Source organism: Bradyrhizobium sp. UFLA05-153 (assembly GCF_054185185.1).
This window is the reverse complement of record NZ_JBBIAM010000023.1, coordinates 1-54,706: the sequence shown is the minus strand read 5'-3', so window position 1 is coordinate 54,706 and position 54,706 is coordinate 1. Positions and strand designations below refer to the sequence as shown.

General features: G+C 64.2%; 55 protein-coding genes and 2 pseudogenes (1 of these 57 cut by a window edge). 35 read left to right on the top strand and 22 right to left on the bottom strand.

Going from position 1 to position 54,706, the window contains the following annotated elements:
• Positions 1 to 190, bottom strand: partial view of a hypothetical protein gene (locus Q2941_RS16225; protein WP_458193085.1) — the 5' portion only. Its footprint begins 38 nt before the window's first position; the window shows 190 of its 228 coding nt (coding positions 1–190); the start codon lies at positions 188 to 190; its stop codon lies off the left edge, out of view.
• A 96-nt stretch (positions 191 to 286) separates the two neighbouring features.
• On the bottom strand, positions 287 to 544 hold the full coding sequence (locus Q2941_RS16220; protein WP_027524357.1) for a hypothetical protein: 258 nt from the start codon (positions 542 to 544) through the stop codon (positions 287 to 289).
• Between the two features lie 160 nt (positions 545 to 704).
• Here Q2941_RS16220 and Q2941_RS16215 point away from each other — a divergent pair, with 160 nt between their 5' ends.
• Entirely contained in the window at positions 705 to 926 is a 222-nt protein-coding gene (locus Q2941_RS16215; protein WP_254107440.1) for a hypothetical protein, read from the top strand.
• Here the strand turns inward: Q2941_RS16215 and Q2941_RS16210 are convergent.
• The gene (locus Q2941_RS16210; RefSeq protein ID WP_458193084.1) at positions 923 to 2,410 is read right to left on the bottom strand and encodes an HWE histidine kinase domain-containing protein; all 1,488 of its coding nucleotides are present in this window, start codon (positions 2,408 to 2,410) and stop codon (positions 923 to 925) included. The two genes, Q2941_RS16215 and Q2941_RS16210, sit on opposite strands and share 4 nt — an antisense overlap.
• 13 nt (positions 2,411 to 2,423) lie before the next feature.
• Complete coding sequence (locus tag Q2941_RS16205; RefSeq protein WP_458193083.1) at positions 2,424 to 8,711, bottom strand: HAMP domain-containing protein; 6,288 nt, start codon at positions 8,709 to 8,711, stop codon at positions 2,424 to 2,426.
• 285 nt (positions 8,712 to 8,996) lie between these two features.
• Between Q2941_RS16205 and Q2941_RS16200 the strand changes: the two genes are divergently transcribed.
• On the top strand, positions 8,997 to 9,287 hold the full coding sequence (locus tag Q2941_RS16200) for a hypothetical protein (protein WP_027524361.1): 291 nt from the start codon (positions 8,997 to 8,999) through the stop codon (positions 9,285 to 9,287).
• A 4-nt stretch (positions 9,288 to 9,291) separates the two neighbouring features.
• Here the strand turns inward: Q2941_RS16200 and Q2941_RS16195 are convergent, their stop codons facing one another.
• Positions 9,292 to 9,816: a DUF4142 domain-containing protein gene (locus Q2941_RS16195; protein WP_254107437.1), complete on the bottom strand. Its 525-nt coding sequence runs from the start codon at positions 9,814 to 9,816 to the stop codon at positions 9,292 to 9,294.
• Between the two features lie 95 nt (positions 9,817 to 9,911).
• Between Q2941_RS16195 and Q2941_RS16190 the strand changes: the two genes are divergently transcribed.
• The 3 genes from Q2941_RS16190 to Q2941_RS16180 all read left to right on the top strand — a co-directional run bounded on the left by Q2941_RS16190 (position 9,912) and on the right by Q2941_RS16180 (position 10,668).
• Positions 9,912 to 10,109, top strand: coding sequence for a hypothetical protein (locus tag Q2941_RS16190; protein ID WP_027524363.1), 198 nt, complete (start codon positions 9,912 to 9,914; stop codon positions 10,107 to 10,109).
• Positions 10,110 to 10,230: 121 nt separating this feature from the next.
• Positions 10,231 to 10,365: a hypothetical protein gene (locus Q2941_RS16185; RefSeq protein WP_458193082.1), complete on the top strand. Its 135-nt coding sequence runs from the start codon at positions 10,231 to 10,233 to the stop codon at positions 10,363 to 10,365.
• A 96-nt stretch (positions 10,366 to 10,461) separates the two neighbouring features.
• On the top strand, positions 10,462 to 10,668 hold the full coding sequence (locus Q2941_RS16180; RefSeq protein ID WP_027524364.1) for a hypothetical protein: 207 nt from the start codon (positions 10,462 to 10,464) through the stop codon (positions 10,666 to 10,668).
• 141 nt (positions 10,669 to 10,809) lie between these two features.
• Here the strand turns inward: Q2941_RS16180 and Q2941_RS16175 are convergent, their stop codons facing one another.
• The 5 genes and pseudogenes from Q2941_RS16175 to Q2941_RS16155 form a co-directional block, all read right to left on the bottom strand.
• Entirely contained in the window at positions 10,810 to 11,058 is a 249-nt protein-coding gene (locus tag Q2941_RS16175; RefSeq protein WP_027524365.1) for a hypothetical protein, read from the bottom strand.
• A 533-nt stretch (positions 11,059 to 11,591) separates the two neighbouring features.
• Positions 11,592 to 12,050, bottom strand: a pseudogene (locus tag Q2941_RS16170) (DUF3147 family protein); the annotation flags it as partial.
• Entirely contained in the window at positions 12,050 to 12,397 is a 348-nt protein-coding gene (locus tag Q2941_RS16165; RefSeq protein WP_254107435.1) for a DUF3147 family protein, read from the bottom strand. The pseudogene Q2941_RS16170 and the gene Q2941_RS16165, both read right to left, overlap by 1 nt.
• Complete coding sequence (locus Q2941_RS16160; protein WP_458193081.1) at positions 12,394 to 12,963, bottom strand: phosphatase PAP2 family protein; 570 nt, start codon at positions 12,961 to 12,963, stop codon at positions 12,394 to 12,396. Before Q2941_RS16160 ends, Q2941_RS16165 begins: the two co-directional genes overlap by 4 nt.
• A gap of 74 nt (positions 12,964 to 13,037) precedes the next feature.
• A complete protein-coding gene (locus Q2941_RS16155; RefSeq protein ID WP_027524368.1) occupies positions 13,038 to 13,265 on the bottom strand; it encodes a hypothetical protein in 228 nt (75 codons plus the stop codon).
• Positions 13,266 to 13,450: 185 nt separating this feature from the next.
• Between Q2941_RS16155 and Q2941_RS16150 the strand changes: the two genes are divergently transcribed.
• The 13 genes and pseudogenes from Q2941_RS16150 (at position 13,451) to Q2941_RS16090 (ending at position 26,604) form a co-directional block, all read left to right on the top strand.
• Positions 13,451 to 13,810, top strand: coding sequence for a PRC-barrel domain-containing protein (locus Q2941_RS16150; RefSeq protein WP_254107433.1), 360 nt, complete (start codon positions 13,451 to 13,453; stop codon positions 13,808 to 13,810).
• A gap of 33 nt (positions 13,811 to 13,843) precedes the next feature.
• Entirely contained in the window at positions 13,844 to 14,002 is a 159-nt protein-coding gene (locus Q2941_RS16145; RefSeq protein ID WP_198031797.1) for a hypothetical protein, read from the top strand.
• A 352-nt stretch (positions 14,003 to 14,354) separates the two neighbouring features.
• Positions 14,355 to 15,383 (top strand): HlyD family secretion protein, encoded by a 1,029-nt coding sequence (locus Q2941_RS16140; RefSeq protein ID WP_458193117.1) that lies wholly within the window; start codon positions 14,355 to 14,357, stop codon positions 15,381 to 15,383.
• Positions 15,380 to 17,000 (top strand): annotated as a pseudogene (locus Q2941_RS16135) (DHA2 family efflux MFS transporter permease subunit). The gene Q2941_RS16140 and the pseudogene Q2941_RS16135 overlap by 4 nt, the downstream one beginning before the upstream one ends.
• A 212-nt stretch (positions 17,001 to 17,212) precedes the next feature.
• Entirely contained in the window at positions 17,213 to 17,950 is a 738-nt protein-coding gene (locus Q2941_RS16130) for an SDR family oxidoreductase (protein WP_458193080.1), read from the top strand.
• 59 nt (positions 17,951 to 18,009) lie between these two features.
• Positions 18,010 to 19,011 carry an NAD(P)H-dependent flavin oxidoreductase gene (locus Q2941_RS16125; RefSeq protein WP_027524372.1) on the top strand — a complete coding sequence of 334 codons (1,002 nt, stop codon included), beginning with the start codon at positions 18,010 to 18,012 and terminating at the stop codon, positions 19,009 to 19,011.
• A 149-nt stretch (positions 19,012 to 19,160) separates the two neighbouring features.
• On the top strand, positions 19,161 to 20,756 hold the full coding sequence (locus Q2941_RS16120; RefSeq protein ID WP_458193079.1) for a flavin monoamine oxidase family protein: 1,596 nt from the start codon (positions 19,161 to 19,163) through the stop codon (positions 20,754 to 20,756).
• Positions 20,756 to 21,178 carry a c-type cytochrome gene (locus Q2941_RS16115; protein ID WP_063621730.1) on the top strand — a complete coding sequence of 141 codons (423 nt, stop codon included), beginning with the start codon at positions 20,756 to 20,758 and terminating at the stop codon, positions 21,176 to 21,178. Before Q2941_RS16120 ends, Q2941_RS16115 begins: the two co-directional genes overlap by 1 nt.
• Before the next feature lie 23 nt (positions 21,179 to 21,201).
• A complete protein-coding gene (locus Q2941_RS16110; RefSeq protein WP_027524375.1) occupies positions 21,202 to 21,696 on the top strand; it encodes a RidA family protein in 495 nt (164 codons plus the stop codon).
• Positions 21,697 to 21,792: 96 nt separating this feature from the next.
• Positions 21,793 to 23,232, top strand: a complete 1,440-nt coding sequence (locus Q2941_RS16105; protein ID WP_458193078.1) for a M20/M25/M40 family metallo-hydrolase — start codon at positions 21,793 to 21,795, stop codon at positions 23,230 to 23,232.
• Between the two features lie 135 nt (positions 23,233 to 23,367).
• The gene (locus Q2941_RS16100; RefSeq protein ID WP_458193077.1) at positions 23,368 to 23,778 is read left to right on the top strand and encodes a hypothetical protein; all 411 of its coding nucleotides are present in this window, start codon (positions 23,368 to 23,370) and stop codon (positions 23,776 to 23,778) included.
• A gap of 212 nt (positions 23,779 to 23,990) precedes the next feature.
• Complete coding sequence (locus tag Q2941_RS16095; RefSeq protein WP_458193076.1) at positions 23,991 to 25,565, top strand: alkaline phosphatase D family protein; 1,575 nt, start codon at positions 23,991 to 23,993, stop codon at positions 25,563 to 25,565.
• 205 nt (positions 25,566 to 25,770) lie between these two features.
• Complete coding sequence (locus Q2941_RS16090) at positions 25,771 to 26,604, top strand: aldo/keto reductase (protein WP_254107423.1); 834 nt, start codon at positions 25,771 to 25,773, stop codon at positions 26,602 to 26,604.
• Between the two features lie 162 nt (positions 26,605 to 26,766).
• On the opposite strand, the gene Q2941_RS16085 is transcribed toward Q2941_RS16090, so the two are convergent.
• Positions 26,767 to 26,991, bottom strand: coding sequence for a hypothetical protein (locus Q2941_RS16085; RefSeq protein ID WP_027524380.1), 225 nt, complete (start codon positions 26,989 to 26,991; stop codon positions 26,767 to 26,769).
• A gap of 107 nt (positions 26,992 to 27,098) precedes the next feature.
• Entirely contained in the window at positions 27,099 to 27,557 is a 459-nt protein-coding gene (locus tag Q2941_RS16080) for a hypothetical protein (RefSeq protein WP_458193075.1), read from the bottom strand.
• A gap of 161 nt (positions 27,558 to 27,718) precedes the next feature.
• Between Q2941_RS16080 and Q2941_RS16075 the strand changes: the two genes are divergently transcribed.
• Together Q2941_RS16075 and hpaD are read left to right on the top strand one after the other, a co-directional pair.
• Positions 27,719 to 27,991 carry a helix-turn-helix domain-containing protein gene (locus tag Q2941_RS16075; protein ID WP_027524382.1) on the top strand — a complete coding sequence of 91 codons (273 nt, stop codon included), beginning with the start codon at positions 27,719 to 27,721 and terminating at the stop codon, positions 27,989 to 27,991.
• An 18-nt stretch (positions 27,992 to 28,009) separates the two neighbouring features.
• Positions 28,010 to 28,864: a 3,4-dihydroxyphenylacetate 2,3-dioxygenase gene (hpaD, locus tag Q2941_RS16070; RefSeq protein WP_254107421.1), complete on the top strand. Its 855-nt coding sequence runs from the start codon at positions 28,010 to 28,012 to the stop codon at positions 28,862 to 28,864.
• A 38-nt stretch (positions 28,865 to 28,902) separates the two neighbouring features.
• Here hpaD and Q2941_RS16065 read toward each other — a convergent pair whose 3' ends face one another.
• Positions 28,903 to 30,138: an aminotransferase-like domain-containing protein gene (locus Q2941_RS16065; protein WP_458193074.1), complete on the bottom strand. Its 1,236-nt coding sequence runs from the start codon at positions 30,136 to 30,138 to the stop codon at positions 28,903 to 28,905.
• Between the two features lie 53 nt (positions 30,139 to 30,191).
• Positions 30,192 to 30,725 (bottom strand): DUF3124 domain-containing protein, encoded by a 534-nt coding sequence (locus tag Q2941_RS16060; protein ID WP_458193073.1) that lies wholly within the window; start codon positions 30,723 to 30,725, stop codon positions 30,192 to 30,194.
• Positions 30,726 to 30,792: 67 nt separating this feature from the next.
• Between Q2941_RS16060 and Q2941_RS16055 the strand changes: the two genes are divergently transcribed.
• The 4 genes from Q2941_RS16055 to Q2941_RS16040 all read left to right on the top strand — a co-directional run bounded on the left by Q2941_RS16055 (position 30,793) and on the right by Q2941_RS16040 (position 36,091).
• A complete protein-coding gene (locus tag Q2941_RS16055) occupies positions 30,793 to 32,517 on the top strand; it encodes a cation:proton antiporter (RefSeq protein ID WP_027524386.1) in 1,725 nt (574 codons plus the stop codon).
• A 170-nt stretch (positions 32,518 to 32,687) separates the two neighbouring features.
• On the top strand, positions 32,688 to 33,764 hold the full coding sequence (ribB, locus tag Q2941_RS16050; RefSeq protein WP_027524387.1) for a 3,4-dihydroxy-2-butanone-4-phosphate synthase: 1,077 nt from the start codon (positions 32,688 to 32,690) through the stop codon (positions 33,762 to 33,764).
• Between the two features lie 123 nt (positions 33,765 to 33,887).
• Positions 33,888 to 35,102, top strand: coding sequence for an acyl-CoA dehydrogenase (locus tag Q2941_RS16045; protein WP_449378665.1), 1,215 nt, complete (start codon positions 33,888 to 33,890; stop codon positions 35,100 to 35,102).
• 65 nt (positions 35,103 to 35,167) lie between these two features.
• Positions 35,168 to 36,091: an MBL fold metallo-hydrolase gene (locus tag Q2941_RS16040; protein ID WP_458193072.1), complete on the top strand. Its 924-nt coding sequence runs from the start codon at positions 35,168 to 35,170 to the stop codon at positions 36,089 to 36,091.
• 120 nt (positions 36,092 to 36,211) lie between these two features.
• Here Q2941_RS16040 and Q2941_RS16035 read toward each other — a convergent pair whose 3' ends face one another.
• The gene (locus tag Q2941_RS16035; RefSeq protein ID WP_458193071.1) at positions 36,212 to 37,066 is read right to left on the bottom strand and encodes a DUF1499 domain-containing protein; all 855 of its coding nucleotides are present in this window, start codon (positions 37,064 to 37,066) and stop codon (positions 36,212 to 36,214) included.
• Between the two features lie 172 nt (positions 37,067 to 37,238).
• Here Q2941_RS16035 and Q2941_RS16030 point away from each other — a divergent pair, with 172 nt between their 5' ends.
• Positions 37,239 to 37,505, top strand: coding sequence for a hypothetical protein (locus tag Q2941_RS16030; protein ID WP_458193070.1), 267 nt, complete (start codon positions 37,239 to 37,241; stop codon positions 37,503 to 37,505).
• Positions 37,506 to 37,926: 421 nt separating this feature from the next.
• Positions 37,927 to 39,063 carry a hypothetical protein gene (locus Q2941_RS16025; RefSeq protein ID WP_458193069.1) on the top strand — a complete coding sequence of 379 codons (1,137 nt, stop codon included), beginning with the start codon at positions 37,927 to 37,929 and terminating at the stop codon, positions 39,061 to 39,063.
• A gap of 167 nt (positions 39,064 to 39,230) precedes the next feature.
• Here the strand turns inward: Q2941_RS16025 and Q2941_RS16020 are convergent, their stop codons facing one another.
• The gene (locus tag Q2941_RS16020) at positions 39,231 to 40,859 is read right to left on the bottom strand and encodes a fatty-acid--CoA ligase (protein ID WP_458193068.1); all 1,629 of its coding nucleotides are present in this window, start codon (positions 40,857 to 40,859) and stop codon (positions 39,231 to 39,233) included.
• A 64-nt stretch (positions 40,860 to 40,923) separates the two neighbouring features.
• Here Q2941_RS16020 and Q2941_RS16015 point away from each other — a divergent pair, with 64 nt between their 5' ends.
• Positions 40,924 to 42,015: an extensin family protein gene (locus Q2941_RS16015; RefSeq protein WP_458193067.1), complete on the top strand. Its 1,092-nt coding sequence runs from the start codon at positions 40,924 to 40,926 to the stop codon at positions 42,013 to 42,015.
• Positions 42,016 to 42,049: 34 nt separating this feature from the next.
• Here Q2941_RS16015 and Q2941_RS16010 read toward each other — a convergent pair whose 3' ends face one another.
• Positions 42,050 to 42,733 carry a L,D-transpeptidase gene (locus Q2941_RS16010; RefSeq protein ID WP_027524395.1) on the bottom strand — a complete coding sequence of 228 codons (684 nt, stop codon included), beginning with the start codon at positions 42,731 to 42,733 and terminating at the stop codon, positions 42,050 to 42,052.
• A gap of 345 nt (positions 42,734 to 43,078) precedes the next feature.
• On the opposite strand from Q2941_RS16010, the gene Q2941_RS16005 reads away from it, so the two are divergent.
• Both Q2941_RS16005 and Q2941_RS16000 read left to right on the top strand, forming a co-directional pair.
• On the top strand, positions 43,079 to 44,056 hold the full coding sequence (locus Q2941_RS16005; RefSeq protein WP_027524396.1) for a magnesium transporter CorA family protein: 978 nt from the start codon (positions 43,079 to 43,081) through the stop codon (positions 44,054 to 44,056).
• A 188-nt stretch (positions 44,057 to 44,244) separates the two neighbouring features.
• Positions 44,245 to 44,463 carry a hypothetical protein gene (locus Q2941_RS16000; protein ID WP_084801504.1) on the top strand — a complete coding sequence of 73 codons (219 nt, stop codon included), beginning with the start codon at positions 44,245 to 44,247 and terminating at the stop codon, positions 44,461 to 44,463.
• Between the two features lie 250 nt (positions 44,464 to 44,713).
• On the opposite strand, the gene Q2941_RS15995 is transcribed toward Q2941_RS16000, so the two are convergent.
• From Q2941_RS15995 to pdxH, 3 genes are read right to left on the bottom strand one after another with little or no spacing between them, the layout of a single operon-like run.
• Positions 44,714 to 45,484 (bottom strand): class I SAM-dependent methyltransferase, encoded by a 771-nt coding sequence (locus Q2941_RS15995; RefSeq protein ID WP_027524397.1) that lies wholly within the window; start codon positions 45,482 to 45,484, stop codon positions 44,714 to 44,716.
• A gap of 23 nt (positions 45,485 to 45,507) precedes the next feature.
• Positions 45,508 to 46,260 (bottom strand): SDR family NAD(P)-dependent oxidoreductase, encoded by a 753-nt coding sequence (locus tag Q2941_RS15990; protein ID WP_027524398.1) that lies wholly within the window; start codon positions 46,258 to 46,260, stop codon positions 45,508 to 45,510.
• 14 nt (positions 46,261 to 46,274) lie between these two features.
• On the bottom strand, positions 46,275 to 46,916 hold the full coding sequence (pdxH, locus tag Q2941_RS15985) for a pyridoxamine 5'-phosphate oxidase (RefSeq protein ID WP_027524399.1): 642 nt from the start codon (positions 46,914 to 46,916) through the stop codon (positions 46,275 to 46,277).
• A 113-nt stretch (positions 46,917 to 47,029) separates the two neighbouring features.
• Here pdxH and Q2941_RS15980 point away from each other — a divergent pair, with 113 nt between their 5' ends.
• Together Q2941_RS15980 and Q2941_RS15975 are read left to right on the top strand one after the other, a co-directional pair.
• Entirely contained in the window at positions 47,030 to 47,443 is a 414-nt protein-coding gene (locus Q2941_RS15980; RefSeq protein ID WP_458193066.1) for an RT0821/Lpp0805 family surface protein, read from the top strand.
• 112 nt (positions 47,444 to 47,555) lie between these two features.
• A complete protein-coding gene (locus Q2941_RS15975) occupies positions 47,556 to 48,506 on the top strand; it encodes a DnaJ C-terminal domain-containing protein (protein WP_027524401.1) in 951 nt (316 codons plus the stop codon).
• A 341-nt stretch (positions 48,507 to 48,847) separates the two neighbouring features.
• Here Q2941_RS15975 and Q2941_RS15970 read toward each other — a convergent pair whose 3' ends face one another.
• Positions 48,848 to 49,618 carry an anti-sigma factor family protein gene (locus Q2941_RS15970; RefSeq protein ID WP_027524402.1) on the bottom strand — a complete coding sequence of 257 codons (771 nt, stop codon included), beginning with the start codon at positions 49,616 to 49,618 and terminating at the stop codon, positions 48,848 to 48,850.
• Positions 49,619 to 49,736: 118 nt separating this feature from the next.
• Positions 49,737 to 50,225, bottom strand: a complete 489-nt coding sequence (locus tag Q2941_RS15965; RefSeq protein ID WP_027524403.1) for a sigma-70 family RNA polymerase sigma factor — start codon at positions 50,223 to 50,225, stop codon at positions 49,737 to 49,739.
• A gap of 174 nt (positions 50,226 to 50,399) precedes the next feature.
• Between Q2941_RS15965 and fabI the strand changes: the two genes are divergently transcribed.
• The 4 genes from fabI (at position 50,400) to Q2941_RS15945 (ending at position 54,562) form a co-directional block, all read left to right on the top strand.
• Entirely contained in the window at positions 50,400 to 51,215 is an 816-nt protein-coding gene (fabI, locus tag Q2941_RS15960) for an enoyl-ACP reductase FabI (protein ID WP_254096997.1), read from the top strand.
• 13 nt (positions 51,216 to 51,228) lie between these two features.
• Entirely contained in the window at positions 51,229 to 51,828 is a 600-nt protein-coding gene (locus Q2941_RS15955) for a histidine phosphatase family protein (protein WP_027524405.1), read from the top strand.
• A 218-nt stretch (positions 51,829 to 52,046) separates the two neighbouring features.
• The gene (aroC, locus tag Q2941_RS15950; RefSeq protein WP_458193065.1) at positions 52,047 to 53,135 is read left to right on the top strand and encodes a chorismate synthase; all 1,089 of its coding nucleotides are present in this window, start codon (positions 52,047 to 52,049) and stop codon (positions 53,133 to 53,135) included.
• Positions 53,136 to 53,365: 230 nt separating this feature from the next.
• A complete protein-coding gene (locus Q2941_RS15945) occupies positions 53,366 to 54,562 on the top strand; it encodes an adenylate/guanylate cyclase domain-containing protein (protein WP_027524407.1) in 1,197 nt (398 codons plus the stop codon).
• Positions 54,563 to 54,706 lie beyond the last annotated feature (144 nt).

Below are 54,706 nucleotides of genomic sequence, written 5' to 3'. Positions count from 1 at the left end.
GGCCGACATTGCCCTGGCTCGACGGATTGGCGGCACCGCCGCTGGACTTCATGTTCGCACCGGTCGTGGTCTGCGACGACGTCATGGACTTATGATGCTTGGTCTTGTTGGACATCGCGTCGGCGGCAAACGGCGCGGCGGCGAGGCCGGCTGCCACGATTACGGCTAAGCCGAGATGGGTCTTCTTCATGCGCGGAACTCCCTTGAGTTAAATTGACGCAGGGAGCCAACAGCGATTGGGCGCGAGAGTTCCAGCGCGAGCGCGACATGCGCCGTTGCGCGTGCTTCAAGTTTCCTTGTCATCCATCAAAACGAACACGGCGCCCGTCAGCGTTGCGCCGATCGCAAAGCTCGTCACGAGCGTGATGACGAACACGAAAATGGTCGGGCTTCCGCCAGCCTTGAGCAGCGCCGCAACGGCAGGATTGATGAGCACCAGCGCGAGGCCAAAGATAAGCCCGAGGGCCGCACCCATCATCGCCTGCGTCATCAACGTGATGGCGCCTGCCGTCGAAACCAAACGTGGCGATTTTCGCGCTCGCATTGCCGTCCTCGACAATCATCCTGAAAACGTACCGGATCATCGCGAGTTCCTCGAACACCGCATCTTCCTGAACAAATATTCAGAGTGCGCGATCTTCAGCTGGCGTTCATGCGAGGTCTGAGAGGATCGAGACTGAAGCAACGACAAGGAAAGCTCGATCATGGGAAAGGTGATCTTTCTGTACCGCTCGCTTGCCTATCGCAACGCGGCGGCGGAAATGTTGCGCAAGGCGCGCACGCTGCCGCGTGGCGCGGAGCAGCGCGCAGCGCGAAGCTATGCGATGGCCTTGCGCGATCTGGAACGGAGCGAAGCCTGGCTCGAGGGGCGCATCGCGGATGCGCCGTTGCAGATGCAGGCGGTAAGGGTGCGCGCCCGCCGCTAGCCTGAGGCGCGCTGCAATTCGCCGGCGATCGCAGCGTCGAAATTTTCGGCCGCCGGCAGTGTCGCCTTTCGCGTCAGGGGCACTTCGAGGCGGCACAGCAGACCCTCGGCGCGCCAATCGAATTGCGCCCGTCCGCCGAGCTGGGACTCTACGCTCGCGAGCAAGCTCTTGGTGCCGAAGCCGCGCGCCTTCGGCTGCCTGACCAGCGGCCCCCCGGATTCCTCCCAGGTCAGCGCGAGCATCTCGCCATTCACCTCCCAGCCGATCGCAAGCCTCCCCGACCGCGTCGACAGCGCACCGTGTTTGGCCGAATTGGTGAACAGCTCGTGCAGCGCCAGCGCCAGCGTTTGCGCGGTAGCAGGTACGAGCTGCACTTCGGGACCCGATAGACGGATCTGGCCGCCGAGCGAATAGGGGGCGAGCTCCTCCTCGATCAGCTTGTTGATCTCGGCGCCTTGCCAGCTCGACAGCGACAGAATGGTGTGCACGCGTGCCAGCGCATTGATGCGTCCTTCGACGGCATTGACGTAGGTCTTGACGTCGTCGGCGCGGGTCAGCCGGACGATTGATTGCGCGAGTGCCAGGGCGTTCTTGGCGCGGTGATCGACTTCGCGGGCGAGCAGGTTCTGCCGCTCCTCGGCGCGCTTGCGCTCGGTGATGTCGACCGTGACGCCGCTCACCCGCACCACGCGACCGTTTCCGTCCAGCGTTGCCGCCGCCGTTCCGACACACCAGCGCACCTCACCATCCGGCCGCTGAATGCGGAATTCGGCTTCATAGGCGCGCGCGCCCGTGTTGAATTCGGCAATCGCCTTGCGGAATTGATCGACATCGTCGGGGTGCAGCAGCGCCTGCACGTTGGCCGAGGTGACGTCGAAGGTCTCCGGGCTGACGCCGAAGATGCGATACTGGCCTTCGTCCCACATCCAGTCGCCGTTGATCCAGTCCCAGTCCCAGGATCCCATCTTGCCGGCGGCGATCGCCATGCTGCGCCGCTGCTCGCTCTCGAGCAGCTTGGCGGTGGAGCTTTCGAGCTCGGCGGTGCGTGCGCGAACGCGATCCTCCAGCTCCTGGTTCAGCCGCTCGAGCTCGCGCGTCTTGCGATAGAGCTCGGCGAATACCTTGATCTTGGCGCGCAGCACCTCCGGCACCACCGGCACCGGAACGTAGTCGACCGCGCCCATCTCGTAGCCGCGCAGGCGATCGATGTCGGACACCTGGATTGCCGAGATGAAGATCATCGCGATCTTCTGGAAACGCGGATGCTCGCGGATCATCGCCGCGAGCTCGAAGCCGTCGAGCTCGGGCATGCAGACGTCGACCAGGATCACCGCGATCTCGCTCTTCAGCAAAATCTCCAGTGCCTCGCGACCGGACGAGGCGATCACGAGGTTCTCGCCGAGGTCCTTCAGGATCACCTCATAGGCGAGCAGCTTGGCCGGCTGGTCGTCGACAAGGAGAATGTTGACCTTTTCGTGGTCCATACTCGGATCCCACTCAGCGATGCAGCCACATGCGGATCGCAAGCAGCAATTGATCGGTGTTGACGGGTTTGGCGAGATAGTCGGAAGCGCCCGCTTCCAGACATTTCTCCCGGTCGCCCTTCATCGCTTTCGCAGTCAGCGCGATGATCGGCAGGCGCAAAAAGGCCGGGTTCTCCCGGATCACGCCGATGGTCTGATAGCCATCCATCTGCGGCATCATGATGTCCATCAGCACGATCGCGATATCCGGATTGGACTGCACGAGCGCCACTGCCTCGCGGCCGGTGGTGGCGGTCAGCACCTTCATGCCGCGCCGTTCCAGCACGCTCGACAGCGCGAAGATGTTGCGGGCATCGTCGTCGACGAGCAGCGCGGTCTTGCCGATCAGGTCCTCGTCGGAACTGTTCAGCTTCTCCAGCATGCGCTGCTTTTCGGTCGGCAGCTCGGTGATCACCCGGTGCAGGAACAGGGCGGTCTCGTCGAGCAGGCGTTCGGGCGACTCCACGCCCTTGACCACGATGCTGCGCGCCATGGTGTGGAGCTCGGCATCCTCTTCGGCCGATAGTTCTCGACCGGTGAAGACCACGACCGGAATGTTCGACAGTGCCTCGTCGCTGCGGATCTGGTCCAGCACCTCGAAGCCGCTCATGTCCGGCAGACGCAGGTCCAGCACCACGCAGTCGTAAGGAGCGTCGCGCAGCGTCGAGAGCGCGCCGGCACCGGTTTCGGTCGCCACGATCTCGATGTCGTCATGATGCAGCAGCTCGCGGATCGAGAGCTGCTCCGCCTCGTTGTCCTCGACGATGAGGAGCCGCTTGCGCCGCGGCCTTGCATATTCCTTGATCTGGGTCAGCGCGGCGGAGACGCCCTCGGTCGTGGTCGGCTTGTTGATGAAGGAGAAAGCGCCGCGGGCGAGCGCGTGCTGGCGATCCTCGTCCAGCGTGATGATCTGAACGGGGATGTGGCGGGTCAGCGGATTGTGTTTGAGCTGGCTTAGCACCGTCCAGCCCAGCATGTCCGGCAGAAAGACGTCGAGCGACACCGCCGTCGGTTGATATTGCTTGGCGAGCTCCAGGGCTTCAGCGCCGCGTGCCGCGACCAGCACCTTGAAACCCTTGTCGCGGGCGAGATCGACCAGCACGCGAGCGTAATGCGGATCGTCCTCGACGATCAGCAGAATGGTATCCCCCGGTTCGAGATTGAGCCGGTCGTCGGGCAGTTGCTCGATGACGCGCTCGGGCGCAGTTGCCTGCACCTGGAGCGCGGGCGGCTGGTTGGCCGCGGGCGCGGTCCGTGGCGCGAGTGTCGGTCCTGAATATTTGAGCGGCAGGTACAGCGTGAAGGTGGAACCCTTGCCGGTCGCGCTGCGCAGGTGGATCTCGCCGCCGAGCAGGCTTGCGAGCTCGCGGCTGATGGCGAGCCCAAGGCCGGTGCCGCCATATTTGCGGCTGGTGCCGGCGTCGGCCTGCTGGAAGGCCTCGAAGATCAGCTTCTGCTTCTCCAGGGGAATGCCGATGCCCGTATCGGTGACCTCGAACGCGATCACTGCCGGCGCAGCGTTGAGCACGGGATGATCCGGCGTCCAGCCGCCTAGCGCGCAGGCGACCTTCAGTCGTACGCCGCCTTCGGCCGTGAACTTGAAGGCATTCGACAACAGGTTCTTCAGCACCTGTTGCAGCCGCTTGGAGTCGGTGACGATGCTGCGGGCGAGGTTCGGATCGACTTCGACGTTGAAGGACAGGTTACGGTTCTCCGCCTCGTGCCGGAACGGACGTCCGACGGTCTCCAGCAGGTTCGCGGTCAAGATCTCCTCCGCGTCGACGGTCACCGTGCCGGACTCGATCTTGGAAAGATCGAGAATGTCGCTGATCAGGTTCAACAGATCAGTGCCGGCACCGTGGATCGTGCGGGCGAACTCGACTTGCTTGGCCGAGAGGTTGCCATCCGGATTGTCGGTGAGCTGCTGGCCGAGGATCAGGATCGAGTTCAGCGGCGTGCGCAGTTCGTGGCTCATATTGGCGAGGAATTCGGACTTGTACTTCGAGGTCAGCGCGAGCTCGGTCGCTTTTTCCTCCAGCGCGCGGCGGGCCTGTTCGATCTCCTGGTTCTTGCGCTCGACTTCCACGTTGCGTTCGGCGAGCTGCTGCGCCTTCTGCTCGAGCTGATCGTTGGTCTGCCGCAACTCGCGCTGCTGGGCCTGGAGCTCGCCGGCGAGCTGCTGCGACTGCTTGAGCAGGCCTTCGGTCTGCATCGTCGCCTCGATCGAGTTGAGCACGATGCCGATGGAGTCCGTGAGCTGCTCCAGGAACGTCATTTGCGAGGTCGTGAATGAGGCGAGCGAGGCGAGCTCGATGACCGCCTTGACCTGGCTCTCGAACAGCACCGGCAGTACCACCAGGTTCTTCGGCACCGCGCGCAACAGCGCCGAGTTGATCGGCACCACGTCGGTCGGGATGTCCGCAACCACGCGCGGGCGCTTGTCGAGGGCACATTGCCCGGCGAGACCGTCACCGAATTGCAGCACCTGCGGATAGGGATAGGCACCGTCGCCGGCATAGGAGGCAAGCAGGCGGAGCTGCGGGCTGTCCTCGTTCTCGATCTGGTAGATCACGCCGGTATGGGCGTTCACCAGCGGCGACAGCTCGGAGAGCAGGAGACGGCCGACGGTGGTGAGGTCGCGCTGGCCCTGGAGCATGTTGGTGAATTTGGCGAGGTTCGTCTTCAGCCAATCCTGCTCGGTGTTCACGTCCGTGGTGAGACGCAGGTTGGTGATCATGGTGTTGATGTTGTCTTTCAGCTCCGCGACCTCGCCGCGGGCATCGACCTGAATCGACCGGGTCAGGTCGCCCTTGGTCACGGCAGTTGCGACCTCCGCGATGGCGCGCACCTGCGAGGTGAGGTTCGCTGCCAGCAGGTTGACGTTGCCGGTGAGGTCCTTCCAGGTGCCGGCGGCGCCCGGCACGTTGGCCTGGCCGCCAAGGCGTCCCTCGACCCCGACCTCGCGCGCCACCGACGTCACCTGGTCGGCGAAGGTCGCGAGCGTCTCGGTCATGTTGTTGATGGTGTCGCCGAGAGCGGCGACTTCGCCCTTCGACTTCACGGTGAGGTTCTGCTTGAGGTCGCCGTTGGCGACCGCGGTCACGACCTTGACGATGCCGCGCACCTGCTCGGTGAGGTTCGCCGCCATGAAGTTCACGGTGTCGGTGAGGTCCTTCCAGGTGCCGGCGACGCCGGGCACCTGGGCCTGGCCGCCGAGCTTGCCTTCGGTGCCGACCTCACGCGCCACGCGCGTGACCTCGCCGGCGAAGGCGTTGAGCTGGTCCACCATGGTGTTGATGGTGTTCTTCAGCTCGAGGATCTCGCCCTTCACGTCGACGGTGATCTTGCGGGACAGGTCGCCGCGCGCCACGGCAGTCGTGACCTCGGCGATGTTGCGCACCTGCGTGGTGAGGTTTGCGGCGAGCAAGTTGACATTGTCGGTGAGGTCCTTCCAGGTGCCGCCGACGCCGGGCACCACGGCCTGACCGCCGAGCCGCCCCTCGGTCCCGACTTCGCGCGCCACGCGCGTCACTTCGGCAGCGAAGGAGCGGAGCTGCTCGACCATCGTGTTCAGCGTGTCCTTCAGCAGCAGGATCTCGCCGCGGACGTCGACCGTGATCTTCTTCGAAAGGTCACCGCCCGCGATCGCAGTCGCCACCTCGGCGATGTTGCGGACCTGCGCGGTCAGGTTGGACGCCATGAAGTTGACGTTGTCGGTGAGGTCCTTCCAGGTGCCGGCAACTTCAGGCACTTGCGCCTGGCCGCCGAGCTTGCCTTCGGTGCCGACCTCGCGCGCGACACGCGTCACTTCCGATGCGAAGGCATTGAGCTGGTCCACCATGGTGTTGATGGTGTTCTTCAGCTCGAGGATTTCGCCGCGCACGTCGACGGTGATTTTGCGGGACAAGTCGCCGCGCGCCACGGCAGTCGTCACTTCGGCGATGTTGCGGACTTGGGCGGTGAGGTTGCCCGCCATCGAGTTCACGCTATCGGTGAGGTCCTTCCAGGTTCCGGCGACGCCGGGCACGTTGGCCTGGCCGCCGAGACGGCCTTCGGTGCCAACCTCGCGCGCCACGCGCGTCACCTCGCCCGCGAAGCGGTTGAGCTGGTCGACCATCGTGTTCAGCGTGTCCTTGAGCTGAAGGATCTCGCCGCGCACGTCGACGGTGATCTTGCGCGAGAGGTCGCCGCCTGCGATGGCAGTCGCCACCTCGGCGATGTTGCGCACCTGGGCGGTGAGGTTGCCCGCCATCGAGTTCACGCTCTCGGTGAGGTCCTTCCAGGTGCCGGCGACGCCGAGCACGTTAGCCTGGCCGCCGAGCTTGCCTTCGGTGCCGACCTCACGCGCGACGCGCGTGACTTCACCGGCGAAGGCGTTGAGCTGGTCGACCATGGTGTTGAGCGTTTCCTTGAGCTGAAGGATCTCGCCCGACACGTTCACGGTGATCTTCTTCGACAGGTCGCCCTTGGCCACAGCGGTCGCGACCTCGGCGATGTTGCGGACTTGGCCGGTCAGGTTCGAGGCCATCGAGTTGACCGAGTCTGTCAAGTCCTTCCAGGTGCCGGCGACGCCACGCACCTGAGCCTGACCGCCGAGCTTGCCTTCGGTGCCGACCTCGCGCGCCACGCGCGTCACTTCGCCGGCGAACGCGTTGAGCTGGTCCACCATGGTATTGATGGTGTCCTTCAGCTCCAGGATTTCGCCGCGCACATCCACGGTGATCTTCTTCGACAAGTCGCCGTTCGCGACCGCCGTCGTCACCTCGGCGATATTGCGGACCTGGGCGGTGAGGTTCGACGCCATCGAGTTGACGCTCTCCGTCAGGTCCTTCCAGGTGCCGGCGACGCCCAGCACGTTGGCCTGGCCGCCGAGCCGGCCTTCGGTACCGACTTCGCGCGCCACGCGCGTCACTTCGCCGGCGAACGCGTTGAGCTGGTCGACCATGGTGTTGAGCGTTTCCTTGAGCTGAAGGATCTCGCCCGACACGTTCACCGTGATCTTCTTGGAGAGGTCGCCGCTCGCGATCGCGGTCGCGACGTCGGCGATGTTGCGGACCTGCGCCGTCAGGTTCGAGGCCATGAAGTTGACGTTGTCGGTGAGGTCCTTCCAGGTGCCGGCCACACCAGGCACCTGGGCCTGGCCGCCGAGCTTGCCTTCGGTGCCGACCTCACGCGCGACGCGCGTCACTTCGGATGCAAAGGAGTTGAGCTGGTCCACCATGGTGTTGATGGTGTCCTTCAGCTCCAGAATTTCGCCGCGCACGTCCACGGTGATCTTGCGGGACAGGTCGCCGCGCGCCACCGCCGTCGTCACGTGGGCGATGTTGCGCACCTGTGCGGTCAGGTTGCCGCACATCGCGTTGACGGAGTCGGTCAGGTCCTTCCAGGTGCCGGCGACGCCGGGCACGATGGCCTGGCCGCCGAGCTTGCCGTCGGTGCCGACCTCGCGCGCCACGCGCGTCACTTCCGAGGCGAAGGAACGAAGCTGGTCCACCATCGTGTTGATGGCTTCCTTGAGCTGCAAGATCTCGCCGCGGACGTCGACCGTGATCTTCTTGGAGAGGTCGCCATTGGCCACCGCGATCGTCACCTCTGCGAGGTTGCGCACCTGGTTTGTCAGGTTGTTCGCCATCGAGTTGACACTCTCGGTCAAATCCTTCCAGACGCCGGTCACTTCCGGCACCTGGGCCTGGCCGCCGAGTTTGCCTTCGGTGCCGACCTCGCGAGCCACGCGCGTCACCTCGGAGGTGAACACGCCGAGCTGCTTGATCATGGTGTTGACGATGGTCGCCGATTGCAGGAATTCGCCGCGCAAGGGGCGGCCGTCGACGTCGAGCTTGACAGTTTGCAGCAGGTCGCCTTGCGCCACCGCCGCGACCGCGCGCGTCACCTCACGCGTCGGCCACAGGAGATCGTCGATCAACGTGTTGACCGAGCCTTCCATGTCCGCCCACGAGCCGCTCGCAAGCCCGAACTTCACGCGCTGGCGGGTCTTGCCCTCGCGACCCACCACCTGGCCGACCAGCTCGAGCTGCTGTGCCATGCGCTGGTTGGCGGCGATGATCTCGTTGAAGGTGTCGGCGATCTTGCCGTCGATGCCGAGATAGTCGCCGCTCATGCGCACGGAGAAATCGCCGCTGCGCATGGCTTGCAATGCAAGTAGCAACTCCTGCCGGGAGTCGGCTTCCGGAGTGCCATTCACTTTTCGTTTGGGGACGCGGCGACCAGATTGCGAAACCGGTCCGGGATCGAGATCGCTCATGTCATTCCCCCCGCAAGTGCGTATCCGAATCCAAAGCTAGTACGCAGTCTTGGAAATAGAACGTCAGCGAAATTCCAAATCAAGCCGCACCATTGGAGCATGAAAAATTGGAACCTGCCTCGCTCAGCCCGGCCGAAACAACGCAGCGGCGGGAACAGGGTTCCATCCGATTCAGGAATTTTTTCTTTGCCTTGCGAGGACCGTTCCAGATGCGGAACGGCGGTGACGGGTCGTTCGGAACGGAGCGCGCGACCTCCGGTTAGCCCGCGAAGAGAAGGAGCCATTATGAGAATAGTAACCGTAGCCATCGCTGCCACCTTGCTGATCGCCGGCGGGGCCTATGCGCAGAACGGTGCACCGAGCGGCCGTGGGGCCGTCACCGGTGATCCGGCGGCGAGCTCGGCCACGCCCGGCTCCGCGCCGACGACGGGGGCTGCGACGCGGCCAAGCCGGAGCGGCAGCGGCACATCTACCTCGGGCGGCCGGGACGACAATGGCGACCGGGGCAGGGACAAGATGCCCGAGAGCAATCGTATCGTGAAGCCGGAGAGCGAGCAGCATCATCCCGAACGGTGAGTGCCTACTTGTCGGCCATCGTGCGCGCGGCGTCGCGGAGCTGCGATCGCAGGATAGGCAACTGCTCGCGCGCGAAGGCGCTGAGCGCGTCATTGTCGGGTGCTCGCAGATAGCGCTCGAGCAGGGCGATGGTCTCTTCATATTCGGCGACCTGCGCCGCGTAGAATTGCCTGACATAGGCCGGCCCTTCGGAGTCGTCGGGACCGGTGAGTGCGGCGTCCGCGGTCGAGGTTTTGCGAACGTCGGGCTCGGCGCCGATCGCTTGCTGGATTCGCTTCAGCGCCTTGTCGCGCTTGGCTGCGTCGTCGGCCCGCGAGATCGCGAGGGTCTTGATCTCCTGATTGCCCCTAAGGTCGGCGCTCTCGAGCAGGCCTTGCTGGAATCGCCCGAACGCATAAAGACCGCTGATGACATCGGTTGCCGTCGGCGTGCGCACGGAATCGTGCCCGGCCCATGTTCGCTCGCCGCTGTTGTCGGCGAGTACAGCGGTGCTCATGAGCAACAGGACGGTGGCGACGATGATGCGCATGGATCGTCAATGGCGGGCTTACGCCGAAGTTCCCGCGACATTACGATCCGGTAAGGGCGGTTGCGCGCAGCACCGTGGCTTCCCAACTCTTTGACATGAAGCAATCTGATATCTTCAGGGAAAACGCCGAGAACTGCCTGCATCTCGCCGAGCGGGCCGAAGGGCAACCCGCCTTCAAACGCTACCAGCGGATGGCGGAAGCCTGGTCGGCGCTGGCCGAGGAACAGGACTGGCTCGACGGCGAAATCCCGCCCGTCGCCCAACGCGTGCCGCAAAAGAAGCAGACATCATAGCCGCTCTCGCGTTCGTGAGCCCTCGTGTGAGACCGCTCACGGACAATGCGCGACCAACTGACGATGATCCGATGAAAGGTCGCAACAAACCGCGTTTGTTCCTTTCAGCAGGAGGATTGCAATGGCTCCCCGTCTGGCTCTGTTCGTCCTCATCATGGCGTTTGGTATTTCCGCCACCTTCGCGACGGTAACGACGCTGCGGCAAGTCCATTTGGCGCATTCGTCGCCGTCGGTCGCGCAGCATGCGCGCAGCTAGGCGCGCTTGACCTTCCGGATTCCCCGCTGATCCGGAACCATTGCGGTTGTGGCGCGTAAGCGTCTTGAAGACAGACGAAAAGCGGGAAGTGCAACCATGACGTATTCCAACCATGGCATCGTTCGCGACAAGCGCGCCGAGGAGCAGCCACGCGACAAGCAGCGCGCGCAGACCGTGCACAAATCCGGTGCGAAGGGCTCGCCGTCGAAGGAAGCAACGCGCGATCCCGAGCTGAATGATCAGGACAAGACTCCGGGCTCGGGCATGACGCCAGATGATTCCGGCACGCCCCCGACCGGTTGAGATTCAGAGGAACGAATCCATCTCGGACGCGTAAGTGGATTGCTTGCGGCTTCATACCCCGGTGGGCCGGAAGCAATCTCCAAGGACGGCCCTGGCACCCCCGTGCCGGGGTCGTTTGCTGTTGTGCTCTCCCAATTGCGTTCAATCCTCGGCGTCGCCGTCGGCTGCGCCCGGCGTGTGGCCCTCGGGGCCGCGACCGAACACGCCATAGTCGCTCGACTTGACGCCCGCCAGCCCATCGATGCCGGCACGGGCGAGACCAAGCTTGAGAAGTTCGCGCACCGCGGCGGCGCGTGTCGGCATGCGGTGGCGGAAGCGGAAATCGTCGACTGCACTCAGTTCTTCAGGCGAGAGCATGACCTGCAGTCGCTCGGCGCGAAGATCGTTCATGTTCAGCCACTCAAAGTTGGCAAGGTGAGTAGTTTACTCAACGAACCAACTCGGTGCGGGTTCCGCAAGCTCCTCAAATGTCACCAAATGAGTGAAAATATCACGGAAAATCAATAACTTATGTAATTGCGGGGCAACTGCAGAGGTTCATACTGAAGCTCAATATCGCTCCAAGAACTGGAGAGACACGATGCCCGATCAGGTCAGATTGCCGCGCAAACTGTCCGAAGAGCCCGAGGCGCCGGAGCCGCGCCGGCCGAGTCATCGGAGGGTGATTGAGCAACTCGATCGCTGGGCCAATAGCCCGGGCCTGCAACCCCCACGAGGTCGCGATGCGGAAACGGAAACGTTCTGATCCCCACACGTTCGAGCAACGGCTTGAAGAGCACCGACTTCGGCTAGAAGACGAGCTCGCAAAATTGCAGGGTGCAAAACTGCAGGATGGGCGGCAGCGCGAGCTGCTTGTGGCGCGTCTCGAGCAGCTTCAGGCCGCCGCCGAGATGCACGAGTTTCTGTTGCCACGACGCTAGCCGGTTGGCCGATGCGTGGTCGTGCTGCCTCTGATGGCGCACGACGCGCAGCTTGCGACGCAGCCACCACATCGACACGGCGACGGTTCCCCACGCGACCAGTGCAACTGCAAAGCCTACTGCGACGCTTGCCGGGATCGTGAGGTAGAATACGGCTGCGAAGGCGGCGAGGCCGATGCTTCCCAATCCCGCGCCTGCGGCATCGAGCGCGGCAGCCTGCGGGCCGCGCCTCCCGCCGTTCAGTGCAACCCTCTCCTTCTTGCGGCGTTCGTGGCGATCGATCAGCGTGGCGCTGGCACAGAAGATTGCGGGAAGTGCGAGGAACAGGCCGCCAACGGACGTGCCGAATTGCTTGCCGATGAGACCGGCCAGAACAGTCGCGGCACCACCGAGCACGAAACGGATGAGATATTCGCACCAATGCGTCTGCTTCAGAGACGACAGTGACAGCTTGACGGGCATCACGTGGATCCTCCGAAGCTCGCCAGCAGGCCGAACGCGACAGCGAGCCAGGCCGCGAAGGAGACGATCGTTGCGGACAGCGCCGCCATGCGCCAACGCATCAGTAGTTGGCACACGACGAAGCTGTAGCAGGCGAGCGCAACGGAGCCATAGATCATCGTCCAGCTTTCGGCAGCGGCGTAAGTCGCGCCATGCTGGGCGACGGCAATGCCGAGCGTCGCCAGTGCGACCGCGGGCGCGGCGCCGAACAGGCCAGCAAAGCTCTTCGGCCGCAGCATGTCGCTCAGGATCGCGAAGGCGGACACGATCAGGCCGCCCGCGATGAAGCGTAGGATGTGCTCGGTCACGGCCGTACCCGCGCATTGCGCTTCACGAGCGCGCGCGGTCTCAACAGCCGCTCGACCGCGGCGCCGAGCGCAAAGCCGGCCACGACGTCGCTCGCCCAATGCGCCAGCAGTACGATGCGCGTCAGCGACAGTCCGATGGCAACGGCGCGAAAGGCGCGGCGCGGACCGCGCGGCAACAGGCCGGCTGCGGAGGCAAGCGCACCCATGTGAACGGCATGTCCGGATGGAAAGGCGTCGTGCGATCGCCCCGATATCGGAATGCCGTGCCGATGGCCGCGGACGGTGAGCCTATCCGGCCTGGTCTGATCGAAGAACGATTTCAGAATATGCGGCAGCACTGCCGTCACGAGCGACACCGCAAGCACGTGGTTGGCAACCGGTCGCGCTGCTGGACGTCGCGTCCAGGCGTAGAGCCAGCCGGCGGCGGCGAGCGCCAGCAGCACGTGCTCGTCGGCGCCCCAAGTGAGGGCCTCCGCGGTTTCTTCCATGCCCGGGTTGGCATGAGCGGCGATTTCATCGGCGATCGCGATATCGATCCGGGTCGGCTTGACTGTAACGAGTGCCATCGTTGTTCGGTCGGCGAGGGTGCACCGTGTCGATCTTGTAAAGCCAAGGCACGAGGGAAGTTCCGTGTCTGCGACTAGTCGGTCGGATTGCGGCCGGTGCGCGGGTTGAGCGGCCTGGTCGGCGGCCGCCGCAGCCGTTCGGGCAGGAACGGTTCGTTCTCTTGGGCGCTCGGCATCGCGCGGACGTCGGCGTAGCGCTGCGCCCGCTCATGCGGGGTCTCGTTGTTGTTGATCCGCCGTTTCACGTCGACGCCGCCGACGGGATCGTTGATGCCATGCTGGATGTCGCGAAAATCGCTCATGTCTCACTCCTTGCCAGGCAGGATGGATTCGAGCACTTGGCGCGCGGTGCCTCGAATTCTACCTGGAAAACTGCTGTTTTTCAGCGTTGTTCCAGGCCCGGCGGGGAACACGTGGCGAGAGCGCCGGAACGATCGTTTCGCGGCTTGGTTGATCAGCAAGAGCGAGTCTCAACGGAGATCTCACCATGATGGATCAAAGCGAAACAGGCACGCTGATCGGTAGCGACAAGGTCGAGGGGACTTCGGTCTATGGCGTCGACCACAACAAGATCGGTTCGATCGAGCGCGTCATGATCGACAAGAGGAGCGGCAGGGTGTCCTACGCCGTGCTCGGCTTCGGCGGGTTCCTCGGGCTCGGCCACGATCACTATCCACTGCCCTGGCAGTCACTGAAATACGATACCGACCTCGGCGGCTACGTTACCGGCATCACCGCCAATGAACTGCGCAACGCCCCGCATTATGGCGAGGCGGCCGAGTGGAACTGGAGCGACGACGCCAAGGTTCGTGCGCTGAACGCCTATTACGGCATGCCGATTGTCTAGAGCACCCGTCGCGCTATCGAGCAGGAGTTTCCGATGAGCAAGGAAAAGCCCACGGACGATCCCCGGCAGCAAAACGACTGGGGATCGCATGCACAGACGGACAAGCCATGGAAGGGCAATCCGGAGAAGGAACAGAGGTCGGGCGAGGCGAAGCCCGATCTGGAGAAGTGGCACGAGAGCAAGACACATTGAGTGTGTGAGGGCGGGGAGTTCGACCCCTCGAGCGAAAGCGCGCGCCACATTGTCGGTGTCATCGCCCGGCCTCGACCGGGCGACCCAGTATTCCAGAGACGGTTGTGGCTTCGCGGATGGGCCACGGCGTACTGGATGCCCCAGTCAAGCCGGGGCATGGCAGCGGTTGTACGCGTGCAATGCGAACGAGCTGTCGATGCATCTGAACTAATCGAGGTACTGAATCGTGGATGCTCAAACACGAGAGCGTGGGCCATCCGCGGAACAGCCGCAGCAGCCCCCGCGCAAGGACGCTCCCCAGGACGCCTCGAACGAGGTTCACGAGGCGTCCGATGCATCGCGTGCAACCTCGTTGCGCGACCGCCTGCGCGAACACTGGCTGATTGCGACCGCGGGTGCCCTTGTCCTGATCGCAGTGCTCGTGTCCGGCCTCGTCTACTGGTTGAACATCCGCCATTATGAATCGACCGACGATGCCTTCATCGCTGCGCGCAGCTTTTCCGTCGCCTCGAAGGTCGGCGGCTACGTTGCCGACGTCCCAGTCACCGACAACCAGCACGTCAACGCTGGCGATCTGCTAGCGCGGATCGACGAGCGCGACTATCGGATCGCGCTCGACCAGGCCGAGGCGCAGGTCGCGGCCTCACAGGCCAATATCGGCAATGTCGAGGCCCAGATCGAGTCCCAGAAGGAACAGATCAACCAGGCCAAGGCCCAGCTCGATCAGGCCCAGGCACAGCTCAAGTTTGCACAGGAAGAGGATGCGCGGGCGCAGGATCTCGTCCAGAAGGGCGCCGGTACGGTCCAGCGCGCGCAGCAGACCCACTCCGACCTTCAGGCGCAGCAGGCCAACACCGAGCGCGCGAAGACTGCGGTAGCCAGCGCCGAGCTCGGCATCAAGACGCTTGAGGCGCAGCTCGAAGGTGCGAAGGCGCAAGCGAAGCAGTCCGAGGCGCAGCGTGATCAGGCCAGGCTGAACGTCGACTACACCAGCGTGCTCGCAGCGCAGCCGGGGCGCGTCGTCAAGCTCAGCGGTGCCAAGGGCACCTACGTTACGCCGGGGCAGAGCCTGATGATGTTCGTGCCCGACGATGTCTGGATCGTCGCGAACTACAAGGAAACGCAGCTCAAGGAGATGCGGCCCGGCCAGTCCGTCGAGATCCGCATCGACGCCTATCCCGACCGCAAGCTCACCGGTCGCGTCGCGTCGGTGCAGCCGGGCTCCGGCACGGCGTTCAGCCTGCTGCCGGCGGAAAACGCGACCGGCAATTACGTCAAGGTGGTGCAGCGCGTGCCCGTGAAGATCGTGGTCGATAGCTGGCCGGCCGATCTGCCGGTGGGGCCGGGCATGTCGGTCGTGCCCTGGACGAAGGTGCGATGACCGACATCACGCAGGGCGCCGCGGCGGCGGGCGGCTGGTCGCCGGAGCGCTCGGCGGCGGGCGGACACAATCCCTATCTGATCGCCTTTGTGGTCTCCATCGCCACCTTCATGGAGGTGCTCGACACCACCATCGCGAACGTCTCGCTGCGCCACATCGCCGGCGGGCTCGCGGTCGGCCTCGACGAGAGCACCTACGTCATCACGAGCTACCTCGTCGCCAACGCCATCGTGCTCTCGATCTCGGGCTGGCTCTCGACAGTGATCGGCCGCAAGCGCTTCTACATGATGTGCGTTGCGACTTTCTCGGCGGCATCGCTGCTCTGCGGCTTCGCCTGGAGTCTCGAGGCTCTGGTGCTGTTCCGCATCCTACAGGGTCTCGGCGGCGGTGGCATGGCGACCAGCGAGCAGGCGATCCTTGCCGACTCCTTTCCGCCGCACAAGCGCGGGCAGGCGTTTGCGATCTATGGCGTCGCGGTCGTGGTCGCGCCGGTGATCGGCCCGACGCTCGGCGGCTGGATCACCGATACCTATTCCTGGCACTGGGTGTTCTTGATCAACGTGCCGATGGGCCTCATCTCGCTGTTCCTGGTCGGCACGCTCGTCAAGGAGCCGTCGGGTGCTGAAGAGGAGAGGGGGGGAGCTGCTCGCCAAGGGGCTGCGTGTCGACTATGTCGGCTTCATTCTTGTCGCGATCGGTCTCGGTTCGCTCGAATTCGTGCTCGATGAGGGCCAGCGCAACGACTGGTTCGGATCGACCATGATCGTTGTCTTCGCGTGTCTTTCCGCATTTTGCCTGCTCGCGCTGATCCCATGGGAATTGACGCGCGAGGATCCCATCGTCGACATCCGTCTGCTCGGGCGGCGACAGTTCGGCGCTTGCTTCGTGGTAATGCTGGGTACCGGCGCGGTGCTGATCTCGACGACACAGCTCATTCCGCAGCTTCTGCAGACCGAGCTGAACTACACGGCCATGCTTGCGGGCCTCGCTCTGTCGCCCGGCGGCGTCGCAACGCTGGTTCTGATGCCGGTGGTCGGGCGCCTGGTCGGCATGGTGCAGCCGAAATATCTCATCATGACGGGCGCGGCCATCTGCGCCGTCGCGATGTGGCATCTCACCGGAATCAACGGCGACATCACCTATGGCTATGCGGCGATGGCGCGCATCCTGCTCGCGCTCGGTCTGCCCTTCCTGTTCCTGCCGGTGACGACGGCGTCCTATGACGGCATGCCGCCGGACAGGACCAACCAGGCCTCTGCCCTCATCAACGTCGCGCGCAACATCGGCGGCTCTGTGGGCGTCGCGCTCGCGCAGACCATCCTGGCGCAGCGCCAGCAATTCCATCAGAGCCGGCTGATCGAGCATCTCGCGCCGTCGGATCTCGGCTATCAGCAGAGCGTGGACGCGATGACGCGGTTCTTCCAGGCACAGGGCTCGAACGCATCGGATGCGGCCGCGCAGGCGATCGCCTGGGTCGGCAGGACCTTGCAGCAGCAGGTCGACTTCCTTGCCTATATCGACGTGTTCTGGATGCTCGCGATCATCGCCGTCCTGATGATTCCCGTCGCTGCGATCCTTCGCCCGATCGACCTGCGCGCTCCGGCCCGCGGGCATTGATTGCTTTGCCAGGTTCGCAAGGTCCAACGCTATAAGTCTGAAAAAAGAACCTATCTGAAAGATCAGGACATTTTGGCGTAACCTATAGCCAGTACAGCGAGAATTTGACAGTTCTATTTTAGAACTATATCATCGAGCTCAATATCACCCAACGGCCCATCGCGTGGGCGGTCGACACACCGCCGCGGCGCGGCCCACAGGAGGAGGCGACCTTGTCCAAGCGAAACGCCACGGCTGCCATCGTCGGCGCCGGCGACTACATCGGCGCCGAGATCGCCAAGAAGTTCGCATCTGAAGGCTTCACCGTCTTCGCCGGCCGTCGCAATGGCGACAAGCTCGCGCCGCTGGTAAGGGACGTTGAGGCGGCCGGCGGCGAGATCCACGCCCGCTCGCTCGATGCGCGCAAGGAGGAGGAAATCGTTTCCTTCCTCAACGACGCCGACAAGCACACGCCGCTAGAAGTCTGCATCTTCAACGTCGGTGCCAACGTCAATTTTCCGATCCTCGAGACCACCGAACGGGTGTTCCGGAAGGTCTGGGAGATGGCCTGCTATTCCGGCTTCCTGGCGGGACGAGAGGCGGCGCGGCTGATGCTGGCGCACGGCGGCGGCAATATCTTCTTCACGGGCGCGACGGCGTCCTTGCGTGGCGGCAGCGGCTATGCGGCTTTTGCCAGCGCCAAGTTCGGCCTGCGCGCCGTCGCCCAGGCGATGGCCCGCGAGTTGGGGCCGAAGAACATCCACGTCGCGCATCTCATCATCGATTCCGGCGTCGATACCGAATGGGTGCGGCAGCGCCGCCTCGAAGCGCTCGGCCCCGACGCGCTCGACAATCCCGACCTCCTGATGCCGCCAGCCTCCGTCGCGGAATCCTATTGGCAGCTCTATCAGCAGCCCAAGAGCGCCTGGACCTTCGAGATGGAGATCCGCCCCTTCGGAGAGAAATGGTGACCGTGGCGCAGATCTACGGCTAAACTCGCGCCAGACAAACCATCCGGGAGGACGCCTACGTGAAGACCGCGATCACCGAACTGTTCGGCATCGAGCACCCGATCATCCAGGGCGGCATGCATTTTGTCGGGTTTGCCGAACTCGCCTCCGCAGTCTCCAACGCCGGCGGGCTCGGCATCATCACCGGGCTCACCCAGAGGACGCCGGAGCTGCTCGCCAAGGAGATCGCGCGCTGCCGCGAGATGACCGACAAGCCGTTCGGCGTGAACCTCACTTTTCTGCCGACCTTCTCGGCGCCGCCCTATCCGGAATACATCGCCGCGATCGTCGAGGGTGGCGTGAGAATCGTGGAGACTGCAGGCCGCAGCCCGGAACAATACATGCCTGCGCTGAAAGCGGCCGGCGTCAAGGTGATCCACAAATGCACCTCGGTGCGCCACTCGCTGAAGGCCGAGCGGATCGGCTGCGATGCGGTCAGCGTCGACGGCTTTGAATGCGGCGGCCATCCCGGCGAAGACGACATCCCCAACATGATCCTGCTGCCGCGCGCGGCGGAGGAGTTGACGATTCCCTTCGTCGCCTCCGGCGGCATGGCCGACGGGCGCAGCCTCGTCGCAGCACTTTCGCTCGGCGCCAGCGGCATGAACATGGGCACGCGCTTCATCGCCACCAAGGAGGCGCCGGTGCACCAGAACGTCAAGAACGCGCTGGTCGCGGCGACCGAGCTCGATACCCGCCTGATCATGCGCGCGCTGCGCAACACCGAGCGGGTGCTCACGAACGCCAATGTCGATCGCCTACTCGAGATCGAGCGCGAGAAGGGCGAAAAGCTGAAGATCGACGACATCCACGACCAGGTCGCGGGCGTCTATCCCAGAATCATGATCGAGGGCGAGATGGATGCCGGCGCCTGGAGCTGCGGGATGGTCGCAGGCCTCATCAACGACATCCCCTCGTGCAAGGAACTCGTCGATCGCATCATGAGAGAGGCGGACGAGATCATCCGCGGCAGGCTGATGGGCTTCCTCGACGGCAAGGCGGCGGCGCGCAAGGTCGCGTGACGTCGTATTTGCGGCTAAAACGATGAGGATCGCAATCAGCATCCTCATCGCGCCGCGCGACGGCGCGCCGATCAACAACGCGTGTGTTGCCTCGCTCCGCGGTGTGCTGTTTGCTGACGGCTCAGGACTGGGCCCTCTCCCGTAACGCCATGCAAAGCGAACCCGTGACCGTCAGGCGACGTGATCTTCTTGCGCTGATCGGTACGGTGGCCGGCAGCGCGGCCATGTATCATGCGATGACGAGCCTCGGGCTCGCGTCGGAGTCGCGCTACAAGGGCCCGATTCGGCTCGAAGGCGATCCCAGAGGCGCCTCCGTGCTCGTGCTTGGCGCGGGCCTTGCCGGTATGACCGCGGCGCTCGAGCTACGCAAGGCCGGGTACACTGTCCAGATCCTTGAATTCAACGCTCGCCCCGGCGGCCGCAACTGGACGCTGCGGGGCGGCGATGCCTTCACCGAGCTCGGCGGCCACAAGCAGGTGTGCGAGTTCGAGGATGGTCTCTATCTCAATCCGGGGCCGTGGCGTATTCCCTATCATCACCGCGCGCTGCTCGATTATTGCAGGCGCCTGGGCATCGCGCTCGAGCCGTTCAATCAGCTCAATCACAACGCTTTGCTGCATTCGGTGCGCGCCTTCGGCGGCAAACCGCAGCGCCTGCGCGCCGTGAAGGCGGATTTCCAGGGCCAGATCGCCGAGCTGCTCGCAAAGGTGACGCAGCAGGGCAAGCTCGACGAGACCGTGTCGAAGGAGGACCAGGAAATCCTGCTCCAGGCGTTGCGCTCCTGGGGTGCGCTCGACAATGGTTATGGTTACAAGGCCAATCTGCTCTCGGCGGAGTTCCGCGGCTACACCAGGGATCCCGGCGGCGGCTTGACGGCGATACCGGAGCCGAGCGAGCCGGTTGGCCTGTCGGAGGTGCTGAAGTCGCGGCTCTGGCGCTATTTGCGTGGCTTTGCGCACTACAATTTTCAGACCACGATGTTCCAGCCGGTCGGCGGCATGGACATGATCGGCAAGGCCTTTGCGAAGGAGGTCGGCGATCTCATCCGCTACAACGCCAAGGTGACGCAGATCCAGCAGGACCCGCGCGGCGTCACCGTCAGCTATGTCGATGCCAAGAATCCTGGCGCGGTGCAGCAGGTGCACGCCGATTGGTGCGTCTGCACCATCCCGCTGACGATCCTGAGCCAGTTGCCGCTCGACGTCAGCGCCGCCATGAAATCGGCGATCGATGCCGTTCCCTATGCCGCGTCCGTGAAGATCGGCCTGCAATTCAAGCGCCGATTCTGGGAGGAGGACGAGGCGATCTATGGCGGCATCAGCTACACCGACCTGCCGATCCGCCAGATCGCCTATCCCAATTACGACTACAACCGCGCCGGGCGCGGTGTCCTGCTCGGCGCCTATCTGTTCGACGGTCCGAACTCCTACGAATTCACCGCGATGTCGCCGGCCGAGCGGGTCGCGCGCGCCGTCGAGTTCGGCGCCGTCATTCACCCGCAATACAAGAGCGAATTCGAAAACGGCATCGCGGTCGCCTGGCATCGGGTGCCCTTCGTGCTCGGTTGCGCCGGCGACTGGAGCGACGAGGCGCGCGCCGCGCATTACAACAACCTCTGCCAGATCGACGGCCGCATCGCGCTCGCGGGCGAGCACGCCTCCGCGCTTCCAGCCTGGCAGGAGGGCGCGATCCTCTCCGCGCTCGATGCGATTGCGCGGCTGCATGACCGCGTGGTGAGGACGTGATGGGTCAGGGCTTTCGACGGGTGCGATGGCCGGTGCGGCTTGCCTTGTCGGCAGTCATGATGCTGTCGGCAACCGCGCGGGCGCATGACGGCCCCGAAAACCGCATCTTCAGCTCGGGCTTCAATTTTGCGGAGACCACGGGCGAGGAGCTGTTCACCAATGTCTGCCAGGGCTGCCACATGCCTGATGCCGGTGGGGCCTCCGGCGCCGGCGTCTATCCGTCGCTCGTCGCCGACAAGAATCTGGAAGCACGCGGCTATCCCGTCTATCTCGTGCTCAACGGCCGGCGCGCCATGCCGCCGTTCGGCGAGATGATGACGGACGCGCAGATCGCTGCCGTCGTGAATTATCTGCGTACGCATTTCGGCAATGCTTACGATGATGCAGTGACGGCGAACGAGGTGAGGGACGCGCGTCGCTGACGTCCTGGCAAGAGGGGGAACCAATGAATTTCAGAACCGCCGCCGTCATTGGCGCGTTGCTTGCGATTGCCCATGCGGGCACGACTCACGCCGAGGTCATCCGGCATCCCATTCCGAACTCGACCTTTCCGATCGCGCAGGCCGTGCAAGTCACCGGCAATGCCACGACCTATTATGTCAGCGGCCAGGTGCCGCCGGTCGCCAACAAGGATGCCGATCCGCAAAGCCGGGAGGCCTATGGCGACACCAAGACACAGACGGTCGGCGTGCTCAACCGCATCAAGGGCATTTTGGAGGGGCTCGGCCTCACCATGGGCGACGTGGTGAAGATGCAGGTCTTCCTGGTGCACAATGCGTCGGCACCGATGGACTTCAAGGCCTTCATGGAGGGCTACACCCAGTTCTTCGGCGGCAGCCAGCCTAACCTGCCGGCCCGCTCGGTGGTCGGCGTCGCCGCGCTCGCCAATCCCGGCTTCCTGGTCGAGATCGAGGTGATCGCTGTCAAGGACGCGAAATAGGCCGGGGGCGGTTGCAAAAACGGCAGAACGATCTCGCTTGCCAAAGCGCGCCTTCCGCTGTCTGAATTCAGCGAGGCCGCATTTCGGGAGCACGCGATGAAGAGGACGATCACCAAGAATAATATCTCGTGCAGGAAGGCTCTACTCTCGACGGCTGTCGCGGCCCTGCTGCTCACCTGCGGGGCGGCCGCCGCCGAAGGCCTGAGCCCGCAACAGCAGCTCTCCCACGACGTCTACAAGGAGCTCGTCGAGATCGACACCACCACCGCGACCGGCGACACCGCGCGCGCGGCCGAAGCGATGGCGACGCGGCTGAAGGCGGCGGGCTTTCCCGATTCGGACGTGCAGGTCTTCTCGCCCGCGCCGCGCAAGGGCAACCTGGTCGCCCGCCTGCACGGGAGCGGTGCGCGCAAGCCGATCCTGCTGGTCGCGCATCTCGACGTCGTGCCGGCGCTGCGCGAGGACTGGTCGGTCGATCCGTTCAAGTTCACCGAGAAGGATGGCTACTACTACGGTCGCGGCACGGCCGACGACAAGCACATGGCGTCCGCCTTCATCACCAGCCTGATTCGGTTCAAGCAGGAGGGCTATAAGCCCGACCGCGACATCATTGTCGCGCTGGAGACGGACGAGGAGATCTTCGACCGCGACGGTCTCGGCATCCAGTGGCTGATCAAGAACAAGCGGGACCTCATCGACGCCGAGTTCGCGCTCAACGAGGGCGCCGGCGTTGGCCTGAAGGACGGCAAGCCGATCCGCGTCGGCGTCCAGACCAGCGAAAAGATCCCCGTCAGCTTCCAGCTCGACGTCACCGATCCCGGCGGCCACAGCTCGGTACCGCGCAAGAGCAACGCGATCTACAAGCTCGCCGAAGGCCTCGTGCGCCTGTCCAAGTTCAACTTCCCGCCCAAGCTGAACGCCACCACGCGCGGCTATTTCGAGAAGAGCGCGCAGTTCGAGAACGACCAGACCGCAGCCGACATGCGCGCCGTGATGTCCGACAAGCCCGATCCGGCGGCGCTGTCTTTCGTGCGGCTCGCTGCGAACCCCGTCTACAACGCTCAGCTCCGCACCACCTGCGTTGCGACCATGCTGCAGGGCGGGCATGCCATCAACGCGCTGCCGCAGTCGGCGAGTGCCAAGGTCAATTGCCGCATCATGCCGGGCGAGCCGGTCGAGGAGGTCAAGGCGACGCTGGAGCAGGTGCTGGCGGATCCCGACATCAAGCTGACGCAGATCGATACGGCGGTCATCAGCGCGCCCAGCGAGCTGCACGAGGAGATCATGGGCGCGATCGAAAAGCTCTCGGGCGAATTCTTCCCCGGCGCCATCGTGCTCCCGGTCATGAGTTCCGGCGCCACCGACGGCAGCTACCTGCGCAATGCGGGCATCCCGACCTACGGCCATTCCGGCATGGCGATCGACATCGGGGAGAACCGCATCCACGGCAAGGACGAGCGTGTTCCCGTGGCGTCGTTCTACAAGGGACAAGAGTACCTTCATCGGCTCGTCAAAACGCTGGCAGGCGGTTCCTGAGCCTGCGAAAGGCTTGTGAATCGGGGATCGGCTTCGGTAGCTGGTAACCCTGATGACAATCTGCCGCTGGAAATCCGCCTCGCGCCTCCTAAATAAGGGTAAAATTGCCCTTAATTGAATTTCAGGAGGCGTCTCTTGGTCCTGAAAAGCGTATCGTTCGGCCTCGCCACCGCGCTCATGCTCGCATGCAGCAGCGCGGCGATGGCTGACGACTACAAGCCTGACGAATATCTCGGCCTCGATCTCTCCAAGGCGGTGCTGTCGCCGAAGCGGCTCGGCCCTGCGACGCAATTCGCGCCGGTCCAGGTGGAAGCACGAAGTGATGCGGCGCGCGCCGTGCCTGACGTCACGCCGAAGGCGGTCGTGACCGAGCACGTGAAGGCGCCGGAGCCGCGGGTTGCTCACGCGAAGAGGGCGCAACCGCGTGGCGCTGCCCGCACCAGGCTTGCGCATCGGCACGCGAATCCGCTGGACGCGCAGGCGATGGACACGCGCATCCAGACCTGGCCGTGCAGGTCGGGCGGCATCTGCAACTGGAAACATTAGAGCATGATCCGGACCCGAAGGGCCGCGCTAGCGCAAAGTGTGAAGCGGTTTTCCCTCGCGACAAACGCGGAACGCGTTTGCGCGGAGATCATGCTCAAATAATTAGGCGTCATCCGCCCGTCGCAAAACGGTAGGCGCGGAGTCAAAAAACCGTCGGCCTGGAGTCAAGGAGCACAGGCACCTTTCGTCGCGATTCGACGAAGGTTTCCTGAATGGCAACGCTCCGCGCCTCGCGCGCATGGACCCGGCGGCAGTTTCTGGTCCGCTCCACATCCTCCCTCGCGCTCGCTGGTCTCGGCTCTCGCGCCAAACCATATCTCAGCCGCGCCGCCGATCGTCCGCTGATCGCAGGCGGCATTCAGTCGGGCGACGTGTCCGAAGGCTCTGCCGTCATCTGGGCGCGCGCCGACCGGCCTGCGCGGATGCGGGTCGAATGTGCCACAGCCGAAAGCTTCAAGACGATCCTGTGCACGGCAACCACTGACGCGCTGCCAGACGCCGACTTCACCTCAAAGGTGCTGCTGCGTGACCTGCCGCCCGGACAGGACATCTTCTACCGCGTGCGCTTCGACGACATCGCGACCGGCATTGTCGGCGAGACGCGTACCGGACATTTCCGCACTGCGCCAGCCGCAGGCCAGTCGATCTCGTTCGTGTGGTCCGGCGACACCGCCGGGCAGGGATGGGGCATCGATACGTCGCGCGGCGGCATGCGCAGCTATCGCACGATGCTCGACAACCGTCCGGATTTCTTCATCCATTCCGGCGACCACATCTATGCCGACTGCACCATTCCTGCCGAGTTGAAGCTGCCGAACGGCGAGATCTGGCGCAACCTCGTCACCGAAGAGAAATCGGAAGTCGCGCACACGCTGGCGCAGTTCCGCGGCAATTACAAATACAATCACCTCGACGAGAATTTCCGCGCCTTCCATGCGGAGGTGCCGATGTTCGCGCAATGGGACGACCACGAGGTCACCAACGACTGGTCGCCCTATGGCAGCGTCGATGAGACCGGTTTTGATGCCGACGGCACCTCACGCCTGGTCGCGCGCGCGAGGCGTGCGTTTTTCGACTTCATGCCGATTCGCGAGATCCGGCAGCAGCAAGGCCGCATTTATCGGAGAATTGCCTACGGACCGCTGCTCGACGTCTTCATGATCGACATGCGCAGCTATCGCGACGGCACCTGGAACAAGGGCGAGGAGCACGACGGCTGGATCCTCGGCCGTGATCAGCATGCCTGGCTGAAGCGGGAGCTCGCCGCTTCGCGCGCGACCTGGAAGGTGATCGCGGCCGACCTGCCGATCGGCCTGATCAGCCTCGATGCCGTCGCGCTCGGCGATGGTCCGCCCGATCGGCGCGAGCACGAGATCGCGGACCTGCTCTCCTTCATCAGGCGCGCCGGCGTGCGCAACACCGTCTGGCTCACCGCTGACATGCACTACACCGCCGCGCATTACTACGATCCCAACCGCGCGGTGTTCTCCGATTTCGAGCCGTTCTGGGAATTCGTCTCAGGTCCCCTCCATGCCGGCACCTGGGGGCCGGGCGAGCTCGACAACACCTTTGGACCCGTCGCGATGTACCAGCGCGGTTGTAGCGCCGAGCAGGGCGAGAACCTTGCGCCTTGCTTCGGGCTCCAGTTCTTCGGCTGCGTCGACATTGACGGCGGCACGGAGGTCATGACCGTGACGCTGAAGGACGTCGACAATCGCGACCTCTGGTCGGTCAACATCCTCCCGCGGCCGCAAGTGCGGCCCGCTGTGGTGGCACAGCATTCGTAAATGGAGCGCGGAGTCGTCATGCCCGGGACAAGACTGGGCCTGACGATGTGAACCAGCGGACACGCTAACCGGTTCTTGATTGGCTGCTCCGCGATCGGCTCGCTATAATGCTCACCCCGCCATCGCTCTTTCACCACTGAAAACTCTGCTTGCGCGGCCTTTGCCGGGCGCATCCGGCGGGCTGGAATTCGTCAGGAGTGTCTTCATGGAAAATCTGAAAATCAAAAATCTGACAATCCACGGCATGAGCATGCCCAAGCTCGGCCTCGGCACGTTCCGCATGCAGGGCGATGCCTGCCGCGCCGCGGTCGAAAGTGCGCTGTCGCTCGGTTATCGCCACATCGACACCGCCGAAATGTACGCCAATGAGGAGCCGATCGGTGCGGCGATCGCCGCCGCCGGCGTGCCGCGCGGCGAACTGCACGTCACGACGAAGGTCTGGCACGAGAACCTTGCACCGGACGCGATCCGCCGCGCTTCTGACGCCAGCCTGAACAAGCTTCGGCTCGACCACGTCGACCTCTATCTCGTGCACTGGCCGTCGCGCAATGCGAACTGGCCTGCGGTTTTCGAGACGCTGATGAAGCTGAAGGAAGAGGGCCGCACCCGCGCCATCGGCGTCGCCAATTTCAACACCGCGCTGCTCAAGCTCGCGGTCGAGGAGATCAGGGCGCCGATCGCCTGCAACCAGATCGAATATCACGTGATGCTCGATCAATCGAAGGTCATCGACTATCTCACCGCAAAATCGATTCCGCTGGTTGCTTATTGCCCGCTCGCGCAGGGACGTATCGCCTCTGATGCGGTTTTGGGCGAGATCGGCCGCAAGCACAATGCGACCGCGGCGCAGGTCGCGCTGAAGTGGCTGCTCGATCAGAAAGGGGTCGCTGCGATTCCGAAGGCATCACGGCGAGAGAGCCAGCAGGCCAATCTCGACGCGCTGAAGATCACGCTCGACGACGACGATCGCAGAAAAATCGCGGCGCTGCCGAAGGACAGGCGCTGCGTCAATGCCAGTTTCGCGCCGGTGTGGGACTAAAGCGCGATGAGATTGGGCCGAATCGTCATCGCGCTTTAGGTTGTTGTTTGAGCATGATCTTTTCGGAAAACCGCTTCACACTTATCCGGATCATGCTCTAGTGTCGGTGTCTATCCGCGCATGCAAAGAAATGGCCCCGTCGGGGCCATTTCAGCGTGCGCATCAGTAGTCGTAGTGGCGATGACCGCGCTTGATCACGACGACCCTGTCGCCGTGATGATGCCAGCCACGATGCATGCCGTAGTCACGGTGCTCGCGGAATTCGGCCCGGGCGCCGTAGGGGCCGTAATGGTGCTTCTTGATCACCACCGTCTCGGCGCTCGCCACCGTCGGTGCCACGATCGCAAGCGCGCCGAGAGCCGCGACGACATAGCCAAGCTTCCTCATGATGTCCTCCTCCAATGAACGCCAATTTAAACCGCGCACGCGCGCGAACGTTCCGGAGGAACTGTAAGGAGAATTCTGAACGTCTGTTCAGCTTCGCTTACGCGCGCTCACGTGCTGTTGCCGCAGCGGTGCTGCGCAGGCGTCGGAGCGCCGGTCTTGACGAACGTGCCATCGCGGATGGTGTAGTCGCTGCGCTCGCCGCGATTGTAGATCGCGCGCAGGCTGCCGTCCTTCTGTAGCGCGAGGCCGAATTCGCGCGTTTGATGCAGCGCTGGAAAGAACACCATGATGTTGAGCAGGCCGTCCGCATCGGTCGAGGCCGCCACCACCTCGTTCTCGTCCCTGGCATCACCGAAGTTGCGGCGGTACATCACGCGGCCGTCCGGCCTGACTTCGTAGGTGAGCACTGCACCCTTGTCGCGGTCGGGCGGGAGCGAGCAATCGATCGCCCAGGAGCCGAGCAGCCCCCAATTGACGATCGTCGCCGCCAGCGTCTCGGCGCCGGCTGTGGATACGAGCACAAGCCAGACCATCGCGGCCAGCGCGCAGCGGTTCAAACAAAGCATCATGTCTTCAGGAGCCCCGCCTCGAACGAGAGCGAAGTTTAGCATTTCCAGCCTAGTCGTCCACGCCGGTCGGCAATCGTACCGCTATTTGATCCGCGTCAATGAGCGGACCCGAAGCTGCGCCATAATGCCAGCTTCGGGAGGCGATCGTGGATAGATCAATGCTGGATGAAGTCACCGATTTTGCGGGCGAAGCGCTGCCGGGCGGCACTGCTGTGCCGCCATACTCCGAGACCGAATTCCTGGCGGAGCTCGGCGAGCGGGTGCGCTCATCGCGCATGCGCTGCGAGCTGTCGCGGCGGGAGCTCGCGCGCAGGTCGGGAATTTCCGAGCGCTACATCGCGCAGATCGAGGCCGGCAAGGGCAACGTTTCGATCGTCCTCTTGTTGCGGCTGGCCTCCGCGATCCATGGCAGCCAGGCACAGGCGGCCTGACGCTAAGAGGTCATCGCCATGGGTCAGCTCGTGCTTGCGGCCAAGGTGACCCATGTTCCGTCGCTGATGCTGTCGGAAGCGCCCGGCAGCCCGTTGCGCGCGGCGCGCGAAGGCGCCGTCAATTCGCTGCGCGAGCTCGGGCGACGGGCGAAAGAGCGCGGTGTTACCAGCTTCGTGGTGTTCGATACCCACTGGCTTTCCAATTTCGGCTACCACATCAACGCCAATGCGCAGCATCGCGGCTCGTTTACCAGTCACGAGGCGCCGCAGATGATCCAGGATCTGCGCTATGACCTGCCGGGAGACACCGTACTCGCCCAGGCGATCGCGGGCAGGGCGGCCGAAGGCGGGCTCAACGTCATCGCGCACAGGATTGCGAGCCTCGGGCTCGAATACGGCACCATCGTTCCGATGCACTACCTGAACGCAGGCGGCTGGGCGAAAGTGGTCTCGATTGCCTCGCCGCTGTTCACCTCGCTCGAGGAGAGCCGGGTTCTCGGCGAAGCGACGCGCCAAGCGATCGAAGATTCGGGCAAACGGATTGCGGTTCTTGCCAGCGGTTCGCTGTCGCACCGGCTCTGGCCGAATAAGAAGCTGGGTACGGAAGCGTGGACGTCGGTCGCCAGCGAGTTCAATCGTCAGGTCGATCTGCGCGTGCTCGAGCTCTGGCAGCAGCGTCGCTACCGCGAATTCCTCGACATGCTTCCGGACTATGCTATCAAGTGTAACGGCGAGGGCGGCATGGCCGACACCATCATGCTGTTTGCGGCGCTCGGCTGGTACGACTATCGCGGCGCGTCCGAACAGCTCTGCGAGTACTTCCCGTCGTCCGGCAGCGGGCAGGTGAACGTGGAGTTTCACGTCGAGGCGTGAAACTCCAGGAGTTCAGTCCAGGAGTTCTTTCCAAGCGCTCAGGCGCGCGCCTTCTCGACATTCGCGATTCGCGCCGGCACGCCGAACTCCCTGCGGCAGACCTCGGCGAGCACGGCGACGCCCTCGCGGATCTGCTGGCGCGTGGGGCTGGCAAAGCACAGCCGCAGCCGAGAACCCGAATAGCCCTTGCTGGTCGACCATTCCGGACCTGGATTGATCGAGACGCCGGCCGCGAGCGCGGCCTGGTAGAGCTTGAGCGTGTCGACATTGTCGGGCAACTTCACCCAGAGGAAGATGCCGCCTTTCGGCTCCTCGAACTCGGCAGCGGTTCCGAACTGCTCATTCAGCGCTTCCATCAGCGTGTCGAGCTTGGTGCGCAGCGCGCGCGTCAGCGCGGGCACGTGGGTCGCGAAATGCGGCCGGCAATATTCGGCGAGCGCCATCTGCTCCAGCGCGCCGGATCCGGCGTCCGTCTTCAGCGCGAGCATCCGGGACATCACCTCCCAGGGCGCAACGATGAAGCCGACGCGCAGCGCCGGCGCGATCGATTTGGAGAACGATCCAATATGGATGACACCGCCCTTGCCGCTCATCGCGTGGATGGCCGGCGGCCGTTCTCCTGACCAGACGAGGTCGGCATAGCAATCATCCTCGAAGATCGGGACAGCGTACTCGGCCGCAAGCCGCAACAGCTCGGCGCGGCGGCTTTCCGGCATGATGCTGCCGGTCGGGTTCTGCACTGTCGGGATGGTGTAGATGTATTTCGGCTGGATGCCGCGGCTCCTCAGGTCGGCAAGCGCGGACGCCAAAGCGTCCATGCGCATGCCCTCGCCGTTGAGGGGAACGCCGACCGTATTCACGCCGAGCCGCGTCAGGCGGTTCAGCGCGCCCTGATAGGTTTCCTGCTCGACGATCACGGTATCGCCGCGCGCAAGCAGCGTATGGTTGACAAGGTCGAGTGCTTGCAAGGAGCCCGAGACGATCAGGAGATCGTCGACCGTACAATTGATGCCAGCATCGCGTTTCAGCTTCGCGGTCAGGAATTCGCGTAACGGCAGGTAACCCTGCGGACCATGCGCCAGTCCGTAAGTGGCGAGGTTGCGACCCTCGCGCCGGAGCACCGCATCGACCGCCGCGATCAGGTCATCGACCGGCACCTGCTCGGAATCATTGTTGCCGCCGACGAAGCTGTATTTGGCAAGCCCGGTCCAGCGCGCAGAAGGAGCCGGCAGCCCCGGCGGGAACAGGGGCGCGAAGTCGAAGCTGGCAGTCATGGGCAGTTTCCTCTGTTTTTGTTGAGCCAGCCGGCATTGCGCCGGCCGGCCTGTTACTTCTTGCCGACCGTCCGGGTCGGGCGGCCCTGGCTGATGAAAGCGTAATGCGCATTGGCGACGCCGCCAACCATCAAGGCCTCGACCACGGGCTCGGCGATCTCGCTCGCTGCCGCCCAGTCGACGATGAAGTTGGCTCCGGTCCCGCCGCGCACGTCCTCGGTCGGGATGACGACGGAGACCGTCGCGAGCGGCTTCAGGGCGACCGGCGATTTCAGATAGCTCTCGATCATCTTGCCGGTGGTGTCGAAATAGGCGATCCGCTTGAGCACCAGGGGGAGCGTTTCCGACGCATTGTGGACGCTCAGCGTCACCGAGAAGTCGACGCGCAGCTTGCCCTGGCTCATCGCGACGCTGGAATAGGCCGGCACGTAGAAGCCGCCGGAGACGGCGAGTTCCTCCTTCGGCATCGCCGTCAGCGAATCGGCAAAACCCTGTTCGATATTGACCTTCGGCTGTGCCGCAGCAGGCAGCACCACGCCGAGCACGCCGCCTATCAATGCGAGCACGATCGACAGGACGATTGGCATGTGACGAATTGCTCGTTTGCCGCGCTGCACCGCGCCTCTAGGGTGCGGCAAAAAGGACTGCTTTGAGATGCACGAACTCATTGGCGATATCACTCTTTGTATTTTGTTCGCTTGGATGCTTGGGCTTTTGGCCCATTTCTCCCGCCAGCCGCTGATCCTGGCCTACCTTATCGCTGGCTTCTGCATAGGTCCATTCGGCGTCGGCTGGGTCAAGTCGCAGGAATCGATCAGCGTCATTTCCGAACTCGGCCTGATCTTCATGTTGTTCATGATCGGGCTCGAGATCGATCTGAAGAAGATCGTGCGGGCGGGACGGGTGATCCTGTTCGCGGCCGGCGGCCAGCTCCTCGGCGGCTGCCTGCTCGGCATCTCGTTCTTCGCCGCTATCGGCCTGACACTCGGCGGCGGTCATTTCGATGCGCTCTATCTTTGCGTCGCCTGCGCACTCTCGAGCACGGTCATCATCGTCAAGGTGCTCTATGAGAAGCGTGAGCTGGACACGCTGCCCGGCCGCATCACCCTTGGCATCCTGGTGCTCCAGGACATCTTCGCCATCCTGTTCCTCGCCGTGCAGCCGAGCCTTGCCGATCTGCAAGTGAGCGTCATCCTGCTCTCGATCGTGCGCGTCGCAGTGCTCGTCACGGCCGCGCTCCTCGTCAGCCGCTTCGTGCTGCCGCGCCTGTTCCACCAGATCGCCCGCCGCCCGGAGCTGATCCTTCTGGGCGCGCTCGCCTGGTGCTTCCTGGTCGCCGAGACCGCCGAGCGGCTGTCGCTGTCGCGCGAGATGGGTGCGCTGATCGCCGGCGTCTCGCTCTCGACCTTCCCCTACGCGCTCGACGTCACCGCCAAGGTCACCACCTTGCGCGATTTCTTCATCACGCTGTTCTTCGTCGCGCTCGGCATGACCATTCCGGTGCCGAACATGTCCGTGATCGGGCTTGCCCTGATGATCGCGCTCTTCACGGTCGTGAGCCGGCTGGTGACCACCTTCGTGCCGCTCTATCTGATGCAGCAGGGCCTGCGCGCGAGCCTGTTGCCGGCGATCAACCTGGCGCAGATCAGCGAGTTCTCGCTGGTCGTGATCCAGACCGGCGTCACCGACAACCACATCGCCCAGGAGACCGCCAATGCCGCCTCCTTCGCCTTCGTGGTGCTGGCCGTGCTCTCGACCTTCGTGATGGTGAGGAGCGACGAGATCACGCGCTGGGCGATCGGGCCCTTGAAGCGGTTCGGCCTGCGCGACCTCGATCACGCTCACGCCGAGGAGGGACACGTGGGCGGCCATGGCGAGGCGCGGCGGATCGTCATCCTCGGCTTTTTCCGCGCGGCGAGCGCGCTGCTCGCGGAGATCGAGCGGCAGGCGCCGGTGCTGCTCGAGCAGATCACGGTCGTCGATTTCAACCCCAATGTGTACCGGACGCTGCTTTCGCGCGGCCTGCACGTCATCTACGGCGACATCAGCAACGTCGACACGCTCGTCCATGCCGGCGTCGGCAAGTCCGAGGTGATCATCCTCAGCGTGCCTGATGCGCTGTTGAAGGGGGCCACCAACGAGAAGCTGGTCCGTCACGTCCGCGCGCTCAACCCGAGCGCCCTGGTCGTGGCCACCGCCGATCTGTTGTCCGACGTCGGCGAGCTCTACGCGGCGGGCGCCAACTATGTCACCGTTACCCGCCTCAGCGATGCGCATGAGCTGTTCACGGTCATCGAGGCGGCTCAAGCCGGCCTTCTGGAGGATAAGCGGACGGAGCTTGACCTGCGATTGAGCGAGCGTCGCGAAGTGCTGCCATAGGCTCGCTCGGCGGCCTTCCACGCGGCCGGGTAGGGCCTATATCTCTGGTATTTCCGGTGCAAGCCGGGTGCTGGCGGGACCTAGCGAAGGCATAAGCGGTTGCGTCCGGGACACTAGCGCCCGGATCGAAGTCCGGCTAAGCCTCCGGCCACCATAGCCAGAGATTGGACATGCCCGATACCGTACAGGAAGTCTTGCAGGCCTTTGCCAAGGGTGAGCTCGTCGTCGTCACCGATGACGAGGACCGGGAAGGCGAGGGCGATCTGATCGTCGCCGCCTCGCTCTGCACCGCCGATAAAATGGCGTTCATCATCCGCCATACCTCGGGCATCGTCTGCGCGCCGGTCACCACGGAGGACGCGCGCCGCCTGCGGCTCGATCCAATGGTCGCCCACAACGACTCCGCGCACACCACGGCCTTCACGGTCTCGATCGACTACAAGCCCGACGGCGGCACCGGCATCTCGGCCGAGGAGCGCGCCTCCTGTTGCCGCGCGCTCGCCAATCCCAATGTCGGCGCCGGCGATTTCGCTCGTCCCGGCCACATCTTTCCGCTGATCGCCAAGGATGGTGGCGTGCTGCTGCGCTCCGGTCATACCGAGGCGGCCGTCGACCTCTGCAAGCTCTCCGGCCTGCCGCCCGTCGGTGTCATCAGCGAGCTGATGAACGACGATGGCAGCGTGATGAAGGGCGAGCAGGTCGCGCAGTTTGCCGCCCGGCACAAGCTCAAGCATGTCACGATTGCCGACCTGATCGCATACCGCCAGGCGCGCGAAAAGCTGATCGAGCGGGTCGCGACCTTCGTGACCGAAAGTCCGATCGGGCCGTTGCAGGGCTATGCCTACCGCTCGCCCTTCGATTCCATCGCCCATGTCGCCTTCGTCTACAACGGCGTCGGCGACGGCAAGAACGTGCTGACGCGCTTCCACAAGCCGAACATCGTCAAGGACATCTTCACCGGCCACAAGCGCATGCAGCTCGTGCTCGATCATTTCAAGAAGGCCGGCCGCGGCGTCCTGGTCTACCTGCGCGACGGCGCCGCCGGCGTTCCCGTAGAGCCCTTGCCGGACGAGTCGACGGCGGAGGCCGACCGCAACAGGCAGTGGCGCGAGGTCGGCGTCGGCGCGCAGATCCTGCGCGATCTCGGTGTCACCTCGATCCGGCATCTGACGTCTTCGGTGCATGACTATAAGGGCCTCTCCGGCTTCGGCATCGAGATCGTCGCCAACGAGCAGCTCGAGACCTGACGCACAGTCGTTCCGTGCGCGCGCCACGCCGGAACGACCGAAACCAGGACGCAATTGCAACTGGCGCTGCGGCGCTTTAATTTAACGGTCAATTAGACGGAACCAGACGCGAAAGGACGTTTCATGAGTGTGCGCCCTCAGGCCAAGGACAAGCCGGCTGCGGCTTCTTTCCAGTGGGACGATCCGTTCCTGCTCGACGAGCAGCTCACCGAAGACGAACGCATGGTGCGCGACACGGCGCGAGCCTACGCCCAGGACAAGCTGCTGCCGCGCGTCACCAAGGCTTATCTCGAAGAGAAGACCGATCGCGAGATCTTTAACGAGATGGGCGAACTCGGCCTGATCGGCATCACGCTGCCGGAGGAATATGGCTGTGCCAATGCGGGCTACGTCGCCTACGGCCTCGTCGCCCGCGAGATCGAGCGGGTCGATTCCGGCTACCGTTCGATGAACTCGGTGCAGTCCTCGCTGGTGATGTATCCGATCTATGCCTATGGCGACGAGAACCAGCGCAAGAAGTACCTGCCGAAGCTTGCCAGCGGCGAGTGGGTCGGCTGCTTCGGCCTCACCGAGCCTGACGCCGGTTCCGATCCGGCCGGCATGAAGACCCGCGCCGAGAAGGTCTCGGACGGCTATCGCCTCACCGGCAGCAAGATGTGGATCTCGAATGCGCCGATCGCCGACGTGTTCGTGGTCTGGGCGAAGTCGGCCGAGCACGACAACCAGATCCGCGGCTTCGTGCTGGAGAAGGGCATGAAGGGTCTCTCCGCGCCGAAGATCGGCGGCAAGCTGTCATTGCGCGCCTCCATCACGGGCGAGGTCGTGATGGACGGCGTCGTGGTGCCCGAGAGCGCGCTGCTGCCCAACGTGTCCGGCCTGAAGGGCCCGTTCGGCTGCCTCAATCGCGCCCGCTACGGCATCTCCTGGGGCGCCCTGGGCGCGGCCGAGGACTGCATGCACCGCGCCCGGCAATACACGCTCGACCGCAAGCAGTTCGGCAAGCCGCTGGCCGCGACCCAGCTCGTGCAGAAGAAGCTCGCGGACATGGAGACCGAGATCGCGCTGGGCCTCCAGGCAAGCCTGCGCGTCGGCCGCCTGATGGACGAAGGCAAGTTCGCGCCCGAGATGATCTCGATCGTCAAGCGCAACAATTGCGGCAAGGCGCTCGACATCGCTCGCGTCGCGCGCGACATGCACGGCGGCAACGGCATCCAGATCGAGTATCACGTGATGCGCCACGTCCATAACCTCGAGACGGTCAACACCTACGAGGGCACCCACGACGTCCACGCCCTGATCCTCGGCCGCGCGATTACGGGGATTCAGGCGTTTTTCTGATTTAGAGTTCCGTCATTCCGGGTTCGGCCCTGCAGCCGCCCCGGAATGACGTCAAAGAAAAGACCATGTCCGACAACGACGACGTCCCGTTCAACCGCAATTTTCCGCTGAAGCCCGGCGTCGTCGAGGAAGTCCGTCCCGGCGTGCGCCGCGTGCTCTGCAACAATCCGAGCCCGTTCACCTTCACCGGCACGGTCAGCTACATCGTGGGCCAGGGCAGGGTTGCGATCATCGATCCAGGTCCGGACAACGAGGCCCATGCGGCAGCGCTGCTCGATGCCGTTAGAGGTGAGACCGTGACCCACATCCTGGTCACTCACACCCATCGCGATCATTCGCCGAACACCGGCCGCATCAAGCAGGCGACCGGCGCGACCGTCTATGCCGAAGGTCCGCATCGCGCCTCGCGCCCGCGCTTCGAGAGCGAGAAGCACAATCCGGAATCGGGTGCCGACCGCGACTTCACGCCCGACGTGGCGGTTGCCCATGGCGACGTCATCGAAGGCTCAGGCTGGCGCCTGGAAGCCGTCGCGACACCGGGCCACACCGCCAACCATCTTGCGTTTGCCTGGCCCGAACGGAAGTTCAGCTTCGTCGGCGATCACGTGATGGGCTGGTCGACCTCGATCGTGGCTCCGCCCGATGGCTCGATGATCGACTACATGGACTCGCTCGACCGGCTCGCTGCGCGCGAGGAGGAACTCTATTTCTCCGGCCACGGTGCCGAGATTCCCGAGGGGCCGCGCTATGTGCGCTTCCTGATCCGCCACCGCAAGGCGCGCGAAGCCTCGATCCTGCATCGCCTCGCCAAGGGCGAGGCCGACATCCCGACCATGGTGCGCGCGATCTATATCGGTATCGATCCGAGGCTCACGACAGCGGCCGGCTATTCCGTGCTGGCGCATCTGGAGGACCTCGTCGCCCGTGGCGTGGTGGCGACGGACGGCGATCCCGTGATCACGGGGACGTACAGGATGGCGGCCGCCTGATCCGCCATTCCGGGGCGATGCGAAGCATCGAACCCGGAATCTGGAGATTGTGGTGCGATTCCACAATGCGCGATGCGCATTGGGGTTCGCGCCTGACGGCGCCCCCGGAATGACGGAAGGCTATTTCTTCACCGTCTTCGCCGGCGGCTTGACCGGGACGACCGGCGCCTTCTTCACCGGCTTCAGCGCATCGGTGTCGGCCGCGGTATTGAGGTCGTCGATGAATTTGCTGACGCGCGCGGCATTGCTGCCGAGGTCGCTGTCGAAATAGCGCGAGGCCGAACGGATATCGACGCGGGAATCGTCGCCATCGGGCACTATGCGGATCGAGACATCCTCACGGAAGCCCATGATCGGCGTGCGGGCCACCGCCTCGATGCGGCCGATGCGGCGCGGCGGCTGCGGCGGACGCTCGTCGATGATCAGCCACTTTCGCTTGTTGGCGATCTGGAGCGATAGCGCGTAGGCCCGGTCGACGGAAATCTCGAGTTCGATCGGCTCGATGTCCGGATAGAAATGGCGCTGCTGCTCGGCCGAATAGAGGCCGGCATAGACGGCCGGATTGGCGCCGTCGCCGGTGCGAAGGCGCGCCAAGGCCTCGAAGCGCGGCGGGTCGATCGGATCGGTGGTGATGTCGTGGATCGCCGGCTGCCTACGGTATTGAAAGGCAAGATAGGCCGGATAGGCGAGGATCAGCGCATTGATCAGGAAGGCGAACAGGATGCGCGCCATTCCGCGCGAGCCGTTCTGCCAGATCGCCGCAAAGCCCGCGAGCCCGAACAGGATGGAGAGCACCGCGATCGCAAGCCCGCCGAAGAAGGTCGCCAGCGCCGGCTTGATCTCCAGAAAGCCGAAGCGGACGATGATGATCGAGACCAGGACCGCCACCACCGCGAACACGGCCAGATTGCGCGCCCAGCTGGCGAGCCCGGACACGGGCTCCGACTGGTAGGGAGCGGAAAACCTGCGGGCCATGCTGTTCCATCACCGATGTCAGTCGCCGGTTGCGGGGCACGGGCGACGGGAGCAAGCTGACCTAGCGCATTTTCCGCAGGCCTGTGAAGCGGTTTATCCCCCACCTTTATCTCCCGTTCCGGATCCTTCTGCGGTGGTCGAACCATCGGCCTCCGCAAACCACCAATCGTGCATGGCTGTTCGCGGGGGAGGCTCGACGCCGAGCGGCGTCAGGTCGCGCCTCGTCCATGCCCCCGACAACACCAACGCGCTCAATTTACAGCGCTGGGCGATCGAGGATCGCAACGGGACGCCCTATGCGGAGACGCGCCTATTCAAGGCCATTGCGAAGGACCTGTGCGGCACATTGCGCGACCGCAACCAGCTCGTGCTTATCGTGAAGGAGCAGCGGATGTTCTTCAGCCGGCCGGAGGCGGGCTTTCGCTGCTCGCAATTGTGAGCGTTCGAAGACGACGCGGCCCCAGCGATTCCGCAGGATTTGCAGGCGATATGGCAGAGAACAGGCGCAATTCTGCAACTTAATTGATTAACCATTCAATCTAAATGATCTTTAGTTGTAGATTGACTCGGTCGCAATTTCGCCCCAAGGCTCTACCGCAAGTTGTTGGAACCGCCCAAGCAAGGGACCGTCCCGGCGAAAGGGACTTCCGCGAACGGCAATTCAAAAAAGAACAACGGCAAGGGAACTACGGCGGGCGTCAGCCGGAAACGTTGCAAGAGTGACCTCAGCTCTCCCGGTTTTGCAGCAAAGGCTGACCGGATGTGCGCGGTTGCGCCTCATGAGCTGCAAGGATCGCAAACTGCGTAGCCGGTGCCGACCACCGCGGCTGGTGGCAGTCTCATCAGGGCGAGTGTTCAGTATGAGTGGTGGACCGGACGAAAGCCATGTCGATCCGCACGATCCGATGTACTACGCGCCACGCAGCTCGCGCGAGCGGGCGGTGCAGCCGACGGGGGCGCCGAGACGGTCCACGGAACATCCATCGGCCGATGGCCCGCCCTTTCCATCGCCCGGCAACCCGCGTCGTCGTGACCATTCGGACGTGTTCTCCAGAGCCGTGGCCCAAGCCATGCACGAGGCGATGGAGCCCATCGAGGTGCCGACCGCCCTCCGTAACTCGGGAAGGCGCGCGCTGCTCAGCGTAGTGGTCAAGTTCGCGATCGCGGCAGCCGTTGCGGGAGGTGCCGCGCTGATTCTCGTCATGGTCATTCCGGCATCGCAAAAGCCCGGAGTTCAATCGAACGACGCCACATCGATCTCGTCGCTTTGGCAATCGGTGAAAGGTGCGATCGGTCCTGCACAGCAACGCAAGCAGCTCGCGACCCTTGCGCTGGAGGACAGCAGCGGGCCTGCTAACGTCCCCTTGCCGCTCGGGATGCGCGTGGGTGCTCCCCCTTCGGGCGCTATCGTTGCCATCAACGGACTGCTAGCGGATGCACGATTGACGTCTGGCAAGCGCGTCGCCAACGAATGGCGCGTGCCCGCGTCGGAAATTTCCGCCGTGTCGGTCATTCCGCCAGACGGTTTCGTCGGCCAGATGGTCGCGATGGCAGAATTGCGTGACAGCAACGGCGCAGTGCTCGTGGTTGGCTCGAGCCGACTTTCCTGGAAACCCAGCGTCGTTCAGCAGCCGTCAACAGCCGTCACGGCCGTCCCGCCGGCGCGCTCCTTGGTGGTCTCTCCACCGCCGCAGACCGACGCCGTGCGCAACCTGGATCCGAAGGAAATTTCTGGACTCGTCAAACGTGGACAGGATTTGCTCACCAGCGCCGATGTCTCGGCGGCGAGGCTACTGCTGCTGCGCGCAGCTGAAGGAGGAGACGCGCGCGCAGCGCTGCTGGTGGCCAGGACCTACGATCCGACCGTGCTCAAGCAGTTGGGCGCCAGTGGCCCGCTCGCGGATCTCGCGCAGGCCCGCAATTGGTACCAGAGAGCAAAAGAATGGGGTGATCCCGAGGCGCAGCGACAGCTTGATGCGCTCACGCCCACCCGCTGAGCCCAGCACCGTGCGTCGCGCGTGCCTGTCAATCTCGACCCTCCGGAGCTTCAAAATGGCAGAAGAGCACCGGCCAGGCAGGCAAAACCGAGCTTCCCCGCAAGCGGGGGAGGTGAAGCGAATTCGCAACCGCAGGACCGAACAGGTCCTGCGGCAAGCTATTCCGGTCATGCCGCAGCGTTCGGGAAGCGATAATCCTTGAACTGGTCGCGCAGTGCGGTCTTCAGGATCTTGCCCGTGGCGGTATGCGGGATGCCGTCGACGAAGGCGACATCGTCGGGCATCCACCATTTGGCGATCTTGCCGTCCATGAACTTCAGGATGTCCTCGCGCGTGGCCTGCTGGCCCTGCTTGAGCTGCACGATCAGAAGCGGACGCTCGTCCCATTTGGGATGGTAGACGCCGATCACTGCGGCCTCCGCGACGGCGGGGTGGCCGACCGCGAGGTTCTCGAGGTCGATCGAGGAGATCCACTCGCCGCCGGACTTGATCACGTCCTTGGAGCGATCGGTGATCCGCATATAGCCGTCCTCATCGATGGTCGAGACGTCACCGGTGTCGAAGAAGCCCTCCTCGTCGAGGATGTTGGCATCGACCCGGTAATAGGCCTTGGCGACAGCGGGACCCGAGACCTTCAGGCGACCAAAGGTCTTGCCGTCCCAGGGCAGTTCCTTGCCGGAATCGTCGGTGATCTTCATCTGCACGGCGAACGGCGCATAGCCTTGCATCTGGAGCACGTCGAGCCGCGCATCGCCGGTCGCGGCGCTGAACGGCGGCTTCAGCGCCGCGACGGTGCCGATCGGGCTCATCTCGGTCATGCCCCAGGCGTGACGCACGTTCGAGCCCATGTCGAGGAAGGCCTTGATCATCGAGCGCGGCATCGCCGAGCCGCCGCAGATCACCATCTTCAGATGGGGCAGCTTCAGATTGTTGGCGGCCATGTGCTGGAGCAGCATCAGCCACACGGTCGGAACGCCTGCGGTGTGCGTCACCTTCTCGGTCTCGAGCAGCTCGTAGACCGAGGCGCCGTCGAGCTTGGCGCCGGGCATCACCAGCTTGGTGCCCTGCGAAGGCGCGGAGAAGGCGATGCCCCAGCTGTTGGCATGGAACAGCGGCACCACCGGCAGCATTGTCTCGGAGGCGCTGGTGCCGAGCGCATCGACATTGTTGGCCATCAGGGCGTGCAGCACGTTGGAGCGATGCGAATACAACACGCCCTTCGGATCGCCCGTCGTGCCGGAGGTGTAGCACATGGCGGCGGCCGTGTTCTCGTCAAAATCCTTCCATGCGAACTTGCCGTCGGCCTTCGCGATCCACTCCTCATAGGCGACCGCGTTCTTCAACGTGGTCTGCGGCATATGCGCCTTGTCGGTGAGGACGACGTAGCGCTCGACGCTTCCCAGCTTGTCGGCGAGCTTCTCCAGGATCGGAACGAAGGTGATGTCGGTCATCACGATGCGGTCCTGCGCATGGTTGATGATCCAGGCGATCTGCTCGGGGAAAAGGCGGGGATTGATAGTATGGCAGATGGCGCCGATGCCCATGATGCCGTACCAGACCTCGAGGTGGCGCCAGGTATTCCAGGCGATCGTGGCGACGCGGTCGCCGAGCTTGATGCCGTCGCGCTCCAGCATCTGCGAAACTTTCAGGGCGCGCGCGTGGATTTCGGCATAGTTGGTGCGATGGATCGGTCCTTCGACCGAGCGGGTGACGACCTCCTGCTTGCCATGAATCCTGGCGGCGTGTTCGATGATCCGGTGGCAGAGCAGGGGCCAATCTTGCATCAAACCAAGCATTCCGACGTTCCTCCGAGTATGGCTGGACTTGTTATCGCTCTCAGCTCTGGGCCAAAGAATTGTCATGAATTTTAGCCTGCCGGACTTTTGCCGCAAATGGTCTTGTCGCGGCTATATGTCCGCCGGCGCGGCAATGGTTACCGTCGTGCTGGGGCTGTCGCTTGCGCCTGCCGAGGCGCGGAAATATCCCGCGCCGCTCGATCTGTTCGGCTTCGGTCCGCCGCGACCTCGCGGCACCGTTCATCCAGCCAGGATTCCGGCCAAAATTCCCTTGCCGAGACCGCGCCCGGAGGATGCGCCCAAGGAAGTGGCCAAACCTGCACTGGGGCGGCCGGCGGCCGAAGAAAAACCTGCCGCCGACAAACCGGCCGGACCAGCGGCCCCACCAGAGAAGCAGGCCTCCGCCTGCCGCCTCGCCCTCACGGAGGAGATCGCAATTGCGCCCTCGATCCCCGACATTCATGGCCCGGGCGGCTGCGGCGGCGAGGATCTGGTGCGGCTCGAGGCGATCGTGCTGCCGGACAAGCGCAAGGTGCAGGTCAAGCCTGCCGCGATCCTTCGCTGCGGCATGGCATCGGCCCTTGCCGACTGGGTCCGCTCTGACGTGGCGCCGCTTGCCGCGAGCCTCGGGAGCACCATCAGCGACCTCGACAATTTCGATTCCTTCGAGTGCCGCGGCCGCAATCGCATCGTCGGCGCCATGCTGTCCGAGCACGGCCGCGCCAACGCGCTCGACGTGCGCGCATTCAAGCTTGCCAACGGGCAGTCGATCGGGCTGACCGACCGCACCGTGCCGCGGGAGCTGCGCGAGCGCGTGCTGCATTCGGTCTGCTCGCGCTTTTCAACCGTGCTGGGGCCGGGATCGGACTGGTATCACGAGGACCACATCCATCTCGATCTGATGCAGCGCCGCAACGACTACCGGATCTGCCAGTGGAACGTCTGGGATCCGTTGCCGCAGGTCGCCCCGCTGCTGCCGGCCGAGCGACCGGAGGAAGCCCCGCCACGCGAGGTGGCGGCCAAATCGGATGCCAAGCCGGATGCCAGGTCGGAGGAGACCAAGGAGGGGGCGGAGCAGGGTGATGCGGCGAAATCCGGCGCGCCTGCTGGCGCCACCCAAGCGCCCCGGAAGCCGGCAACAAAAAAGCGCCGGTAGCGAGCCGGCGCTTCTTCGAAAGCCTCAGGAAAGCTCAGTACTGTGAAGTGCTGTTGCCGCCGCCGCGCAGGGCGAGCTGCGAATTGTACGGGGAGTCGCCGTGTTTCGGCTCGAGCACGACCACGATGGTGCCGACCTTGACGCGGTTGTAGAGGTCGATCGCGTCCTCGTTGGTCAGGCGGATGCAGCCCGAGGAAATCGAGGCACCGATATATTCAGGCTGGTTGGTACCGTGGATGCGGAACAGCGTGTCCTTGCCGCCCGAGTAGAGATACATCGCGCGGGAGCCCATCGGATTGTCAGGACCCGGCGCCACATAGGTCGGCACGCCCAAGCGCGAGATTTCGCCGGGGGTCGGATGCCAGGCCGGCCATTCGGTCATGCTGCCGATCTTGGCGATGCCCGACCAGGCCATGGCCTCTTCGCCGACGGTGATGCCGTAGCGGATCGCCTTGCCGCCATCCATCACGTAGTAGAGGTAATGATTGTCGGAATCGACCACGATCGAGCCCGGCGACTCCTTGCGGTGGTATTCGACGATGGCGCGGCGGAACGGCTCTGCGACGGGGGTGTTTTCGTACCGAATCTTGGCAAGGAGTTCCTTGTCCTTCGGCTTGAAGGCCTTGGTATCGGTCGCCTCGAAATGCGTGGCCTGCATGCAGCCCGACAGCATCAAACCGGCGGCTAGAATACCCAACTTAACTTTCAGCGACGACATTGGCTTGGTTCCAACCGAAACAAATACCCATGCGCAGACCCTGAGCTTGCTGCCCAAGTTCCACGATTCCGATGGACCTATTATCGGTTGAAACCTGCCACAATTCCAGCTTTTAGGGCTTTATCCCGCGCTGCAAGGCCCAAGCTGTGGCTTTTTTGCCGCAAGTTTTGAGGCTCTGGGCCGATTTCTGGGCAAGAAATGCCCAGCTGTCGATTCCATGCCACGGTTGCGCCACCGGCCGGCCATAAATGCGAACGCTCCGTTAATGTGATTGTCATCCTGCACCTGTCAGAATCGCGCTAAGGGCCGTGAGCCCGCCTTTTCGGTCCCCCATTGGAGTAGTTCATGTTTTCGGTGTTCGTTCCCTCCGAGTCCTCCCTGAAGAAGGCCGTCGTCGAAGACCTCTCGATACTGCCGGAGAATGCGGTGTGGATCGACCTGTTCAATCCGACCGCGACCGAGGACAAGGCGGTGGAGCGGCTGGCGGGGATCGCGATCCCGACCCGGGAGGACATGCAGGAGATCGAGATCTCCAGCCGCCTCTATATCGAGAACGGCGCGCGCTACATGACGGCGACTCTGATGTGCCACTCAGATACCGACATGCCCCGGACCACGGCAGTGACCTTCATCCTCGGCGACCATCGCCTGGTGACGGTGCGTTACGACCTGCCCAAGCCCTTCGCGCTGGTCGAGGCCAAGCTCGCCCGCTCCTGCACCCCCGTCATTACCGGCGAGATGGTGCTGATGGAACTCCTGGACGCCGTGATCGACCGCTGCGCTGACATTCTGGAACGCTGCGGCGCCGACATCGACCAGGTCTCGCACGACATCTTCGAGCCCGAGAGCGAGCGCCACGGTCACGCCAAGCAATATTCCCAGATCCTGATCGCGATCGGCCGCAAGGGCGACCTGACCTCGAAGGTCCGTGAGAGCCTGGTGTCGATCGGCCGCGTCGTCACGTTCCTGTCGGCCATCGTGGAAGGCGTGAAATGGTCCAAGGACATGCGCGAGCAGCTCAAGACCATGCAGCGCGACGTGGCATCGCTGACCGACCATGCCTCCTATCTCTCGAACAAGATCACTTTCGTGCTGGACGCCATGCTCGGCGTCGTCAATCTCGAGCAGAACAACATCATCAAGCTGTTCTCGGTGATGGCCGTGGTCCTCATGCCGCCGACGCTGATCGCGTCGATTTACGGCATGAACTTCAAGGCGATGCCGGAGCTCGAATGGGCGCACGGCTATCCGATGGCGCTGGTGATGATGCTCGCCGCCGCGATCGTTCCGTACTGGATTTTCAAGTGGAAGAAGTGGCTGTGAGATGGCTACCGAACTGTTACATGGCTCGCAGAGAGACAGTGAACGCGCGTTGTGAAATGTGGCGCTGCGTAGACAGCATCTGGGTCACGATCTCTGCCTCATTTTCTCAGCTAAAATTTGAGCGTTGGGCTGAACGTTTGGGCGAAACTTGTCTGCGATAAGCAGCGGGTAAGCCGCGAGGAACAGCCATGGTTGAAAAACGCATAACGACGCCCCGCAACGTCATCGATCTGGCGAGCTATCGTCAGGTCCTGGCGAACGGCAAGGCGTCGTCGATGTCGGCACGGCTGTGCCGGCACTGTGGTGCTCCGCTGCTCGACGGTGAGAACGACGACGACTGCTCGACTGCGTTCAATGTAGCCGCTCCGCGGCTGCGCGAGACATCGCGTCGGATTCGTGCCGATTGAGAAACGGGAGGGGTAAAGGCAATCCAGGTCCTGCGGCGGCTTTGTCTGGATTGCCTTGCTTCCGTTTGCAAACACGGATCGTTCCCGAGAACCCGCCGCATCGTCGCGCAATTCCAGCGCCCTTAAAGCGCGATGAGATAAGGATGAATCGTCATCGCGCTTCAGGCTGTTGTTTGAGCATGATCTCCGCGCAAACGCGTTCCGCGTTTGTCGCGAGGGAAAACCGCTTCACACTTTTCCGGATCATGCTTTAGCGCCTCACTATCTCGGCCACGGATAGCAGCGTCTCGGTGATCACGCCGTCTCGGCTGAAGGGAGCCAAGTGCTGTTCGACATCGCGCAGCATGGCCTCGACATTGTCACCCAATGCTTCGGGCGATGACGAGGAAAAGGTGAGCACGCGCCGCGCCAGGTCATGCACGCTGATCTCGTGTCGCGTTTCGACCCTGATCTCGTCCATCGGGCGAAACGCGCTGCCGCGGAAGAAGGCCGGCAGGTCGCGATGCGTTCGCTCGCCGCGGCTGGCCTCCTCCCAGAGGCGGGTCGGCGACCAGTTGCGGCGGACAGCATTGTACTCATCGAGCCAGGGATTGCGGCCGTCGCGACTGGAGAACGATGCGCAGACAGCGATCACACCATCCGGCGCGACCAGCCGCTCGAACAGTGCAAGCGTGGCGTTGCGATCCATCCAGTGCAGCGCGCGCCCGATCGTTACGATATCGAAGGCACCGATGTCGGCGGGAAGCATCTCGGCCGTGCTCTCGATCAGGCTGAGATTCCGGCCGGCGCGCGCGGCCGCACGCCGTGCGGCATCGAGCATGTCCGGTTCCGGGTCGACACCAACGATGCGGCCGACATAGGGCGCAAAGCCGAGCGCCAATAGCCCGGGCCCGGTGCCGAGATCGATCAGCGCGGATCGCGCGCTGAGGGCGAGCCTCCCGGCGACACTCCGAAAGAATTCCGGCGGATAAGGCGGCCGCAGGTTCTCGTAGAGCGCCGCCGTAGTTGCGAACCGACCCATCGCTCGTCCGCGGCTTTCCTCACCTACACGTGCTGGCCGCCGTTGATGTGGATCTCGGCGCCGTTCACGTAGGACGACGTCTCCGTGCACAGCACGTAGATGATCTTGGCGACCTCGTCGGGCGTGCCGAGGCGGTGCATCGGGATCTGCTGGTCGACGATCTTCTCGGTGCCCGGCGACAGGATCGAGGTGTCGATCTCGCCCGGCGCAATTGCGTTGACGCGCACGCCGACGCGGCCGAAGTCGGAGGCCATCTCGCGCGTCAGCGCGGCAAGCGCGGCCTTCGAGGTGGCGTAGGCCGCCCCCGCAAAGGGATGCACGCGCGAGCCGGCGATCGAGGTGACGTTCACCACCGATCCCTTCGCCGCCTTCAACTCCTCGATCAGCCCGCGCGCGATCATGATCGGCGCGAAGAAGTTGACGTGGAAGACGTGCGTCCAGGTGTCGAGGTCGGTATCGACCGAGCCGAGCCTGGAGCCGCCGGGGCCCTTCGGTGAGATTGCGGCGTTGTTGACGAGCGCATGCAGCGTGCCGCCTTCGAGGCGGCGGCGGATCTCATTGATCGCGCGCGACGTGTCCTCGGGATCGGCGAGGTCGACCTGGATGTGATCCTCGGGGCCGGCGTCCCACGGACAGTCTTCCGGAAACGCATGCCGCGAGCAGGTGATGACGCGCCAACCGGCCGAGGAGAAGCGGATCACGGTGGCGTGGCCGATGCCGCGGCTCGCCCCGGTCAGGAGCAGCGTGCGGCGCGGCGCGTTGGATGAATGCGGCATTGAGATCTTTCGGCTCAGGGATACATCCGCGTCTTGGACCATGGCTGGCCCGCCGCGTCACGGCGAAATTCGATGCGATCGTGCAAGCGGAATGGGCGGTCGTGCCAGAACTCGATACGCAAGGGTGTGATGCGCCAGCCGCTCCAGCCCGGCGGCCGCGGCACCTCGCCGATGACGTATCTGGCGGCGACCTTGGCAATCGCCTGCTCGAAGGCGAAGCGGCTCTCCAGCGGCTGCGACTGCTTGCTCGCCCAGGCGCCGATCTGCGCCTGCTTTGGGCGCGTGGCGAAATAGGCGTCGGCTTCGGCGTCGGTCACCGGCGTCACGTTGCCGCGGATGCGCACCTGCCGGCGCAGCGACTTCCAGTGAAAAAGTAACGCGGCCTTAGGATTTGCGGCGAGTTCGCGGCCCTTCTGGCTCGCGATGTGGCTGTAGAAGACGAATCCGTCGGAATCGAAGCCTTTCATCAGCACCATGCGCACGTCGGGCAGGCCCTCCGTGTCGACGGTCGAGAGCGCCATGGCGTTGGGATCGTTCGGCTCGCTCTTGATCGCCTCGTTCAGCCAGGCCTCGAACAGCGCGAACGGTTCGTCCGCGGCGGTGAAATCACCGGATGTTAAGGGTGTCTGGTGTTTCATCGAGCTCGTATCGGTCATGTCTGGAGTCCGAGTTGCGTTCCGCGGCCCAAAGCGTGTTGTCGTCCGCTTCTGCCCTATATAGGGCATGGGGCAGCGTTGGCCTATCGGCGATCCGGCCCTCCAGCCTTGTCATGACAATGATTCTAATCGGGCTCGGCACGGGCGGCTGTAGCCTCTCCCGCAGTGACCTCGGCGCCCTTGCCAAAGGGCCGTTCGCCAAGATGGGCGAGGGCGATGTCACCGGCTCGATCACCAAGGATCAGGCGCCGACCGAGGGCGATCTCGCCTTCGCCCGCAACGCGGCCTCCGACGTGCTGAGCCAGGGCGACAAGGATGCCAGCCAGCACTGGGAAAATCCAGAGACCGGTGCACGCGGCTCAGTGACCCCGATCGCACAGTCCTACGCCGCCGAGGACGGCCGCAAATGCCGGGATTTCCTGGCGAGCTACGTCAACGGCCGGACCGAAAACTGGCTCCAGGGCTCCGGCTGCCAGAGCGGCCATGGCCGTTGGGAGATTCATACGCTAAAGCCATGGCGGAGCTAGGATTCGCTCAGCGACCCTAGTTGCAAAAATGCCACGGGCACCCCAGATGATTGACAGGTGGGGCGGGGAGCCCTTTTGACACTATCGATTTCCGTGAAGGGAGACGTGACGGATGCGCGACCCCTATGAGGTCTTGGGGGTGCCGCGGAGCGCCAACGCTGCCGCGATCAAGAGCGCCTATCGCAAGCTCGCCAAGAAGCATCATCCCGACAGCAACAAGAACGACCCGAAGGCAGCCGAGCGCTTCGCCGAGATCAACACTGCGAACGAGATCCTCGGTGACGAGGACAAGCGCAAGCAGTTCGATCGCGGCGAGATCGACGCCGAGGGCAAGCCGCGCTTCCAGGGCTTTCCGGGCGGCGGGGGCCCGCGCGGGCGCGCCGGCCCCGGCGGCTTCGAATATTCATTCCGCTCCGGCGGCGGTCCGGGTGGAGGCGCGTTCGAGGACATTCTCAACAGCATGTTCGGCGGCGCGGCGCGCGGTGCGCGGGCCGGTGGCGGCGGACCCCAGTTCGAGTTCGATACCGGCGGGGTCGGGGTCGATCTCGACCTCAACGTCGCCATGACGGTGTCGCTGGAGGAGGCGGTCAATGGCGGGGACAAGCGCGTCCGGCTGCCGACCGGCAAGGAGCTCAACGTCAAGATTCCGGCCGGCGTCACCAGCGGCCAGCAGATCCGGCTGAAGGGGCAGGGCGAGACCGCGCCAGGCCATCCGCCGGGTGACCTGCTCATCACCGTCACGATTGGCCCGCATCCGTTCTTCAAGGTCGACGGCGCCGACTTGCGGATCGATCTGCCGGTCACGCTCTATGAGGCGGTGCTGGGCGGCAAGGTCCGTGTGCCGACGCTCGGCAATGCGGTCGAACTGACGATCCCGAAAAACACCTCGAGCGGCCGGACTTTCCGGCTGAAGGGCAAGGGCCTGCCGAAATCGGGTGGGACCGGCGACCTCTTCGTCACCACCCGCATCATGCTGCCGGACGGGAACGATGCCGAGCTTGAAGCATTGATGCAAAAGTGGCGGGACCAGCACCCCTACAATCCGCGTAGTGTGCTCGGCTAACGCATGATCGGGACGAGCGGGCGCGCTCGTCGGAACGGATCGTGCGCTCGCAGAGAGCATTTTCCCAGCAGGTAATGCTCCAATAGACGCATGGAGCGCGGTAGCACTTCGACGCTATCGTGTCCGGCGTGCCGGCTGCCGCAATGCAGCCGCGAAAAGAGTGCGGCCTCGAGAGGGGGACCAGCGCGGTACCAAAAACCCCAATCGAGGCCGCCTGCGCCGATCGGCGGATCGAACGCCTCTCATTTTCGCGTGATCATCCGGTGCGATAATGAGACGCGTCGATGTCCTGATTCCAAATTTTCGATGACCGAATCTTGGCGAACGCGCTTGCGCGTTGTCTAGGAGCCGTTTTTCTCCGCCTGGTCGTAGACCGCGCGCGCCACCTTGGTGAGCCGGTCGCGGTCGCCGCCGCCGCTCACGACGTAGCCGACGCCGCGGTCGGCCCAGAACAAGGCGCCATCCTTGTTCATCGCGGTGTAGCGCATCTGCGTCTCGCCGGTCTCGGTCTTGGCGCTGTAGATCGTGAACCGCTCCCCGGAGGCGCCCTCGTACATCAGGAAGGAGGCCGGGCCGTTCGGCCCCGGCAGCAGCCGGCCGCCGACGAGCTTGAGCCCGCTCGCCTCGAGGTTCGGCGCGAACACCGTCCAGCCGCAGCGTTTGGTCAGCCAGGCCTGGAGATGGTCGCGCTCGTTGCCTGGGACCTCGACGGGGTGGCGAACCTCGACGACATAGAGGCGGTGGGCGTCGAGCGCATCCTCGGTGAAGCTCTGGAAGGTCGAGGGCGTGTTGGCGGCGCCGTGCGCCACCCAGCCGACCGCGCCGCCGGCCACGAATGCCAGCAGGGCTGCCGCCGCTGCGCCATAGAGCCATTGCCTGGGGCGCTGCACCAGCCGCTCGAGCTCCAGGCGCCTCGGCACCGGCTCCTGTGCTACGGTGTCATAGCGGGCGTGCAGCAACTCGGCCATCGCGCGCCAGGAGTTCACCCGCTCGGCCTCTTCGGGGTGAGCGGCAAGCCAGGCCTCGACGTCGGCACGGCGCTCGGCCGGCAGCTCGCCGTCGACATAGGCGTGTAATTCGTCCTCGGTCACGGAAATCTTGCGGTCGCTCATATCGTTCGTCTCTGGCTCGTCGGCCCGGAATATCGTTCGCCGTTCAAATCCATTCGCCTCTGCTGCGTGCACAGGGCGCCGAATTTCCGATGCATGGACCTTTGCTTGGACCCTGCCATCATTTCACTCTTCTCAGTGCCGGCCGCTCGCCCTCCAGCGCCGCCTTGATGTGGGCCCGGGCGCGCGCAAGGCGTGACATCACCGTCCCTATCGGGACACCCTGGATGTCGGCGACCTCGCGGTAGCTAAGGCCTTCCAGCATCACGAGCAGCAGCACCGAGCGCTGCTCCTCCACCAGCGTCGCCAGTGCCTTCTCGATGTCCCGCCCTTCCGCCTCCGTCCCGCTGGCGTCGGGATTGTTCTCGGAGAGCTGCATGAACTGCGGCCGCCTCGCGAGCGAGCGGCGACGGTTCTTGTTGAGGTTGGTCAGGATCGTGTAGAGCCAGCTCCTGACGTCGCCCCCGAGAAACAGCCGCTCCGAGCGCAGCGCCCGGACCAGCGTGTCCTGCACCAGATCGTCGGCGATGTCGGCGTCGCGTGCGAGCGCACGAGCATAGCGCCGAAGCGCCGGGATCATGGCTTCAACACTCTGGCGAAACGCGCTCATGCCGCCTCGATTGTCCTTCACCTTCGGCGCGAGCGCCTTCACTGATCATAACACCCGAATGGAACGGCTATTCCGGCAACCGAAACAGCGTTAACGCCGCGGATTAGGACTGTACCGCAGGGGAGGGCTGGTGTACCTCCAGACCTCAAGAACCAGCTCGATTGGATGACAGGCATGGCGCAGAATTCGGGTCTGATGCAGGGCAAGCGTGGGGTGATCCTCGGCGTTGCCAACAACCGCTCGATCGCCTGGGGCATCGCCAAGGCATGCCACGCCGCCGGCGCCGAACTCGCATTCACGTATCAGGGCGACGCGCTGAAGAAGCGGGTCGAGCCGCTTGCCGCCGAGATCGGCGGCCTGGTGCTCGGCCATTGCGACGTCACGGACGCTGCGACCATCGATGCGGCGTTCGCGGTCGTGCAGGAGAAGTGGGGCAAGATCGACTTCGTGGTGCACGCGATCGCCTATGGCGAGCAGCTCGACGGCCGCTATGTCGACACCACGCAGGAGAACTTCACCAAGTCGATGCTGATCTCCTGCTACTCGCTGACCGCGGTCGCGCAACGCGCCGAGAAGCTGATGACCGACGGCGGCTCGATCATCACGCTGTCCTATTACGGCGCCGAGAAGTGGATGCCGCATTACAACATCATGGGTGTGGCAAAGGCCGCGCTGGAGGCCAGCGTGCGCTATCTCGCCGCCGATCTCGGCGAGAAGAACATCCGCGTCAACGCGATCTCGGCGGGGCCGATCAAGACGCTGGCCGCCTCGGGCATCGGCGATTTCCGCTACATCCTGAAATGGAACGAGGTCAACGCGCCGATGCGGCGCAACGTGACGACCGAGGACGTCGGCGGCAGCGCGCTCTATCTCCTGTCTGACCTGTCGCGCGGCGTCACCGGCGAGGTGCATCACGTCGATTCCGGCTACCATGTGCTCGGCATGAAGCGGCCGGATGCGCCGGATATGGCGCTGGGCGGGAAGGACTAACTCCCGTCCGACAATGCCAGCGCTCACGATCTACTACCTTCGCCACGGCGAAACCGAGTGGAATGCGCTCGGGCGTCTTCAAGGCACGCAGGACATCCCGCTGAACGCGCGCGGCCGCGGCCAGGCCGTGCAGGCCGCCCGCATCCTCGCCGATCTCTTTGCGCGCGAGGGCCGCGACAAGGCTTCGCTGCCCTATGTCTCGAGCCCGCTCGGGCGCGCGCGCATGACCATGGAGCTCGTGCGCGGCAAGCTCGGCCTGCCGATTGCCGACTATTCGCTCGACGATCGCCTGCGCGAGATCGGCTACGGCGCCTGGGAGGGACTGACGCTGCCGGAGAGCGAGGCCGCCGATCCCGAGGTCTACGCGAGGCGCCTGGTCGACAAGTGGACAGTGGCGCCCTCGGACGGCGAGACCTATGCCGACGTCCAGGCCCGCATGCGCGAATGGTATGACCAGCTCCGGACCGACACGGTCGCGGTCGCCCATGGCGGCACCGCGCGTGCCCTGATGGTGACGCTCGGGCTGGAGACGCCGGCGAGCGCCGCCGAGCTCTATATCGAGCAGGGCGTGGTGTACGTGTTCCGCGACGGCCGCCTGGAGAAGCATAGTTAACGGGGGTACCGCCGGTCGGGGTTAACGGGGCAACCGCCGGCGGGGGCGCCCGGAGGGCATATCCGGCTTTTCGGGTTCCGGGCAAAAAGTCGCAAAACAACCCCATGCAAAGTAGCTAATGGGCGGTTGTGACCGTCCCGCGCCGCGGTTACGAGGCGCCATTTGACCCCTCTTCGAGGGCGCGTTACCACACGCCGGAACCGATCCAGCGAGCAGCGATGTCCTTCAACACCTTCGGCCACATGTTCCGTGTCACCACCTTCGGCGAGAGCCATGGGGTGGCGATCGGCTGCGTGGTCGACGGCTGTCCGCCGCTGATCCCGCTCAATGAGGCCGACATCCAGCAAGACCTCGATCGCCGCCGGCCCGGTCAGTCGCGCTTCACGACCCAGCGCCAGGAGCCGGACCAGGTGAAAATCCTCTCCGGCGTGATGGCGCATCCGGAGACCGGCGAGCAGGTGACGACGGGCACGCCGATCGGGCTTCTGATTGAGAACACAGATCAGCGCTCGAAGGATTATTCCGAGATCAAGGACAAGTTTCGTCCGGGCCACGCCGACTTCACCTACGAGGCCAAATACGGCTTGCGCGACTATCGCGGCGGCGGGCGCTCCTCGGCGCGTGAGACCGCGATGCGGGTCGCCGCAGGCGCGATCGCGCGTAAGGTGGTGCCCGGCGTGACCGTGCGCGGCGCGCTGGTGCAGATCGGTCCGCACAAGATCGACCGCGACAAATGGGACTGGGACGAGATCGCAAAAAATCCGTTCTTCTGTCCGGACAAGGACAAGGCGACATTCTTCGAGAGCTATCTCGACGGCATCCGCAAGAGCGGCTCCTCGATCGGTGCCGTCATCGAGGTGGTGGCCGAGGGCGTGCCGGCAGGATTGGGCGCGCCGATCTATGCAAAGCTCGATTCCGATCTCGCAGCTGCGATGATGACCATCAACGCGGTGAAGGGCGTCGAGATCGGCGCAGGCTTTGGCGCCGCCGAACTCACCGGCGAAGAGAACGCCGACGAGATGCGAACCGGCAATGACGGAACGCGCTTCCTGTCCAATAATGCCGGTGGCGTCTTGGGCGGCATCTCCACGGGGCAGCCTGTGGTAGTGCGTTTTGCGGTGAAGCCGACCTCGTCGATCTTGCAGCCGCGCCTGACCGTCGATCGCAAGGGCGCCGACACCGAGATCTTCACGAAGGGCCGCCACGATCCCTGCGTCGGTATCCGCGCGGTTCCCGTCGGCGAGGCCATGATGGCATGCGTGCTCGCCGACCACTTCTTGCGCGACCGCGGGCAGGTCGGACGCTAATTCTCTAGTTCTATTGTGTCACACGCGCTCCACCCTCATCCTGAGGAGCCCGCGATACGCGGGCGTTTCGAAGGATGGCCGCGGGCGATATCCGGGCCTTCGTGGTTCGCGCGGCGATGCGGAGCATCGTCCGGTAACGCGCGTTCCGCGCTCCTCACCATGAGGGTCTTGTAACGTCGGCCGCTCGCGCAGCTTGACGCGGCGAAAGCTTCGTCAGCAAACTGTCGGCCATGGATGCATCCGAAATCAGCGCCATCACCGACTGGCTGATTGACGGCGCGCGCTCCGCGCCGATGCCGAGCCAGCTTGTGTCCCAATGCTGCGAGCGCATGGTCGCGGCCGGCCTGCCGCTGTGGCGGGTCGGCGTTTTCATCCGCACGCTGCACCCCGAAATCTACGGCCGCAATTTCATCTGGCGGCAAGGCGCACCCGAGGTCGAGATCGGCACGGTGGATTTCGAGATCCAGGAGACGCCGGAATTCAAGAAGAGCCCGCTCAGCCTCGTCTTCAACCAGGGCCTCGAGGTGCGCGGCAGTCCCGACAACCCCAGCGACGTCGAGCGCTTTCCGTTTCTGCAGGATCTCAAGCAGGAAGGCGCCACAGATTACGTTGCGACGCCGCTGCGCTTCCTCGACGATACCGTCCACGCGATGACCTGGACCACCAAACAACCCGGCGGCTTCAGTGATGCGCAGGTCGCGGCGCTGCGCGCGTTGACGAAGCCTCTGACGCGCCTTACCGAGATCATCACGCTGCGCCGCACTGCCACGACGCTGCTCGACACCTATGTCGGCAATCGCGCCGGCGAGCGCATCATGGGCGGCCAGATCCGCCGCGGCCACACCGACACCATGCAGGCGGTGATCTGGCTGTCGGACCTGCGGGGCTTCACCGCGTTGTCGGACCGGCTGCCGGCCGAGACCGTCGTGGAGATCCTCAACCATTATTTCGACTGCCAGGTCGCCTCGATCCGCGCCCATGGCGGCGAGGTGCTGAAGTTCATGGGCGACGGCCTGCTCGCGGTGTTTCCGATCGACGAATATATTGGGGATGCGAACTACGTCTGCGCGCGCGTGCTCGAGGCCGCGCGTGAGTCACGCTGCAGCGTCGATGCGCTGGCATTTCCGGTCGGCAAGGCGATCGAGCGCTTCCGCTTCGGCGTCGCGCTGCATGTCGGAAACATCCTCTACGGCAATATCGGCGGCGGCAACCGTCTCGACTTCACCTGCATCGGCCCTGCGGTGAATCTCGCCGCGCGACTGGAGAAGATCGCCGGCCGCATGGGGCGGACGGTGGTGGCCTCCGAAGGTTTCGTGCGCGCGTGTGGTACCGAGTGGAACGAGCTTGGCGAGTTTCCGATTGCGGGGTTTTCCAAGGCGCAGCGCGTGTACGGGCTGGCTGAGGAAGCGCCGGTGGTGATGGCTTAGGGCGTTCGGGCGCGAATGCGAGCGGAGAGCATCACTTGAGCGATATCCTTATTCGAGCCGCTACCGAGGCGCCACGTGATTTCTGTCACAGATAAAAAATCCGTCCTCAGGCATCTACACGAGCAGTGAGGCACTGGCTCGCTT

Excerpts from the sequence above, each read along its gene's own strand:
- fabI (WP_254096997.1), top strand. The coding sequence starts at position 50,400 with ATGGCGCAGAATTCGGGTCTGATGCAGGGCAAGCGTGGGGTGATCCTC.
- Q2941_RS15975 (WP_027524401.1), top strand. The coding sequence starts at position 47,556 with ATGCGCGACCCCTATGAGGTCTTGGGGGTGCCGCGGAGCGCCAACGCT.
- Q2941_RS16205 (WP_458193083.1), bottom strand. The coding sequence starts at position 8,711 with ATGAGCGATCTCGATCCCGGACCGGTTTCGCAATCTGGTCGCCGCGTC.
- Q2941_RS16065 (WP_458193074.1), bottom strand. The coding sequence starts at position 30,138 with ATGACTGCCAGCTTCGACTTCGCGCCCCTGTTCCCGCCGGGGCTGCCG.
- Q2941_RS15970 (WP_027524402.1), bottom strand. The coding sequence starts at position 49,618 with ATGAGCGACCGCAAGATTTCCGTGACCGAGGACGAATTACACGCCTAT.
- hpaD (WP_254107421.1), top strand. The coding sequence starts at position 28,010 with ATGGGTCAGCTCGTGCTTGCGGCCAAGGTGACCCATGTTCCGTCGCTG.
- Q2941_RS16160 (WP_458193081.1), bottom strand. The coding sequence starts at position 12,963 with ATGGCACTCGTTACAGTCAAGCCGACCCGGATCGATATCGCGATCGCC.
- Q2941_RS16185 (WP_458193082.1), top strand. The coding sequence starts at position 10,231 with ATGGCTCCCCGTCTGGCTCTGTTCGTCCTCATCATGGCGTTTGGTATT.
- Q2941_RS15980 (WP_458193066.1), top strand. The coding sequence starts at position 47,030 with ATGACAATGATTCTAATCGGGCTCGGCACGGGCGGCTGTAGCCTCTCC.
- Q2941_RS15955 (WP_027524405.1), top strand. The coding sequence starts at position 51,229 with ATGCCAGCGCTCACGATCTACTACCTTCGCCACGGCGAAACCGAGTGG.
- Q2941_RS16115 (WP_063621730.1), top strand. The coding sequence starts at position 20,756 with ATGGGTCAGGGCTTTCGACGGGTGCGATGGCCGGTGCGGCTTGCCTTG.
- ribB (WP_027524387.1), top strand. The coding sequence starts at position 32,688 with ATGCCCGATACCGTACAGGAAGTCTTGCAGGCCTTTGCCAAGGGTGAG.
- Q2941_RS16095 (WP_458193076.1), top strand. The coding sequence starts at position 23,991 with ATGGCAACGCTCCGCGCCTCGCGCGCATGGACCCGGCGGCAGTTTCTG.
- Q2941_RS16220 (WP_027524357.1), bottom strand. The coding sequence starts at position 544 with ATGCGAGCGCGAAAATCGCCACGTTTGGTTTCGACGGCAGGCGCCATC.
- Q2941_RS16145 (WP_198031797.1), top strand. The coding sequence starts at position 13,844 with ATGAGCAAGGAAAAGCCCACGGACGATCCCCGGCAGCAAAACGACTGG.
- aroC (WP_458193065.1), top strand. The coding sequence starts at position 52,047 with ATGTCCTTCAACACCTTCGGCCACATGTTCCGTGTCACCACCTTCGGC.
- Q2941_RS16055 (WP_027524386.1), top strand. The coding sequence starts at position 30,793 with ATGCACGAACTCATTGGCGATATCACTCTTTGTATTTTGTTCGCTTGG.
- Q2941_RS16105 (WP_458193078.1), top strand. The coding sequence starts at position 21,793 with ATGAAGAGGACGATCACCAAGAATAATATCTCGTGCAGGAAGGCTCTA.
- Q2941_RS16155 (WP_027524368.1), bottom strand. The coding sequence starts at position 13,265 with ATGAGCGATTTTCGCGACATCCAGCATGGCATCAACGATCCCGTCGGC.
- Q2941_RS16030 (WP_458193070.1), top strand. The coding sequence starts at position 37,239 with ATGGCTGTTCGCGGGGGAGGCTCGACGCCGAGCGGCGTCAGGTCGCGC.
- Q2941_RS16035 (WP_458193071.1), bottom strand. The coding sequence starts at position 37,066 with ATGGCCCGCAGGTTTTCCGCTCCCTACCAGTCGGAGCCCGTGTCCGGG.
- Q2941_RS16000 (WP_084801504.1), top strand. The coding sequence starts at position 44,245 with ATGGTTGAAAAACGCATAACGACGCCCCGCAACGTCATCGATCTGGCG.
- Q2941_RS16085 (WP_027524380.1), bottom strand. The coding sequence starts at position 26,991 with ATGAGGAAGCTTGGCTATGTCGTCGCGGCTCTCGGCGCGCTTGCGATC.
- Q2941_RS16210 (WP_458193084.1), bottom strand. The coding sequence starts at position 2,410 with ATGGACCACGAAAAGGTCAACATTCTCCTTGTCGACGACCAGCCGGCC.
- Q2941_RS16195 (WP_254107437.1), bottom strand. The coding sequence starts at position 9,816 with ATGCGCATCATCGTCGCCACCGTCCTGTTGCTCATGAGCACCGCTGTA.
- Q2941_RS16120 (WP_458193079.1), top strand. The coding sequence starts at position 19,161 with ATGCAAAGCGAACCCGTGACCGTCAGGCGACGTGATCTTCTTGCGCTG.
- Q2941_RS16150 (WP_254107433.1), top strand. The coding sequence starts at position 13,451 with ATGATGGATCAAAGCGAAACAGGCACGCTGATCGGTAGCGACAAGGTC.
- Q2941_RS16025 (WP_458193069.1), top strand. The coding sequence starts at position 37,927 with ATGAGTGGTGGACCGGACGAAAGCCATGTCGATCCGCACGATCCGATG.
- Q2941_RS15945 (WP_027524407.1), top strand. The coding sequence starts at position 53,366 with ATGGATGCATCCGAAATCAGCGCCATCACCGACTGGCTGATTGACGGC.
- Q2941_RS16015 (WP_458193067.1), top strand. The coding sequence starts at position 40,924 with ATGAATTTTAGCCTGCCGGACTTTTGCCGCAAATGGTCTTGTCGCGGC.
- Q2941_RS16200 (WP_027524361.1), top strand. The coding sequence starts at position 8,997 with ATGAGAATAGTAACCGTAGCCATCGCTGCCACCTTGCTGATCGCCGGC.
- Q2941_RS16060 (WP_458193073.1), bottom strand. The coding sequence starts at position 30,725 with ATGCCAATCGTCCTGTCGATCGTGCTCGCATTGATAGGCGGCGTGCTC.
- Q2941_RS16190 (WP_027524363.1), top strand. The coding sequence starts at position 9,912 with ATGAAGCAATCTGATATCTTCAGGGAAAACGCCGAGAACTGCCTGCAT.
- pdxH (WP_027524399.1), bottom strand. The coding sequence starts at position 46,916 with ATGACCGATACGAGCTCGATGAAACACCAGACACCCTTAACATCCGGT.
- Q2941_RS16045 (WP_449378665.1), top strand. The coding sequence starts at position 33,888 with ATGAGTGTGCGCCCTCAGGCCAAGGACAAGCCGGCTGCGGCTTCTTTC.
- Q2941_RS16110 (WP_027524375.1), top strand. The coding sequence starts at position 21,202 with ATGAATTTCAGAACCGCCGCCGTCATTGGCGCGTTGCTTGCGATTGCC.
- Q2941_RS16005 (WP_027524396.1), top strand. The coding sequence starts at position 43,079 with ATGTTTTCGGTGTTCGTTCCCTCCGAGTCCTCCCTGAAGAAGGCCGTC.
- Q2941_RS16020 (WP_458193068.1), bottom strand. The coding sequence starts at position 40,859 with ATGCTTGGTTTGATGCAAGATTGGCCCCTGCTCTGCCACCGGATCATC.
- Q2941_RS16080 (WP_458193075.1), bottom strand. The coding sequence starts at position 27,557 with ATGCTTTGTTTGAACCGCTGCGCGCTGGCCGCGATGGTCTGGCTTGTG.
- Q2941_RS16010 (WP_027524395.1), bottom strand. The coding sequence starts at position 42,733 with ATGTCGTCGCTGAAAGTTAAGTTGGGTATTCTAGCCGCCGGTTTGATG.
- Q2941_RS16040 (WP_458193072.1), top strand. The coding sequence starts at position 35,168 with ATGTCCGACAACGACGACGTCCCGTTCAACCGCAATTTTCCGCTGAAG.
- Q2941_RS15995 (WP_027524397.1), bottom strand. The coding sequence starts at position 45,484 with ATGGGTCGGTTCGCAACTACGGCGGCGCTCTACGAGAACCTGCGGCCG.
- Q2941_RS15965 (WP_027524403.1), bottom strand. The coding sequence starts at position 50,225 with ATGAGCGCGTTTCGCCAGAGTGTTGAAGCCATGATCCCGGCGCTTCGG.
- Q2941_RS16090 (WP_254107423.1), top strand. The coding sequence starts at position 25,771 with ATGGAAAATCTGAAAATCAAAAATCTGACAATCCACGGCATGAGCATG.
- Q2941_RS15990 (WP_027524398.1), bottom strand. The coding sequence starts at position 46,260 with ATGCCGCATTCATCCAACGCGCCGCGCCGCACGCTGCTCCTGACCGGG.
- Q2941_RS16175 (WP_027524365.1), bottom strand. The coding sequence starts at position 11,058 with ATGAACGATCTTCGCGCCGAGCGACTGCAGGTCATGCTCTCGCCTGAA.
- Q2941_RS16215 (WP_254107440.1), top strand. The coding sequence starts at position 705 with ATGGGAAAGGTGATCTTTCTGTACCGCTCGCTTGCCTATCGCAACGCG.
- Q2941_RS16180 (WP_027524364.1), top strand. The coding sequence starts at position 10,462 with ATGACGTATTCCAACCATGGCATCGTTCGCGACAAGCGCGCCGAGGAG.
- Q2941_RS16075 (WP_027524382.1), top strand. The coding sequence starts at position 27,719 with ATGCTGGATGAAGTCACCGATTTTGCGGGCGAAGCGCTGCCGGGCGGC.